Source organism: Aeromonas dhakensis, assembly GCF_000820305.1.
In the GTDB taxonomy this organism is placed as follows: Bacteria; Pseudomonadota; Gammaproteobacteria; order Enterobacterales; family Aeromonadaceae; genus Aeromonas; species Aeromonas dhakensis.
This window is the reverse complement of record NZ_CDBH01000048.1, coordinates 1-57,488: the sequence shown is the minus strand read 5'-3', so window position 1 is coordinate 57,488 and position 57,488 is coordinate 1. Positions and strand designations below refer to the sequence as shown.

Annotated in this window: 50 protein-coding genes and 2 tRNA genes (1 of these 52 running past the window's edge); 23 read left to right on the top strand and 29 right to left on the bottom strand. The window is 63.4% G+C overall.

Annotated elements, in window-relative coordinates; all coding sequences use genetic code 11:
- The 11 genes from BN1143_RS14280 to BN1143_RS22435 all read right to left on the bottom strand — a co-directional run.
- On the bottom strand, positions 1-1,632 hold the 5' portion of the coding sequence (locus BN1143_RS14280) for an NAD-dependent malic enzyme (protein ID WP_010633297.1). 84 nt of this gene lie to the left of the window's left edge; 1,632 of the gene's 1,716 nt are visible here — the first part of the coding sequence; its start codon is at positions 1,630-1,632; its stop codon lies off the left edge, out of view.
- A gap of 259 nt (positions 1,633-1,891) precedes the next feature.
- Positions 1,892-2,863, bottom strand: a complete 972-nt coding sequence (locus BN1143_RS14275; RefSeq protein WP_005303183.1) for a formate dehydrogenase subunit gamma — start codon at positions 2,861-2,863, stop codon at positions 1,892-1,894.
- A complete protein-coding gene (gene fdh3B, locus BN1143_RS14270) occupies positions 2,860-3,519 on the bottom strand; it encodes a formate dehydrogenase FDH3 subunit beta (RefSeq protein ID WP_005303185.1) in 660 nt (219 codons plus the stop codon). The genes BN1143_RS14275 and fdh3B overlap by 4 nt, the downstream gene beginning before the upstream one ends.
- A gap of 4 nt (positions 3,520-3,523) precedes the next feature.
- On the bottom strand, positions 3,524-6,424 hold the full coding sequence (locus BN1143_RS14265) for a formate dehydrogenase subunit alpha (protein ID WP_082038562.1): 2,901 nt from the start codon (positions 6,422-6,424) through the stop codon (positions 3,524-3,526).
- Between the two features lie 23 nt (positions 6,425-6,447).
- Entirely contained in the window at positions 6,448-6,651 is a 204-nt protein-coding gene (locus tag BN1143_RS14260; protein WP_005303194.1) for a transcriptional initiation protein Tat, read from the bottom strand.
- Between the two features lie 69 nt (positions 6,652-6,720).
- Positions 6,721-7,341 carry a TorD/DmsD family molecular chaperone gene (locus BN1143_RS14255; RefSeq protein WP_017778418.1) on the bottom strand — a complete coding sequence of 207 codons (621 nt, stop codon included), beginning with the start codon at positions 7,339-7,341 and terminating at the stop codon, positions 6,721-6,723.
- 10 nt (positions 7,342-7,351) lie between these two features.
- Positions 7,352-9,082 carry a 4Fe-4S dicluster domain-containing protein gene (locus BN1143_RS14250; RefSeq protein ID WP_042051089.1) on the bottom strand — a complete coding sequence of 577 codons (1,731 nt, stop codon included), beginning with the start codon at positions 9,080-9,082 and terminating at the stop codon, positions 7,352-7,354.
- A 104-nt stretch (positions 9,083-9,186) separates the two neighbouring features.
- Positions 9,187-9,780, bottom strand: a complete 594-nt coding sequence (locus BN1143_RS14245) for a DUF3306 domain-containing protein (protein ID WP_042051087.1) — start codon at positions 9,778-9,780, stop codon at positions 9,187-9,189.
- Complete coding sequence (locus BN1143_RS14240) at positions 9,773-10,351, bottom strand: DUF3305 domain-containing protein (RefSeq protein WP_017765085.1); 579 nt, start codon at positions 10,349-10,351, stop codon at positions 9,773-9,775. Before BN1143_RS14240 ends, BN1143_RS14245 begins: the two co-directional genes overlap by 8 nt.
- Positions 10,352-10,760: 409 nt before the next feature.
- On the bottom strand, positions 10,761-11,336 hold the full coding sequence (locus BN1143_RS14235; RefSeq protein WP_042051086.1) for a hypothetical protein: 576 nt from the start codon (positions 11,334-11,336) through the stop codon (positions 10,761-10,763).
- The gene (locus tag BN1143_RS22435) at positions 11,336-11,722 is read right to left on the bottom strand and encodes a hypothetical protein (RefSeq protein WP_156141310.1); all 387 of its coding nucleotides are present in this window, start codon (positions 11,720-11,722) and stop codon (positions 11,336-11,338) included. The genes BN1143_RS14235 and BN1143_RS22435 overlap by 1 nt, the downstream gene beginning before the upstream one ends.
- A gap of 277 nt (positions 11,723-11,999) precedes the next feature.
- Between BN1143_RS22435 and BN1143_RS14230 the strand changes: the two genes are divergently transcribed.
- Together BN1143_RS14230 and BN1143_RS14225 are read left to right on the top strand one after the other, a co-directional pair.
- Positions 12,000-12,857 carry a formate dehydrogenase accessory sulfurtransferase FdhD gene (locus tag BN1143_RS14230; protein ID WP_042051085.1) on the top strand — a complete coding sequence of 286 codons (858 nt, stop codon included), beginning with the start codon at positions 12,000-12,002 and terminating at the stop codon, positions 12,855-12,857.
- Positions 12,858-12,946: 89 nt separating this feature from the next.
- Positions 12,947-13,813 (top strand): helix-turn-helix transcriptional regulator, encoded by an 867-nt coding sequence (locus BN1143_RS14225; protein ID WP_025201348.1) that lies wholly within the window; start codon positions 12,947-12,949, stop codon positions 13,811-13,813.
- A gap of 145 nt (positions 13,814-13,958) precedes the next feature.
- Here the strand turns inward: BN1143_RS14225 and BN1143_RS14220 are convergent, their stop codons facing one another.
- Positions 13,959-16,052 carry a sensor histidine kinase gene (locus BN1143_RS14220; protein WP_042051084.1) on the bottom strand — a complete coding sequence of 698 codons (2,094 nt, stop codon included), beginning with the start codon at positions 16,050-16,052 and terminating at the stop codon, positions 13,959-13,961.
- A 31-nt stretch (positions 16,053-16,083) separates the two neighbouring features.
- Positions 16,084-17,439 (bottom strand): sigma-54-dependent transcriptional regulator, encoded by a 1,356-nt coding sequence (locus tag BN1143_RS14215; RefSeq protein ID WP_010633286.1) that lies wholly within the window; start codon positions 17,437-17,439, stop codon positions 16,084-16,086.
- Positions 17,440-17,687: 248 nt separating this feature from the next.
- Between BN1143_RS14215 and BN1143_RS14210 the strand changes: the two genes are divergently transcribed.
- The 6 genes from BN1143_RS14210 (at position 17,688) to BN1143_RS14185 (ending at position 23,494) form a co-directional block, all read left to right on the top strand.
- Complete coding sequence (locus tag BN1143_RS14210) at positions 17,688-18,530, top strand: ABC transporter substrate-binding protein (protein ID WP_017778425.1); 843 nt, start codon at positions 17,688-17,690, stop codon at positions 18,528-18,530.
- A 58-nt stretch (positions 18,531-18,588) separates the two neighbouring features.
- On the top strand, positions 18,589-19,290 hold the full coding sequence (locus BN1143_RS14205) for an ABC transporter permease (RefSeq protein ID WP_010633284.1): 702 nt from the start codon (positions 18,589-18,591) through the stop codon (positions 19,288-19,290).
- Between the two features lie 34 nt (positions 19,291-19,324).
- Positions 19,325-20,020 (top strand): energy-coupling factor ABC transporter ATP-binding protein, encoded by a 696-nt coding sequence (locus BN1143_RS14200; RefSeq protein ID WP_017765078.1) that lies wholly within the window; start codon positions 19,325-19,327, stop codon positions 20,018-20,020.
- Positions 19,992-20,630 (top strand): molybdenum cofactor guanylyltransferase MobA, encoded by a 639-nt coding sequence (gene mobA / locus BN1143_RS14195; protein ID WP_042051083.1) that lies wholly within the window; start codon positions 19,992-19,994, stop codon positions 20,628-20,630. The genes BN1143_RS14200 and mobA overlap by 29 nt, the downstream gene beginning before the upstream one ends.
- A complete protein-coding gene (locus BN1143_RS14190; protein ID WP_042051082.1) occupies positions 20,627-22,372 on the top strand; it encodes a bifunctional molybdopterin-guanine dinucleotide biosynthesis adaptor protein MobB/molybdopterin molybdotransferase MoeA in 1,746 nt (581 codons plus the stop codon). Before mobA ends, BN1143_RS14190 begins: the two co-directional genes overlap by 4 nt.
- Before the next feature lie 63 nt (positions 22,373-22,435).
- A complete protein-coding gene (locus tag BN1143_RS14185; protein ID WP_005303226.1) occupies positions 22,436-23,494 on the top strand; it encodes an FUSC family protein in 1,059 nt (352 codons plus the stop codon).
- Between the two features lie 75 nt (positions 23,495-23,569).
- Here BN1143_RS14185 and BN1143_RS14180 read toward each other — a convergent pair whose 3' ends face one another.
- The 11 genes from BN1143_RS14180 to BN1143_RS14130 form a co-directional block, all read right to left on the bottom strand.
- Positions 23,570-24,943 (bottom strand): HD-GYP domain-containing protein, encoded by a 1,374-nt coding sequence (locus tag BN1143_RS14180; protein WP_042051080.1) that lies wholly within the window; start codon positions 24,941-24,943, stop codon positions 23,570-23,572.
- 87 nt (positions 24,944-25,030) lie between these two features.
- Positions 25,031-25,651: a DUF3332 domain-containing protein gene (locus tag BN1143_RS14175; protein WP_025201343.1), complete on the bottom strand. Its 621-nt coding sequence runs from the start codon at positions 25,649-25,651 to the stop codon at positions 25,031-25,033.
- A gap of 119 nt (positions 25,652-25,770) precedes the next feature.
- Positions 25,771-27,066 (bottom strand): methyl-accepting chemotaxis protein, encoded by a 1,296-nt coding sequence (locus tag BN1143_RS14170; protein ID WP_042051078.1) that lies wholly within the window; start codon positions 27,064-27,066, stop codon positions 25,771-25,773.
- Between the two features lie 209 nt (positions 27,067-27,275).
- On the bottom strand, positions 27,276-27,737 hold the full coding sequence (locus BN1143_RS14165; RefSeq protein WP_042051076.1) for a GNAT family N-acetyltransferase: 462 nt from the start codon (positions 27,735-27,737) through the stop codon (positions 27,276-27,278).
- A 72-nt stretch (positions 27,738-27,809) separates the two neighbouring features.
- Entirely contained in the window at positions 27,810-28,253 is a 444-nt protein-coding gene (locus BN1143_RS14160) for a DoxX family protein (RefSeq protein WP_042051075.1), read from the bottom strand.
- Positions 28,254-28,258: 5 nt separating this feature from the next.
- On the bottom strand, positions 28,259-29,014 hold the full coding sequence (locus BN1143_RS14155; protein ID WP_042051074.1) for an HvfC/BufC N-terminal domain-containing protein: 756 nt from the start codon (positions 29,012-29,014) through the stop codon (positions 28,259-28,261).
- Complete coding sequence (gene bufB, locus BN1143_RS14150) at positions 29,007-29,855, bottom strand: MNIO family bufferin maturase (RefSeq protein ID WP_042051072.1); 849 nt, start codon at positions 29,853-29,855, stop codon at positions 29,007-29,009. Before bufB ends, BN1143_RS14155 begins: the two co-directional genes overlap by 8 nt.
- A gap of 63 nt (positions 29,856-29,918) precedes the next feature.
- Positions 29,919-30,182, bottom strand: coding sequence for a BufA1 family periplasmic bufferin-type metallophore (locus BN1143_RS14145; protein ID WP_005303242.1), 264 nt, complete (start codon positions 30,180-30,182; stop codon positions 29,919-29,921).
- A 352-nt stretch (positions 30,183-30,534) separates the two neighbouring features.
- On the bottom strand, positions 30,535-31,350 hold the full coding sequence (locus BN1143_RS14140; RefSeq protein WP_042051069.1) for an AraC family transcriptional regulator: 816 nt from the start codon (positions 31,348-31,350) through the stop codon (positions 30,535-30,537).
- Between the two features lie 18 nt (positions 31,351-31,368).
- Positions 31,369-31,701 (bottom strand): DUF6506 family protein, encoded by a 333-nt coding sequence (locus BN1143_RS14135; RefSeq protein WP_042051068.1) that lies wholly within the window; start codon positions 31,699-31,701, stop codon positions 31,369-31,371.
- Between the two features lie 219 nt (positions 31,702-31,920).
- Positions 31,921-32,121, bottom strand: coding sequence for a YbfA family protein (locus BN1143_RS14130; protein WP_005303249.1), 201 nt, complete (start codon positions 32,119-32,121; stop codon positions 31,921-31,923).
- 214 nt (positions 32,122-32,335) lie between these two features.
- Here BN1143_RS14130 and BN1143_RS14125 point away from each other — a divergent pair, with 214 nt between their 5' ends.
- Positions 32,336-32,629 carry a hypothetical protein gene (locus tag BN1143_RS14125; protein ID WP_010633270.1) on the top strand — a complete coding sequence of 98 codons (294 nt, stop codon included), beginning with the start codon at positions 32,336-32,338 and terminating at the stop codon, positions 32,627-32,629.
- Positions 32,630-32,685: 56 nt separating this feature from the next.
- Here BN1143_RS14125 and BN1143_RS14120 read toward each other — a convergent pair.
- A tRNA-Cys gene (locus BN1143_RS14120) sits at positions 32,686-32,759 on the bottom strand.
- 55 nt (positions 32,760-32,814) lie between these two features.
- Positions 32,815-32,890 (bottom strand) — tRNA-Gly (locus tag BN1143_RS14115).
- 249 nt (positions 32,891-33,139) lie between these two features.
- Here BN1143_RS14115 and BN1143_RS14110 point away from each other — a divergent pair.
- The 11 genes from BN1143_RS14110 (at position 33,140) to BN1143_RS14060 (ending at position 49,717) form a co-directional block, all read left to right on the top strand.
- Entirely contained in the window at positions 33,140-36,577 is a 3,438-nt protein-coding gene (locus BN1143_RS14110) for a hybrid sensor histidine kinase/response regulator (protein WP_042051067.1), read from the top strand.
- Positions 36,578-36,993: 416 nt separating this feature from the next.
- Entirely contained in the window at positions 36,994-38,679 is a 1,686-nt protein-coding gene (locus BN1143_RS14105; protein WP_005303255.1) for an ABC transporter substrate-binding protein, read from the top strand.
- Positions 38,680-38,798: 119 nt separating this feature from the next.
- Positions 38,799-39,782 (top strand): ABC transporter permease, encoded by a 984-nt coding sequence (locus tag BN1143_RS14100; RefSeq protein ID WP_005303257.1) that lies wholly within the window; start codon positions 38,799-38,801, stop codon positions 39,780-39,782.
- Position 39,783: 1 nt separating this feature from the next.
- Complete coding sequence (locus tag BN1143_RS14095; RefSeq protein WP_017778439.1) at positions 39,784-40,704, top strand: ABC transporter permease; 921 nt, start codon at positions 39,784-39,786, stop codon at positions 40,702-40,704.
- Complete coding sequence (locus BN1143_RS14090) at positions 40,701-41,723, top strand: ABC transporter ATP-binding protein (protein WP_042007195.1); 1,023 nt, start codon at positions 40,701-40,703, stop codon at positions 41,721-41,723. The genes BN1143_RS14095 and BN1143_RS14090 overlap by 4 nt, the downstream gene beginning before the upstream one ends.
- An 11-nt stretch (positions 41,724-41,734) precedes the next feature.
- A complete protein-coding gene (locus BN1143_RS14085; protein WP_005303263.1) occupies positions 41,735-42,727 on the top strand; it encodes an ABC transporter ATP-binding protein in 993 nt (330 codons plus the stop codon).
- A 114-nt stretch (positions 42,728-42,841) separates the two neighbouring features.
- Entirely contained in the window at positions 42,842-44,557 is a 1,716-nt protein-coding gene (locus tag BN1143_RS14080) for a glycoside hydrolase family 9 protein (protein WP_042051066.1), read from the top strand.
- Positions 44,558-44,679: 122 nt separating this feature from the next.
- A complete protein-coding gene (locus BN1143_RS14075) occupies positions 44,680-45,552 on the top strand; it encodes a glucosamine kinase nucleotide-binding domain-containing protein (RefSeq protein WP_042007192.1) in 873 nt (290 codons plus the stop codon).
- A 103-nt stretch (positions 45,553-45,655) separates the two neighbouring features.
- On the top strand, positions 45,656-47,524 hold the full coding sequence (locus BN1143_RS14070; protein ID WP_042051065.1) for a beta-N-acetylhexosaminidase: 1,869 nt from the start codon (positions 45,656-45,658) through the stop codon (positions 47,522-47,524).
- A 215-nt stretch (positions 47,525-47,739) separates the two neighbouring features.
- On the top strand, positions 47,740-49,293 hold the full coding sequence (locus tag BN1143_RS14065) for a methyl-accepting chemotaxis protein (protein ID WP_042051064.1): 1,554 nt from the start codon (positions 47,740-47,742) through the stop codon (positions 49,291-49,293).
- Between the two features lie 67 nt (positions 49,294-49,360).
- Positions 49,361-49,717 (top strand): MGMT family protein, encoded by a 357-nt coding sequence (locus BN1143_RS14060; protein WP_042051063.1) that lies wholly within the window; start codon positions 49,361-49,363, stop codon positions 49,715-49,717.
- 15 nt (positions 49,718-49,732) lie between these two features.
- Here BN1143_RS14060 and BN1143_RS22650 read toward each other — a convergent pair whose 3' ends face one another.
- Together BN1143_RS22650 and topA are read right to left on the bottom strand one after the other, a co-directional pair.
- Positions 49,733-49,900: a hypothetical protein gene (locus BN1143_RS22650; protein ID WP_005303277.1), complete on the bottom strand. Its 168-nt coding sequence runs from the start codon at positions 49,898-49,900 to the stop codon at positions 49,733-49,735.
- Between the two features lie 114 nt (positions 49,901-50,014).
- Positions 50,015-52,636 carry a type I DNA topoisomerase gene (topA, locus tag BN1143_RS14055; RefSeq protein ID WP_042051062.1) on the bottom strand — a complete coding sequence of 874 codons (2,622 nt, stop codon included), beginning with the start codon at positions 52,634-52,636 and terminating at the stop codon, positions 50,015-50,017.
- A gap of 361 nt (positions 52,637-52,997) precedes the next feature.
- Between topA and astB the strand changes: the two genes are divergently transcribed.
- Positions 52,998-54,335: an N-succinylarginine dihydrolase gene (gene astB / locus BN1143_RS14050; protein WP_042051061.1), complete on the top strand. Its 1,338-nt coding sequence runs from the start codon at positions 52,998-53,000 to the stop codon at positions 54,333-54,335.
- A 73-nt stretch (positions 54,336-54,408) separates the two neighbouring features.
- On the opposite strand, the gene sohB is transcribed toward astB, so the two are convergent.
- Positions 54,409-55,416, bottom strand: coding sequence for a protease SohB (gene sohB, locus BN1143_RS14045; protein ID WP_042051060.1), 1,008 nt, complete (start codon positions 55,414-55,416; stop codon positions 54,409-54,411).
- Between the two features lie 233 nt (positions 55,417-55,649).
- On the opposite strand from sohB, the gene BN1143_RS14040 reads away from it, so the two are divergent.
- Together BN1143_RS14040 and BN1143_RS14035 are read left to right on the top strand one after the other, a co-directional pair.
- Positions 55,650-56,405 carry a YciK family oxidoreductase gene (locus BN1143_RS14040; protein ID WP_042051058.1) on the top strand — a complete coding sequence of 252 codons (756 nt, stop codon included), beginning with the start codon at positions 55,650-55,652 and terminating at the stop codon, positions 56,403-56,405.
- 117 nt (positions 56,406-56,522) lie between these two features.
- The gene (locus BN1143_RS14035) at positions 56,523-57,407 is read left to right on the top strand and encodes a LysR family transcriptional regulator (protein WP_042051056.1); all 885 of its coding nucleotides are present in this window, start codon (positions 56,523-56,525) and stop codon (positions 57,405-57,407) included.
- The last annotated feature ends 81 nt before the right edge of the window (positions 57,408-57,488 follow it).

The window sequence follows — 57,488 nt, the reverse complement described above, 5'->3', positions numbered from 1 at the left end:
GGAGGGATCCCGCCGCACTATGTCCTTGAGCACCGCCGTCGCCACATGCACCGAGATGCTGCGCAGCTCGCGAATGCGCGGATAGACGGCCCCCTTCGCCAGGTCCACCTCGCTCACGCACTCCGCCAGCGCAAAGGCCGCTGTGGTGAAGATGTCCGGCGTGATCTCGCGGATCTGGCTGACGATGGCCGCCAGGCCCACCCCCGGGAAGATGAAGACATTGTTGCCCTGGCCGACCCGGAACTCCTGCCCCTCGTAGTGCACATCCTTGAACGGGCTGCCGGTGGCGACGATGGCCTTGCCCTGGCTCCAGCGATAGATGTCCTCCGGCAGAGCCTCGCAGTTGGCGGTCGGGTTGGAGAGCGGGAACACCATGGGACGCGCGCAGTGGTTGAGCATCAGCTGGATATGCTGCTCCTTGAAGGCGCCACCGGCACCGCTGGTCCCCAGCAGTACCGTGATGGGCACGTGGCGCAGCACGTCGGTCAGGTTGGCCTTGCCGGGCACTTCGGTGTCCCAGCCCGACAGCAACAGGCCCGGCTTGGCATAACGGCGCTTGTACTCGTCGAGCCCCTCGCGGTTGTCGCACACCAGCCCCTGGGTATCCAGGATGTAGATGCGATCGCGGGCCGCCTGGGGATCCAGCCCTTCGCGGATCATGCCCGCACAGATCTGATCCGCCACCCCGACCCCGCCGGCACCGGCACCATAGACCAGGTAGTTCTGCTGGCCCAGGGTCTCGCCCTTGACCTTGACCGCCCCTATGATGCCCGCCAGTACCACGGCCCCGGTCCCCTGGATATCGTCGTTGAACGACGGCAGGGACTGCTGATAACGGGAGAGGTTGTTGAAGGCGTTGGACTTGCTGAAGTCCTCCCACTGCAGCACCGCATTGGGGAAGTGGCGCTTGACCCCGGCCACGAACTTGTCGATGAAGTCGTCGTACTCCTTGCCGCGAATGCGCTTGTGGGGCTGGCCCAGATACATGGGGTCATCCAGCAGCGCCTGGTTGTCGGTGCCCACGTCCAGCGCGATGGGCAGGCAGCAGGCGGGGTGGATGCCGGCACCCAGGGTATAGAGAGAGAGCTTGCCGATGGGGATGCCCATGCCGCCCACCCCCTGATCACCGATCCCCAGGATCCCCTGGCTGTCGGTCACGACTATGATGCGCACCGACTTGGCATCGAGATGACGGGCCAGGGAGCCCATGTCCTCGACGTTCTTCGGGGTAATGTAGAGGCCACGCGGCTTCTGGAAGCGGTGGCTGAACTCCTGGCACGCCTTGCCCACGGTCGGGGTATAGATGTAGGGGGTCATCTCCTCCACGTGGCGCGCCAGCAGGGCGTAGAACAGGGTCTCGTTGCGATCCTGCAGGGCCCGCAGGTTCTGGTATTTCTCGATGTCGCTGCAGGCGCTCAAAAAGCCCTGATAAACCCGCTCAAGCTGGGCTTCAAACGTTTGAACCTGGGGAGGCAACAGGCCGTCGAGCTCGAAGTCGGCGCGCTCCTGTTCGGTGAAGGCGGTACCCTTGTTGAGGTTGCGATCGTTGAGCAGATCGGTGCCAGTCAGTGCAACGGGGCGAAAATCTTGTCCCTGTGCATCTTTCCACAGCAGATATTGTCCGGTAGCCATAGTCATTCTCTTTGATTTACGTGAAATTGCCGTTCGGCAGGAGAGCAAGACTCATAATGAAATCAATCATATGACGTTTGGTCGTTTCATTTTGTGAGCTTGGGCATACCCTGCGGCCAAAAACCGTGGCAGGACGGACTTCGGCCTCATTCAGACCATTCCCGTCGGCCATGCTGCCACTGCAGCGGCGCTGAGCAGCAGGCATAACAAAGGGGCGCCGCAGCGCCCCTTCTCTTTCATTTTGATATCTTGGTCAATCTCAGCCGGACTTGCCCGTTTTAGGCTCGTCGAGCTGGTGCTTCACCTCTTCATACCAGAGGTCGTGGTGCTCCCTGGCCCAGGTCTCGTCCACCTCGCCGGTCACCATCCCCTCCAGCGCCCCTTCCAACTGGAACAGGCCCATGTAGATATGGAAGATGAAGCCGCAGATGAGGATCAAGGCGCCTACGATGTGGATGAAACTGGCCCACTCCATCTGGCGGCGCAGCTGGCCGAAGATGGGGAAGTCCAGAAACAGCCCGGTCGCCACCACGATGCCGCCAAACCAGATCAGCAGCCAGAAAATGGCCTTCTCACCGCCGTTGGAGAAGCCCGCCGAGGGGTGACTGCCCTTGTGGGGCCCCAGCATGCCGCCCGCCTTCATGAACCACTGCACGTCCACCATGTTGACGATGTTGTGACGGAACCACTTGATGAGCACCCCGAGCAGGCAGAGGAAGAAGAGCGGCCCCACGTAGTTGTGGAACACCTTGGCGAACCAGATCCAGTTCTCCCACACCCCCATGCTCACCACCGGCTTGATGAAGTGCTTGCCGTAGATGATGGCCAGCCCCGAGCCGGACAGGGTCAGAAACATGCCCGCCGTGGTCCAGTGCAGCGCCCGATCGAGCCGGCTCCAGCGCTTGAGCTTGCGCCCGGTGCGCGGTTTCGAGAGCTTGGTCGGTCCCACCACCCAGTACATCAGACCGCACATGGCCAAAGAGCCGAAGATGGCGATGGCACCCAGCGGCGACACCCATTTGGTTTTTACCTCGAACCAGAGCTGGCCCGGCACCGAGATGAGCACCCCGTGCTCCGGCGAGCGAGAGGTGGTCACCCCCTCCTGCCCATCCTTCACCGCGCGCCAGTAGTCAGCGCCGGCAAAGCCGATCGTCTCCTTCTGGGCATCGGCAAAGCCAGGTGCACTGAACAGCAGCAAGGCTGTCAGTAGCCCTGTCAGCCAGTGTCTCATTGGCCACCCTCCTGCTTGCCAGGCTTGAGCCCCTTGCCTCTGCCATCGCGGGGTTGGCTGGCGTCGTGGAACAGATCCTGCTCATCCCCACCCCAGCCCGCGTGAGGGGCACCGCGATAGGCGACCCGCTCGCGGAAGATGTCGGAGATGACCTGCGCATCCCCTGCCAGCAGTGCCTTGGTAGAGCAGAGCTCGGCACACATGGGCAGCTTACCCTCGGCGATGCGGTTGGCACCGTACTTCTGGCGCTCCGCCTCGCTGTGATCCTCTTCCGGGCCGCCGGCGCAGAAGGTGCACTTGTCCATCTTGCCCCGATCGCCGAAGGCGGCGGTCTTCGGGAACTGGGGCGCCCCGAACGGGCAGGCAAACAGGCAGTAGCCGCAACCGATGCAGAGATCCTTGTTGTGCAGCACGATGCCGTCGTCGGTGTGATAGAAGCAGTCTGCCGGACAGACCGCCATGCAGGGAGCGTCGGTGCAGTGCATGCAGGCGACCGAGATGGAGGTCTCCCCCGGCAGGCCGTCGTTGAGGGTCACCACCCGGCGGCGCTGGATGCCCCACTCCAGAGCATCGTCGTTCTCGTTCTTGCACGCCGTCACACAGCCGTTGCACTCGATGCAACGCTTGGTGTCACACATGAATTTCATTCTGGCCATGGGATCAGGCTCCTACTTTGCGAAAACGGCACAGGGTGACCTTGGTCTCCTGCATCTGGGTGACCGGGTCATAACCATAGGTGGTGACTATGTTGACCGACTCCCCCAGCACATAGGGGTCTGACCCTTCCGGATATTTGGATCGCAGATCCTGGCCCTCGAAGTGGCCGCCGAAGTGGAACGGCATAAAGGCGAGCCCAGGTTTGACCCGCGGGGTCACCAGCGCCTTCACCTTGACCCGGCCCCCTTCCGGCCCCTCGACCCAGACATCCTGACCGTCGCGCACGCCGACATCGTTGGCATCTGCCGGGTTCATCTCGACGAACATCTCCTGCTGCAGTTCGGCCAGCCAGGGGTTGGAGCGGGTCTCATCGCCCCCTCCCTCGTACTCCACCAGACGGCCAGAGGTAAGGATGATCGGGAACTCCTTGCTGACGTCCTTCTCCTGCACCGAGGCATACTGGGTCGGCAGGCGCCACAGGCTCTTGGCATCGGGCCAGGTGGCGTAGTCGGCCAGCAGATCCCGGCGCGGGGTGTAGAGCGGCTCGCGGTGCTTGGGCACCTGATCCGGGAAGGTCCACACCACGCAGCGCGCCTTGGCGTTGCCGTAGGGCACGAAGCCGTGCTTGATGGCCACCCGCTGGATGCCACCGGAGAGATCGGTCTTCCAGTTGCGCCCCTCGGCCTCTTTCTTCTCGGCCTCGGTCAGCTCATCCCACCAGCCAAGCTGCTTCAGCAGGTCGGCGGTGATCTCGGGATAGCCATCTTCCACCTCGCTCCCCTTCGGCCAGGAGTCTTCGGCCAGCAGCGAGACGCCCTGATACTCGATGCCGAAGCGTGCACGGAAACCACCGCCCCCTTGCGAGACCGGAATGCTGGTGTCGTAGAGGATGTGGCTGCCGGGGTGCTTCATCTCCGGGGTGCCCCAGCAGGGCCAGGGCAGACCGTACACCTCGCCGCTGACCGGGCCGCCCTCGGCCTTGAGGTTGGTCTTGTGGAAGGTGTGCCAGTTCTGCTGGTGCGCCTTGAGCCGCTCCGGGCTCTGGCCTGTGTAGCCCACGCTCCACATGCCGCGGTTGTATTCGCGGGTGATGTCTTCCAGGAGCGGCTCGTTGTTCTCCACCTTGATGTGCTTGAACAGCTCATCGGCAAAGCCGAGCTTCTTGCTCAAGAGATACATGATCTCGTGGTCCACCTTGGATTCGAACAGCGGTTCGACCACCTTATCGCGCCACTGCATGGAGCGGTTGGTGGCGGTGACGGAACCATAGGTCTCGAACTGGGTGGTGGCCGGCAGCAGGTAGACGCCGTCGGTACGATCGTTCATGACGGCGGCGACGGTGGGGTACGGGTCGACAATCACCATCATGTCGAGCTTTTGCATCGCCTTCTTCATCTCCGGGCCGCGGGTCTGGGAGTTGACCGCATGACCCCAGTAGAACATGGCGCGGATGTTGGCCCCCTGCTCGATGAGATCGGCGTTCTCCAGCACCCCGTCTACCCAGCGGGAGACCGGGATGCCGTTGTTGTTCATCGGCAGCTTGCCGTTGTAGGCCTTGCTGTCAAAGCGGGCCTTGATCCACTCGTAATCCACGTCCCACACCCGGGCCCAGTGCTTCCAGGAGCCCTCTTCCAGACCGTAGTAGCCGGGCAATGAGTCGGAGGTGACGCCAAAGTCGGTGGCGCCCTGCACGTTGTCGTGACCGCGGAAGATGTTGGTGCCCGCCCCGCTCTTGCCCACGTTGCCAAGGGCCAGTTCGAGGATGCAGTAAGCGCGGGTGTTGTTGTTGCCGGTGGTGTGCTGGGTGCCGCCCATGCACCAGACCACGCAGCCGGGGCGATTGTCGGAAAGCAGCTTGGCGGCGCCATACACCTCTTTTTCATTGAGGCCGGTCACCCGCTCTACTTCCGCCGGAGTCCAGCGCGCCACCTCTTTTTGCACCTCGTCCATGCCAAAGACGCGGGTGCGGATGAACTCCTTGTCTTCCCAGCCGTTCTTGAAGATGTGCCAGAGCATGCCCCAGATAAAGGCGACGTCGGTGCCCGGGCGCAGGGAGAGGTACATGTCCGCCTTGGCGGCGGTGCGGGTGCGACGCGGGTCGACCACTAGGATCTTGCAGCCGTTGCGCTCTTTGGCCAGCAGGATGTGCTGCATGGCGACCGGGTGGGCCTCCGCCGGGTTGGAGCCGATAAACATGATCGACTTGCTGTTGTGCATGTCGTTCAGGCTGTTGGTCATGGCGCCGTAGCCCCAGGTGTTGGCGACCCCGGCGACCGTGGTGGAGTGGCAGATCCGCGCCTGGTGATCCACGTTGTTTGTGCCCCACAGGGACGCCATCTTGCGAAACAGGTAGGCCTGCTCGTTGGAGTGCTTGGCCGAGCCGAGCCAGTAGACGCTGTCGGGGCCGGACTCCTTGCGCAGGCGCAGCACCTCGTTGCCCACCTCTTCGATGGCCTGATCCCAGCTGATGCGCTGCCACTTGCCGCCCACCAGCTTCATCGGGTACTTGAGGCGACGCTCACCGTGGCCGTGCTCGCGCAGGGCCGCCCCCTTGGCGCAGTGACCGCCGAGGTTGAAGGGGTGATCGAAGGCCGGCTCCTGACCGGTCCAGACGCCGTTCTGCACCTCGGCATAGACGCCGCAACCCACCGAGCAGTGGGAGCAGATGGTGCGCTTCACCTCGACCGGCACCCCGGCCGCCACGGTCTTGGCCTCGGCCCGCTGCATCATGGCTGGCGCCAGCCAGCCGGCGGCCACGGCGCCGCCGGCCACCAGACCGGAATTGACCATAAAGGCGCGACGGGTCAGCCCCTGACCGCGAGCGGCCCCATTATTTTGCAAACCGCCTTGCAAGCTGCCCTGCTCGCCCGCCTGGGGCTGCTCGGCACGTTTCGTCAGTTTCATGAGTTCTCCTTCACTGAGCCGGCTCAGTCGGTGCCGCGCAGGGTGCGATAAAAGTCGTGAACGTGGGGGGTCTCCCGATAACCCTTGTCAGGCTCGGTGTCGTGGGTCAGCACCTCTTTGCCCACCACCCGACCGGTGGCACCGGCCAGCACACCTATGGTGGCAACCACCCCCACCCCCTTGATCAGATTGCGGCGGGACGGGTCTTTCAGCTGTTCATCGCTCATCTTTCTGTGACCTCTGTTGTTATGGTCGGCTGCGGTGAGCCGGTTTTGCTATGAGTGGGTGGCGCAGCGTCATGGCAGCGTCACCACCGGACTGCCAAAGGGCAGGCGCAGTTCCTGTTCCAGTTTGAAAAAGTCTTCGGCAAGGGCCCCGACCGCCCGGTAGAAGCTGCCCCCTTTCGCCTGTTGCTGATCGCGGCAGCAGGCGAGTACCCAGGGGGCAAGGTGGCGTTCATAGAAGCGGTTGCGATCCGGGTGCTGCTCGGCAATCAATACCGCCATCACCTCGCAGAGGGCGGCCAGGTGATCTTCCGGCTCGCACACCCCGCTCTGGCGCTCGAAGCCGAGCGACTGCAGATCGGCGCGCAGCACCGCCAGCGGCAGCTCCATCAGGGAGCCGGTGAGATACCAGGAGGCAAACGGCACGATCTCCCCGCGCCCCAGCCCGATAAAGAGATCCTGATACTCCTCGGCAAGCTCGTGCTCGTGGTGGCTGCTGGCCGCCAGTTGCACCAGCCCCAGCCCTCTGGCAAAGGGGCCTGGCATGGCCTGCAACCCTTGCAGCCAGGCGAGCTGTTCACCACGGGGGGCGGCGCGCCAGAGACTCGCCAGCAGGGCGTAGAGATCGGCGCTGCTCTGTTCCAGTTCGGTCATGGTCAGTTCGCCAGCCTTTTCGTTATGTTGTTCACTCATCACTGGCCCCTCACACCTTGAGCTGGGAGACGGGATCCGCCGCCAGCGCCGCAAACACATCCTTGACCCGACAGTCCTCGCACATCAGCAACCGCTGGGCGGCCTCGTTCTGGAAGTGGGAGTGACCGGCCAGTTTTTGCTGGATGCGGCGGATCATCGAGGCGGGCGCGAACGGCTTGCCGCAGCGAATGCAGCAGGCCGCCTCTTCGGCTTTGAGGCTCTGCACGGCGCGGCGTGCCTCGGGCACCGGTTGCAGACGGGGCACCAGTACGATGGCCTGCTCGGGGCACGCCTTTTCGCACATGCAGCACTGGATGCAATCCTGCTCGATAAAGTTGAGACCCGGCGTGTGCCCCACCGCATGCAAGGCGCGGCTCGGGCAGACCGCCACGCAGCCCATGCAGAGGGTGCAGTCAGCTTCTTTCAATTCAACGCTGCCGTAAGGGGCGCCGTGTGGCACAACCAGCGGCTCGCGGCGCCCCTCGTTGGCCTGCCAGAGGGCATCGAAGGCGGCAAACAGGTTCTCCCGTTTGTCTCCTTTGAGCGGTTTGTCCAGCAGGGCTGCGGCTGGCTCGCCGGAGATCGGCTTATCTTGTTCGGCATCCGGGTTAAACAGGGCGATGCGGTCTGCTGTGAGGCCGGCGCCCGCCAAGAGTACGGCAGCGCTCGCCAGCTCCCGCTCAACCAATGCCCGGACGCTGGCGGGGACGTCGTCGCCCAGTGCAATGCGCACCGCGCTGGCGCCATAGGCGAGGGCGGCGAACCAGCTCTCGATGCCTAAACTGGCGCTCTCCTCCACCCAGATCGGCAGCCAGTTGGCGGGCAAGCGGGTGAGTTCCGTTTCCACCCATTCGCGATCGTTCTCACCTGAGATCAGCAGTTGCGGCGCGTCGCCCCCCGCCTCCCGGTAGTGCTTGAGCAGGCGAAAGAGGTAGTCGCCGCTGGTATTGGCATCGGGCTGGTGATAGGCAATCGCCCCGGTCGGACAGGCCGAGGCGCAGCTGCCAAAGCCCTGACAGAGATGGGGATCGATCTGGATGCGGCCATTGACGGGCTTGAGCGCATCTGTCGGGCAGACATCGAGGCAGCGGCTGCAACCGGGCACGCCGCGGGCGGTAAAGGCGCAGGCCTCGGGGTCTAGACGAAAATAGCGCGGCTTGTCGAAGATACCGGTCAGCGCACAAAGCTCGGCAAGCCGTTCGGCCAGCCCTTGGTCATCAAAGAGATGCAGATAACCGACCGGCGGGCGCTCCAGCGCAAAGAGCGGGGCGCGGCCCAGATCGGCCACCAGATCGAAGCGCGGTTCGCTACCCACCGTCGCAGGTTGTGGAAAGCAGAGCGCAGCCAGATTAACCCGCTCACCCTGACCATTGAGGCCGGTGAGCTGGAACTGGCCGAGATACCCTGTCAGGCTCGGCTCGCGCAGGGTCAGGGCCGCGAGGGATGCGGTGGCATCAAAAATGGTTTCGAGATCGGCCGCCTCGGCATCGTGGACCGCTTCGCTCACCAGCAGGGTGGGCTTCACTCCGGCGGGCAGCAGGCTGGCGGCGCGGCGAATCCGATCTTCCGGGCCGACCAGCAGCAGGCGCCCCTGACTCTGGTAAGAGACAGTGGCCGGGATCAGGTTGTCGGTCTTGACCGTGTGCTGCAGGGCATGGGCGCGGGCACGTTCGTTGCGCGCGGCCACGCCATCGGCGGTCAGAGTTGCGACGGATGTTGTTATGGGTTGTTCGATGCTCACATGCACTCCTGTGCGCGCCACCTCGTGGGATGGCGTGCTTGTTGGTCAGCTGGGAGAGCAAGAGCCGAGCCAACTCCCCCAGGAAAAAAGTGACTGGCAGGGAGTCAGGATCCCAAATGCTCCATCTCCCCACCCTTGGTTGGGACATTTTGTCCATCGCGGTCAACCAAAATGTCCCGATCGTCGGTGTGGGTTTGAGAATGGTTATCAGCCAGCTCGTCGGCGGCAGGCTCGCTGGCAAGCGCCACCGATTCAGCGGATCCGCTGGCCGGATTGGCCGATTCGCTGTCAGGGGCAATCACCTGATCCACCAGCCAGTTGCGCAGCCCGGCGCTCAGGGCTGCGGGCAGCAATTCTGGCTGGCTGAAGTCCTGGGTGTAGTCGTCGAGTCCATCCGGTTTATGGCTGCGAAACATGGCCCGCAGCGCCTCCTTATCGGGGAGAGCCGGCTTCTCTGAAGGGGCCGTTTTGGGCTCTGATCCGCGCGGCTTGTCCCCTTCGATGGGGAGCGGAATATCACTCCCCTTGTCAGTGCTGACTACGGGGCTATCCAGCGAGGTATCTGGAATTTCAGCTTCGCCACTGCCTTCTATGGGGGCGGCAACTGCCTCGGGGATAATCTCTTCCCTCGGCTGCAATGCCTGATGCTTGCGCGCCTCACTCTTGCGAGACGACCAGCGTTTGAGGAACTCACTCATGGGCACTGTTTCCGGCCTTGTTTCCCGCACTGTTTCCAGCATTGCAGCCACGCTCGCGGCCATCGGGGCCGGTGGCCTTGACGGCGCCACAGCTGGCTTGATCCTGGCTGTCGACACCGAGCTGATCCTGCGCCCGCCCCTTGCCCTTCTTGCCCTTGCGACGGGCCTCCAGCAGCTCGCCGTGGCGACCGATAAAGGCCTCCACCCAGGCTTGCAGCGCTTCGGGCAGCGGGCAGGAGAGCACCTGCCGCTCGCCATCCATATAGGCGGCGGCCACGGTCTGGCTCAGGGTCAGGCCATCGGCCACAAAGCCACTGTCCACGCGGCTTCCGGTCACAAACAGACGGGGCGAGCCGGAGCTCAGATTGAAGCGATAATCCCCCCGTTCGTCACGAAACAGGGTAAGGGGCAAGGCGCCGGCAGCTTCAGGCTCGGCGGGATGGAGCGCCGCAATCTCGAAACGGCGGCTCTGCCAGCGGCCCACCTGGCTGTCGATGGCCTTTAACTCCAGCTGCAGCCAGCGCTGCGGGGAGAGGGGTTTGGTTGTCTCTTGCACTGTCACGGCTCCCATCAGAAGGTCTCTGCCGGGCCGCCCTCCCCCTTGCTTAGCCCCAGTCGGGGAAGGCCAAGACGGAAAATTCAGGGCAGCCACGGCCATCAATGGGATAAGACTTAGCAAGAGTGGGGCCAAGGCAGGTTTAGTGGTTGATGGGGGCTTTGCTGCGGGTTGGCCTGTCGTGCGGGATATGGGTTGGCGCGAGCGTAGGTTGGTGCAGAGCGCAGCGAAGCCCAACATGCGGCGTGAGACCAATCCGCCAATGCTTGAACGAGAGGATGGCAATAATCGGATAACACCGAATTATACGATTATTGCCTTGATAAGAAACGTTGGGCTAATATATAGCCCAACATAGTGAGATTAACTAGCACTTTATTTTTATAAAGGAAAATCCAACCTAACACAAGCTAACTTAATTTCTCTAAGCTTTTTTGAAGTTAAACTCAGTGTTAAAGTGGTTCTCCAAAGACTGATTTAATTTTCTTCCATTAGGAGAAACAATAAATTTTGCTCTACTACCACCGATCTCCCGCTCAATACCAGCTTTTATTTCATCCGAAATGATTGAGTTCACAACAATAAGAACTTCATTAATATCTGAATTAACATCCAAATAATCTTTAGCCCAATTTGCTTTGAAATTATTCAGATCTGATTTTGCCTCTATAGCAATTTTCTTACCTTCTTTTTCCAAAACAAAATCTGCAGATAAGTCATTGATAATCTTGAAGTTGTCACCATCATGCTTTTTGATGTAATTTTCAATAGATCTTCTAACCAAATTTTCAAAAACAATTTCAGAATTTATTGCCTTCAATATTTCACGTTCATCGACATCGCCACTGAATAGATATTTCCTTGACTTGCCTGTTGAACTTTCAATTATAATCTCCCTATTATATTTCTTGAAAGCTTGGTCAATCACACATTTTTTAATGAGTATAGCTATAGCAGGTATTATGGCGCCAGCAAGTAATGAAGCAATTAAACCTTCCATTATACTTTCTCCTTAATTCCTGTTAGCAATAGGCTCATTATATACACTGAGCCACCAATCACTAGATGACTATCAAATCCTAAAGTCTTATCCGCTGGAAATTTCAATGAAACATAACAAGCCCAAGACCATGAAAAAAGGAATATAAAAACAAAAATCCATAGTATTGGAGTTAAGGCTGCATCCGCTTTTGACATTGCAAAAATATTCTCATGTCCTGGTAAATTTTTCTTCTTAGGCTTGGTTAATGGCATCAAGAATGACAAGCCTGCGGCAGCTAACGTTGGCCCTGTAAAACCAGCAGAATCGACAGCTAGCATAGTTCTTAACCCCCATTCAAATCCCAACAACGTTAATGGGAAGCCGTATATAAGCACAGCATACATTTTAGTTCTTTCCCCCCAAGTAAAAGATGAAAATTATGTAAGATGCTGCGCAGACACCCGCTTTGCGGGGATGAGTGGTGCATACTTAATTGTTCATATAATCATGTTGTTACGATAACTTGTCCAGAAAGATTTATGAGCCATATGGATATGGCCCCTATTGTGAACGATAAAATTATTAACTCTTGAAAACGATTTCTTTGCCTTCAACCATACACTGGAACAAAACTTGCTGTATCCCTCCCCTTAGATCCCGGCAACCGGTCGCGAGGGGCCCATGACACCGACCTTTATCAAAAGCAATGCAGCAGCCCAGCTCACCATGGCCGTCGAGGTGATGGATGAGCAGGGGCAGTTGCAAACCCGCCAAATCGCCTGTGAGCGGCCACTGACGGTCTACCTCAACTGGAAGGAGATCGTCACCCTGATGACGCTGGGGGCCCGCCCCGAGGCGCTGGTGCTGGGTTATCTGAAAAATCAGGGCTTTATCGAGGATATCTCGGCCATCGAGTCGGTCATCGTCGACTGGGAGAGCGAAGCCGCCGCCGTGGTGAGTAGCCAGCAGGCCGCCGATCTCGACAAATCCTTGGAGAAGAAGACGGTCACCTCTGGCTGTGGTCAGGGCACCATGTATGGCAGCGTGATGAAGAAGCTCGAAGGGGTGGTCTTGGCCGCGCCTGAGCTTAAACAGAGCACCCTCTACGCCCTGCTCAAGGCGCTGTCGGCCCATAACGAAACCTACAAGATGGCCGGTGCCGTCCATGGTTGCGCCATCTGTCGCGGCAGCGAAATCCTCTCCTTTGTCGAAGATGTGGGGCGCCACAATGCGGTGGATACCCTGGCGGGCGAGCTCTGGATGCGCGGCGAGGCTGGCCACGACAAGATCTTCTACACCACAGGGCGGCTTACCTCGGAGATGGTGATCAAGGTGGCGCAGATGGGCATTCCGGTGCTGCTGTCGCGCTCCGGCGTCACCCAGATGGGGCTGGATCTGGCGCGCCAGCTCGGTATCACCATGATTGCCCGCGCCAAGGGACGCCATTTCGAGGTATTCAACGGCCACGACCATATCTTGCTGGACGAGAAGCCGCCAGTGCTGGCGCCCGGTTCGGCCGGTCGCGGGATGCGGGATTAAGTCATGAATGAGTTGATGAGTGCCAAACAGATCGCTCAGTACCTCGACCACGCCAGCCAGAGGGCCAAACGCAAGCCATGAACGAGTTTATGAATGTGAAGCAGGTGGCGGAGTACCTCGATCTCAACGAGAAGAAGGTCTACCAGCTCGCCAACGAGGCGCGCATCCCCGCCACCAAGGCGACCGGCAAGTGGCTGTTTCCCCGCTCCCTGCTCGACCGCTGGCTGCTCGGCAGCTGCCACGAGGGGGTGATGAACGACCGCTTGCTGCTGGCGGGCTCGGACGACGTGCTGTTGCACTATGCCAGCAGCCGTTTGGCCCAGCAGCTTGGCACCCAGGCACTGGTGGGCTACACCCCGTGCGGCACTCGCCAGGGGCTGGCAATGCTGGCGCGCGGCCACGTGGATCTGTGCGCCATCCACTGGGGCCAGGCCGAAGAGGCCCACCTGCGCCACCCGGCGCTGGTGCAGCAGTATCAGGGCCACCGGCAATGGGTGATCGTACATGGATTTCGCCGGGTACAGGGGCTGGTGCTGCGCCAGGGGCTGCAACCCAAAGAGGCGAAAGAGGCGCTCGACTGGCGCTGGGCCATGCGCCAGGAGGGGGCCGGCAGCCAGCGCGCCCTGCAGGAGTGGCTGCAAACCCAGGGGGAGTCGCTGACCCGGCTGGAGCGCACCCTCGAGGTCAACAGCGAGCGGGAGCTGGCCGCCGCCATCAGCCGCGGCGATGCCGATGTCGGGCCCGGCGCCCAGAGCACCGCCACCGAGTTTGGCCTCGACTTCGTGCCGCTCTCCCAGGAGTGCTTCGATCTGGTGATGCCGCAGGGGGTCTTCTTTCGCACCCTGCTGCAGCAGCTGATCGGCTGGCTGCAATCCCCCGAGGGGCGCGAGCTGGCGGCCCGCCTCGGCGGCTATGACCTGACCCAGAGCGGCAAGCTGGTGTGGAGCCCGCAGTAAGTATCCCCTCACTCGCCCGTAAAAAAGCCCGCCACTATTGGCGGGCTTTTTTGTGCCTCACTCTGAAGCTCGGCAGCCACATCCCTCCCCCTTGAGGGCAATGCGCGCCCTGCAAGTTAGGCGGGCTTTTTTATGGCTGGAATGGTTAAGACGGGTGGTCGCCACCGGCCTCACGCCCCTCGGCATTGAGGGCGATGCGCCACCCCTCCAGCCGGGCGCGCTCGCCGCCGCTGGCCAGCCGGGCGTGGCTGCGCAGACGGATGGTAAAGCAGCTGCCCTGCCCCGGGGTGGAGTCCACCAACAGCTCCCCGCCCCAGCGGCTGATGATGCGGTGGCTCAGGGCTAGCCCCAGCCCGGTGCCGGTGGCGCGGGTGGTGAAGAAAGGGTCGAAGATCTTGTCGATGATGGCCGCCTCGATGCCGCTGCCGTTGTCGATGACCCGCACCTCGGCCCCCTGCAGGGCCCCGGCGTCATCCAGCCAGTCGCGGCTCTCGACCCGGATCTCCCCCTGCTCCCCCAACGCATGGCTGGCGTTGACCAAGAGGTTTATCAGCACCTGCAGCAGCTGCTGGCGATCCGCCTCGATGGGCTGCTGGGCCTTGAGATCGGCCACCAGGTTCACCTGCTGCCGGCGCAGGGCGGAGCGCACCAAGGTCAGGCTCTCCTCGATGATGGGGGTGAGATGCTGCCACACCGGCGCCGTCTCGTAGTCGCCGGGACGGGAGTATTGCAGCAGGCTGCGGGTGATGGCGCGAATGCGCTCGATCTGGGCCAGCACCAGCGCCAGCTCTTCGCTCACCGGCGCGGCCGCCTCCCCCAGCTCCAGCTTCATCAGCTCCACGTTGCCGAGGATCACCGCCAGCGGGTTGTTGATCTCGTGGGCCACCCCGGCGCAGAGCTCGCCGAGGGCCGCCAGCTTCTCGCTGATAAGCAGCTGCTGGCGGGCCTGGGTCAGCATATGGATGTGGTGCTCGAGCTCGGCGGTCTTCTGCTCCAGGCTCTGGGTGCGCTCGGCCACCTTCTGCTCCAGCTCGTCGGCGCTGCGGGCCAGCTGCTGGCGGTGCGCCGCCTGCCTGTCCAGCATGGCGTCGAACTGGCGGCCAAGCTGGGCCAGCTCGTGATCGGGGTCGAGGTAGAGCTCGCCGATGCGGGCCGGCCTGCCCGCCTGCACCTGGCGCACCACCTTGTGCATCCGCTCGATGGGAGTGAACAAGTCCCGCGCGCCGCGATAGACCAGCAGGCCCGAGAGCAGCAACAGCAGCACCACGCCGGAGCCCAGCTCCAGCAGATTGGTGAGGTAGGTGCGAACGATGGGCCACTCGAGAAAGCCCACATAGAGCATGCCGATGCGCTCACCATTGGCGCCCAAGAGCGGCTCGTAGCCCGACACATACCAGGCGTCGTGCACGAAGGCGCGGTCAATCCAGGGCTCGCCGCGCCCCAGCACCTGTTCGCGCACCGGCGCCGAGGCCCGGGTGCCCACCGCCCGCCCTAGCTGCTGGCTGCTGCTGGCGGGCACGTTGGTGCTCACCCGCAGGTCGCCGAGAAACAGGGTGACGCTGCCGATGCTGCCGGCCGGCAGGGTATTCTTGGCAAACACCTGGCCCTTGAGCTCGTCCACCAGCCGGGTGCTGCCGTTGATAAGCTCGCCCCCCTCCAGCACGCCCCAGAGGCTGCCGTCCCGCCCCATCACCGGGGTCAGGGAGAGGCTGATCAGACCGCGGGTCTCCTGCCCAGCGCCCGGCTCCAGCTCTTTGTCCAGCACGGCGCGGCTGGCCAGCGCCGGCGAGAGGGCCAGCAGCTGCTCCCGCGACCAGACCACGAAGTGGCTGACGCTGCGCCCGGCGGCGAGGACCGCGCGATCCTGCTCTGGCAGCTGATCCAGCTCGCTGCCGCTGCGCAGGCGCAAAAAGTCGAGACCGTAGTTGGCGGCCAGCGGCATCACCCACTGGCGCAAGCGGGCGGGGGATTCGCGCAGTTGCAGCTGGAAGGCCCAGGCATCGCGCAGGTGCTCGAGGTGCTCGGCCTGACGCTGCTGCTGCACGCTCACCGCGTGGTGGGCGACGCCAAGGTCGCTGCGCACCGTGGTGAGCAGGTTCTGCCAGCTGTAGGTGAGGGTCCAGTAGAGGGTGAGCCCGATCATGCCGGCCAGGGTCAGCATGATGGGCACCGAGGTGAGCAGCAGCAACCGCCAGCGCACCTTGGTTCTGAGCAGCCACGGGAGCTGCGCCAGCCTCACGGCTCACTCCGGTGGCAAGGGGCGAGCCGGCTCATTCGATGGCCCACTCCTTGAACTTGCGTTCCAGGGTCTTGCGCGCCACCCCGAGCACCCGGGAGGCGGCCGACTTGTTGCCGTCAAAGCTCGCCACAACTTGCAGGATGTGAGCCTTCTCCACCTCGGCCAGCGCCCACTCTAGCGGATAGCCCTCCTCCCCCCGTCCCGACTCGGCCGGCTTGGCGCTCTGCCAATATTCGGCGGGCGGCTTGCCCAGCAGCAGGCAGCGCTCGATCAGGTTGCGCAGCTCGCGCACGTTGCCGGGCCAGGGGTAGGCCTGCATGGCTACTACATCTTCATGGGTCCAGTGCAGGGCGCCCATGCCCATCTCGGCGGTGAGCTGGCGGGTGAAGTGGTGCACCAGGGCGGGGATGTCGTCGATCCGCTCACGCAGGGGAGCTACCGGCAGCGCCACTACGTTGAGACGATAGAAGAGATCTTCGCGAAACCGGCCCGCCTCCACCTCCGCCTTCAGGTTGCGGTTGGTGGCGGCGACGATGCGCACGTCCACCGAAAGCTCCCGCTCGGCCCCCACCGGGCGGATGGCCTTCTGCTCCAGCGCCCGCAGCAGGGAGGCCTGCATGGCGAGCGGCATCTCGCCGATCTCGTCCAGAAAGAGGGTGCCCTGATGGGCGACCCGGAACAGGCCGTCGCGCCCCTTGCGGGCGCCGGTAAAGGCCCCCTGCACGTGGCCAAACAGCTCGCTCTCCAAAAGCTCGGGGGCGATGGAGGCGCAGTTGAGCGGCACGAAAGCCCCCATCCGGCCGGAGAGCTGGTGCAGGGCGCGGGCCACCAGCTCCTTGCCGGTGCCGGACTCCCCCTCCACCAGCACGGCGGCGTTGGAGGGGGCGACCCGGGCGATCAGCGTCTTGAGCTCGCGGGTCCTGGCGCTGTCGCCGATCAGGGTGGGCGGGAACAGCTTGCTCACCTCCCGGCGCAGCAGCAGGTTTTCCCGCTCCATCTGGCGGCGCTCGATGACCCGGTCCACCGCCTGCACCATCTGATCCAGGTTGAAGGGCTTGAGAATGAAGTCGCTGGCGCCGAGCCGCAGCGCCTTGAGGGCGGTCTCCATGTCGCCGAAACCTGTCATGAAGATGATGTCGCTGCGCCGGGTGGCGGGATCGATGGCCTCGTGCCACTCGATGCCGGAGCGCCCCGGCAGGCGGATGTCGGCGATGATGAGATCAAAATGCAGACGACAGCGCAGGGCTTCGGCCTCCTCCACGCTGGCGGCCGTCTCTATCTGGGCGAAGCGGCGGGCCAGCGCCTTGGCGAGGAAGCTGCGCATGCCGGGTTCGTCGTCGACGATGAGCAAGGAGAGGGCGGACCAGCGGCTGGCGGGTGCAGTCATGAAAAAAGTACCTCAGATTCGACAAGGTTCCGGGATTGTCCCACCGACCTTATAAACTGTGGGACATTTTGTCGCTAACCGGCCCCAAGTGCCAACTCCGTTTATTAAAAGCGACGGTGCCATCACGCAATTAGGGCGCTTAACCGACTGTTTTCACATTAAAAACCGGGCCGAGCAGGGCATGTGGTCAGCTTGGCACCCTGCTTGCTTAGTCCTGCCCTCTCTCCATCACCGGGTACCCTGACATCATGATCACAGCCACAGTGCGCAAACGCCTCGCCCTTGCCCTCTCCTCCGCCCTGCTGCTCAGCCTGCCGCTCTGGAGCGCTGCCAGCCATGCCGAGACCAGGGCCCCCATCCGCCTCGCCACCACCACCAGCACCGAACAGTCCGGCCTGCTGGGTTGGCTGCTGCCCCAGTTCACCAAGGAGACCGGCTACCCGGTGCAGGTGATGGCGGCCGGTACCGGCCAGAGCCTGAAGATGGGCGAGAACGGCGACGCGGATCTGGTGATGACCCACGCCCCTTCTGCCGAGAAGGCCTTCGTCGAGGCGGGCTTTGGCATCGAGCCGGAGCACCTGATGTACAACGACTTCGTCATCGTCGGCCCGGCGAAAGATCCGGCCGGTCTTGGCAAGCTGCACGACGCCGCCAAGGCGCTGGAGGCCATCAAGGAAAAGGATCAGACCTTTATCTCCCGCGGGGACGAGTCCGGCACCCACATCAAGGAGAAGACCCTGTGGCAGGCGGCCGACGTCAAGCCCGAGTTCGCCGGCTACAAGTCCATCGGCCAGGGCATGGGGCCGACCCTGACCATGGCTTCGGAGCTGGGGGCCTACACCCTGACCGACCGCGGCACCTGGCTCGCCTACCAGAGCAAGCTGGATCTCGCCGTGCTGCTGGAGGGGGACAAGCGGTTGTTCAACCCCTATCAGGTGATCCTGGTAAACCCCAAGCGCTACCCGGATCTCAACACCGAAGGGGCCCGTACCCTGAAGAACTGGCTGGTCTCCAAACACGGTCAGCAGCTTATCGGTGACTTCAAGGTGGCCGGCCAGCCGCTGTTCGTGGCCGACGCCAAGCCGCAGTGATGCCACGGCCGAGACTGCTCGAGATGCCCCTCGCCACCTTGAGTGACGGAGGCGCCCGGTGCCGACCCTGATCGAAACCACACTGGCGGCCCTTTCGCTGCTGTTCAGTGGTGACGCCGAGCTGTGGCAGGTGGTGGGGGTCTCCTTCTCGGTGTCGGGCCTCGCGCTCGGGCTGGTGCTGCTGCCGGCCCTGCTGCTCGGCTTCGCGCTGGCCTATCTGCCCATTCCGGCGCGCTGGCTCTGGCTCTCCTGCATCAATACCCTGCAGTCGGTGCCGACCGTGGTGATTGGCCTGTTGCTCTACATGCTGCTGTCGCGGGCCGGCCCCTTCGGCGACTGGAAGATGCTGTTCACCCAGCAGGCCATGGTGGTGGGGCAGATGCTGATCGCCTTTCCGGTGATCGCCACCATGGCTCACGCGGCGTTCGTGCAGAGCGACCGGCGTGCCTGGGAGACCGCCCGCACCCTGGGGCTCTCCTGGCCCAGGGCGCTGCTCGGGCTGATGCGCGAGTGCCGCTTCGGCCTGCTGGCGGCGGTGATCGGCGCCTTCAGCCGCATCGTCACCGAGGTGGGCTGCTCCATGATGGTGGGGGGCAACATTTTGCATTTCACCCGCAACATCCCCACCGCCATCGCGCTGGAGACCCAGAAAGGGGCCTTCACCCAGGGGGTGGCGCTCGGCATCGTGCTGCTGGCCCTGGCCCTGCTGCTCAACCTGTTGCTGACCGCGTGCCGTGGCCACAGCTATCTGAAGAACTGACCATGCCCCCACCGTCCATCCACTGGAGTACGCCATGGCCCTGACCGCCCACCAGCTGATGATGCGCTTTGGCGAGCGCGACCTGTTTCAGATTGAGCAGCTCTCCATCGCGGCCGGCGACGCCGTCTGGCTGCGCGGCGCCAACGGGGTGGGCAAGACCACCTTGCTCAAGATCCTGGCCGGCCTGCTCACCCCGACCCGGGGCCACACCAACCTCCCCTCTGGCTGGCGCGGCAAGCTCGGCCAGTGGCTCAAGCGCGATCCGGGGCCGGGTCGGGTTACCTACCTGCACCAGACCCCCTACCTGTTTGATCGCAGTGTGCACGACAACGTGGCCTGGGCCCTCGGCCATCGCGCCGCCGACGAGGTACGGGTGTTCGAGGCGCTGCGCCGGGTCGAACTGGAGAGCTTGGCGCGCGAGCACATCAGCATTTTGTCTGGCGGCGAGCGCCAGCGGCTGGCCATGGCCCGCGCCTGGGCACTGCAGCCCGCCTTTCTGCTGATGGACGAGCCCACCGCCAATCTGGATGCACATTCGGTTGCCCTGATGGCCGCCATGGCGCAAGATCTGCGGGAACAGGGCAGCGGCCTGGTCATCATCAGCCACCAGAGCAACGATCTGACCGACCTGTGCGAGCGGCAATGGACCCTCGCCCGGGGCCGGCTGCACGAACCCACTCCTTTGAAAATCATCGAGCGACATGACCTCAAACAGCGAACCTCGTACTGACCGCTTTCCCGTCTCCGCCGTGGTGCTGGCCGGCGGCCGCGCCACCCGCATGGGGGGCGCCGACAAGGGCTGGGTCGAGTTGGCGGGCCGCCCGCTCATCGACCACGTGCTTGACCGGCTGAGGCCCCAGGTGGACGAGATCCTGATCAACGCCAACCGCAGCCAGGCCCGCTATCAGGCGCTGGCCCCGGTCATCGGCGACGACAACCCCGACTATCTCGGCCCGCTGGCGGGCATGCAGGTGGGCCTTGCCGCCGCCCGCCACGACTGGGTGCTGTTCGTGCCCTGCGATGGCCCCGCCCTGCCCCGCGATCTGATGGTGCGCTTTCGCGCCGCCCTCACCCCGCAGACCGAGCTGGTGGTGGCCCACGACGGCGACTGGCTGCAACCCGTGGTGGCCCTGCTGCACAAGTCCCTGCTCCCCTCCCTCTGCGCCGCGCTGGCGGAGGGGGAGCGCAAAATCGATATCTGGTTTGCCCGCCACAATATGGCGGTGGTGAGCTTTGCCGACCAACCGGATGCCTTCATCAATCTCAACAGCCCGGACGAGCTGGCCGCCTACGAGGCGCGCCTGCCAGACGCCGCGACCGGACAAGGAGCCACCTCATGACCCCGGCCCCCACCCTGCCCCTGCTCGGCTTTGCCGCCTGGAGCGGCACCGGCAAGACCACCCTGCTCGAGCAGCTCATCCCCCTGCTGGTGAGCCGCGGCCTGCGCCTCGGGGTGCTCAAGCACGCCCACCACGACTTTGACATCGACCAGCCGGGCAAAGACAGCCATCGCCTGCGCCAGGCCGGCGCCAGCCAGATGATGGTGGCCTCCCGCCGCCGTCACGCCCGCATCATCGAGACCGATCTGGGTGAGGCCGATTTTCGCGAGCTGCTGGCCAGCTTCGATCAGCGCAGCCTCGACCTGCTGCTGGTGGAGGGGTTCAAGCACGAGCACTTCCCGAAAATCGAGCTGCACCGCGCCGCTATCGGCAAGCCGCTGCTGTTCCCGATTGATCGCGACATCATCGCCCTGGCCAGCGACCAGCCCCAACAGACCGCCCTGCCCCGGCTCGATATCAATGATCTGGAGGCCATCGCCGACTTCGTCTGCTGCTGGCTCAAGGAGAGCCAGACGCAGGAGCAGGAGGCTGGCAACGGCTTTCTGTCGGTCGAGGCTGCCCGCAACGCCATTCTCGATACCCTCACCCCAGCCACCGCCTGCCGTGATCTGCCGCTCGCCCGCTGCCATGGCGCCGTGCTGGCGGGGGATCTCGTCAGCCCCATCAATGTGCCGCCCCACGCCAACTCGGCGATGGACGGCATTGGCCTGCGCAGCGACGATCTCGCCGCCGGCCGCTGGCAGCTGGTGGGGGAAGTGCTGGCGGGCCAGCCGCGCAGCGAGCCGGTGCTGGCCGGACAGGCGGTGCAGATCATGACGGGCGCCCCGCTCCCCCCCGGCGTCGACACCGTGGTGATGCGCGAAGAGACCCGGCTTGACGGTGAATGGGTCAGCGTCTGTGCCCCCGTCAAGGCGGGGCAGAACGTGCGTCAGGCCGGCGAAGATCTCGCTAAAGGTGCGGTCGCCATCGCGGCCGGCACCCGCCTCGGTGCCCCTCAGCTCGGGCTGGCGGCGTCTCTGGGGCAGGCAACGCTGACGGTGCGCGCACCGCTCAAGGTGGCGCTGTTCAGCACCGGCGACGAGGTGCAGGCACCGGGCGAGACGCTGGCTCCGGGCCACATCTTCGACAGCAACCGCTTCACCCTGATGGCGCTCATCGCCGGGGCCGGCTGCGAGGTGATGGACCTTGGCATCATCCCCGATGATCCCGCCATCCTGCGCCAGCAGTTGGCACAGGCCGCGGCCGATGCCGACCTGGTGCTGAGCTCGGGTGGGGTGTCGGTGGGCAATGCCGACTTCATCAAGCAGGTGCTGGCCGAGCTTGGCCAGATCGCCTTCTGGCGCATCCAGATGCGGCCAGGTCGCCCGCTCGCCTTCGGCAAGCTGGGGCAGACCCCCTTCTTCGGCCTGCCCGGCAACCCGGTGGCGGCCATGATCTGCTTCCTGCAATTCGTCGAGCCCGCCATCGCCCGCCTGCAGGGCCGGTTGTGGCAGCCGCTGCGCCTGTCGGCGCTGGCCGAGCAGCAGATGAAGAGCCGACCGGGACGCACCGAGTTCCTGCGCGGCATCTTCCATCAGGACGCCAGCGGCGTGCTGCGGGTGCGCACCACAGGGCCACAGGGCTCCGGCATCCTCAGCTCCATGAGTGATGCCAACTGCCTGATTGAAATCGTCCCCGCCCAGCCGGCCATCGCGGTCGGCGAGCGGGTCTGGATCCACCCACTCCAGGGACGAGTGGCCTGATACCGGTCTCCACCCCGCCGGGCGTGGCGGGGTGGCTGCCCCCATGAATCCGAGGCTTGTCCCTTGCGCCTGAATGCCCCCCTCTCCCGACTCGATCTGCTGATCTACGGTCACTACCGCATCGTCCACGGCCTGCGCATCGCGCTCGCCTTCATGCTCACCTTTCTGCTGACCCGCGAGCTGAAACTGCCGGAAAGCACCTGGCCCCTCATCACCCTGGTGGTGGTGATGGGCCCCATCTCGTTCTGGGGCAATGTGCTGTCGCGCGCCCTGCAGCGGGTGGTCGGCACCATCTTCGGCGCCAGCTGCGGGGTGGTGGCGCTCTATCTCGAGCTCTACTCCCTGCCGCTGATGTTGCTGTGGTGCGGTTGCATCATGTTCCTGTGCGGTTATCTGGCGCTCGGCAAGCGCCCCTACGTGGGGCTGCTCATCGGCATCACCCTCGGCGTCACCATGGGGGCCATGCCCGGCGATATCGAGACCGCCCTGTGGCGCAGTGCCGACGTGATCCTGGGCTCATTGCTGGCGCTGCTGTTTTGCAGCATCTATCCCCAGCGCGCCTACAGCCACTGGCGGCTGCAGATGCACGATACCCTGCAGCAGGCCCAGCGGCTCTATCACACCCACCTCTCCCCCAACGTGCTGGAGCGACCGCGGCTCGCCCACAGCCACGCCAGATTGCTCTCCAAGATGGTGAGCCTGCGCCCCCTGCTGACCCCGGCGGTCAAGGAGACCCGTCTTGGCAGCGCCCTGTTCGAAGCGATCCAGACCACCATGCGCAACACCCTCTGCACCCTGGAGATGCTGGCCAACACCTACTGGCGCGATCGCCAGAGCCACTTCCTGATGCAGAGCACCCCGGAACTGCGCGCCTGCCAGCAGGCGACCGAGGCGCTGATGAGCGAGCTGGCGCTGATGCTCAAAAGCGGCGAGCTGCAAGGCTCGGAGCTGGCCATTGCTCGTCTGCAGGAGGCGGCCGGCAGAGTGCGGATCGACGCCGGCGGCGAGGCTGCCATCAGCGGCTATCTGTGGCTCAATCTGCAGCTCACCGAACAGCTCACCCACCTGCGCCGGCTGCTGGGCCTGGTGATGCACCCGCCCCGCAGCCAGAGTCGCCCATAGCAAAACGCCCCGCAAAGCGGGGCGTTGTCGTCTCAGGCCAATGACAAATGACTGAAGCCCGATATGGCGCAAATATTAACTGGCGTTTGCCAGCGGTTGCTCGAGCGGGAGATAGAGGGAAAAATCCTGGATCCCCGCCTGCAGAGCGGCAAAGCAATCCGGATCAATGGCCGTCCCCAGATTCTCGGCCATCATCTCCAGCGCCTGGGGCACCGGAATGGCGCCACGATAGGGCCGTTTGGCAGTGATGGCATCAAAAATGTCGGCCGTGGTGATGATGCGGGTTTCCAAGGCTATCTCGTCCCCTTTCAATCCTTTAGGGTAACCCTTGCCATCGAGGCGCTCATGGTGGGCACCCGCCACTTGCGCCAGCTCTTCAAACGCACTTATGCGACTCAGGATCTCCTCGGTATAGGCGGCGTGCATCTGCACGGCGGCCCACTCCTGCGCATCAAGTTTGCCCGGTTTGTCGAGAATGGCATTGCTCACCCCCAGCTTGCCCACGTCATGGAGCAGAGCACCGCGCTTGAGCCAGCGTCGTCGCAGCTCGGACAACCCCATCTGAGTGGCAAGAATGTCTGTATAGAGTGCCACTCGGCCGCTATGACCGGCGGTATAGGGACTTTTGGAGTCCACCACCTGGCCGAATGCCGCGGCGATCTCGTCCAGATAGTCTTCATCAAGAGCGACCTCACTCTGCCCGGCCGGGTGGACGAACACCCACTCAGCCAGCTTGGGATCCGCCAGTCCTTGCCAGAAATCACCATCCGCCAAGGCTTCAAATTCGCTAACCAATTGAGGGTCAAACCAGCTGCCGCTGCGCTCGCGCAGCTCTTTTAGCACCGCATCAGGGCCTGCGGCGGCGTGAAACACATCCACCACCTGGCAGAGCAGCGCTATGCGAGAGAAGAGCGGAATCGCGTCACCGATCAGTTGCAACGGCCGACCTTTGCCGTTCCAGTGTTCGTCCAGAGAGAGGATACCGGTGGCTACCTCTTCACTGAAACGCAGTTGACGAGCGATGTCCGCCCCCCGATGGCAACGGGTCTGGATCAGTTCGTTGGCTATCTGATCGCCGTTGCGAAAGATGTGAAACAGGCTGCGAAAACGCCCAAGCAGATCCGCCTGCAGGCCGGTGTGGCCCAGCACGAAGTTGACCACCTCGGAGAGAGAGCCATCCACCAGCTTGAAGTCGCGTTTGAAGTGAAGATCGTCGGTGAGATAGAGTTCGCAGATACGGGCCGCATTGCTGCTGCACCCCAGATCCTTGAGCAGCAGCATGTAATAGAGGTCATGACACAGTCGAGCATCCAGCGCCAACCGTTCGGCCAGACGGGAACCTATCCAGCAACAGCGAATACAGTGCCCTCTTGGTTGACCCTCAGTCATGTCGAGCGCATGACTGAGGGAACCAATCAACTCTGCCAACCGCAATCCATTCACCGTCATAGCCTGTATCCCTGGTCATCTTGGCGATCTTGCCTGCTGACTAGGTATACCTTATCCAGAGAGGAATAGATCTGGATTCAGATGAATTTATACCTCGGCGCTACCGGTCCGTGCTTTCTCCTCCAGCTGGGCCGGCGTCAGGGTCGACACCAGCCGGCCGTCGAAGTAGATGTCCAGCAACTCGCCGCGCTTCTCGCCGCGCATCAGGCTGCTGCGCCCGTCCAGGTAGTGTACCTCCATCTGGGCGGTGCGCTCGTCCGGGTAGCTCACCTCCACCTCGCGTACCCCTTGCGGCAGCAGGGCCAGCGGCACCTTGTTGAGGGAAGGATCCAGGTGCTGGTTGACCTTGATCAGGGCGTCGAGCTTCTGATCCACCAGCGCCGGCGACTTGCCGGTGATGGGGTTTTTGCCCGACCAGAATTCGATGGTGTTGAACACGAAGAGATCCGCGGTGGCCGCCAGACCGTAGACCGGCGAGAGCAGGATGAAGACCCCGGCCCGGCCGTAACGGTTGTCCACCACGCTGAGGTTGCCCTTGGTCACCATGGAGGAGAGCCCCATCTGCCCCATGCAGCCGCTCAGTCCCACGCTTGCTACCACACCTGCCAGCAGCGCCAGCGCCCTGCCCTCTCTTCTCGTTGCCATCGTCTTTATCTGCTCCAGAAATAATGAGGCGGCAAGCCTAAACAGGCTGCCGCCGACGGGCAATTCACAAGCAGGGAGCGATACAGCAGGGGTTCAGATTGGGATTTCGACTGCTCACATTGCGCACAGGTCGTTGAAATAGTGGTCAAGGCGGCCCGCATGAAGACTGGGCCGCCAGCAGACTAGATGGAGAGGCTGGAGACGGTCGCCGAGACGTTGTTGGCCTCCTGCCGGATCTCCACCATCACCTCGTTGACCTTGTCGATCTGCTGCTTGCCGAGCTCGGCGCTGCCGGCCACCCTGGCCATGTCGTCGGTCACTCTGGCGGTCAGCTCGCGGTTCTTCTGCACCACCTTGGCTATCTCGTCGGTGGAGAGCGACGTGCGGGCCGCCAACTGGCGCACCTCGTCGGCTACCACTGCGAAACCGCGCCCCTGATCGCCGGCGCGGGCCGCCTCGATGGCCGCATTGAGGGCCAGCAGATTGGTCTGATCGGCGATGCTGCTGATGGTGGAGACGATGGCCTCTATGCTTCTGGACTGCTCGTTGAGCTGGTTGATGAGCAGTATGGTCTTGTCCACCTGCTCGCTGATGAGCGACGAGGTCTCCACCACGGAGCGCAGCAACTCTGCCCCCTGTTCGGCACAGCGCAGAGTCTCCTGCGCCGTGGCGTGAGCCACCTGGGTGGCATCGCGCACCGCGTGGCTCTTGGTGACGCGATCAGTAATGTCGCTGGCAAACTTGATGACCCGGCTCACCTTGCCGCTCTCGTCGCGAATGGGGTTGTAGGTGGCCTCCAGCCAGATCGCATCGCCATGGCTGTTGCGCCGCAGGAAGAGCCCGGACTTGAACTGTCCCTGAGCCAGCTCTTCCCAGAAGCGGGGGTTCTCCTCATAGAAGGCGTCATCGCACAGGATCCGGTGATTGCGCCCCTTGAGCTCGTTAAGGGTGTAACCGACGCAACTCAGGAAGTTGGCGTTGGCCGAGAGGATGTCGCCGCTCGGGGTGAACTCGATCATCGCCAGCGAGCGTTCTAGTGCCTTGGAGACCGCCTCCTGGTTAAGCAGCTGCTGATGCTCGGCGGTAACGTCGCTGGCGATCTTGATCACCTGGGTCACCCTGCCCTGCGACTTTACCGGGAAGTAGCTGGCCTCCAGCCAGACCACCTCGCCCTGCTTGTTGCGGCGCGAGAAGATGCCGGACTTGACCCTGCCCTGCTTGAGCTGGGCCCAGAACTGCTGGTACTCGGCGGAGCGGGCCAGCTCCTGGCTGCAAAACATCCGGTGGTGCTGACCCTGCAGCTCCATGGCGCTGTAACCCATCAGGCTCAGAAATGGCTGATTGGCCTCCAGGATCTCGCCATCCGGGGTGAAGATGATGGTCGCGATCCCGGCCTTGACCGCCTCCACGAAGCCCTGTGATTCGGCGAGCTGTGCCTGGCAGGCCTGCAGTTGCGCCTTCAGCTTGTTGTTGAACATGGGTGTCATACCTCTGTAATGACCTGACAAGGTGGGAACGGGCACAAGACTCGGCGTCAAGGTGAACCAGCACGAGCCTGTTGAGGCTGATCATAGTTGAGCATGGTGACTCGATCAGAATTTGGCCGAGATTTTGCCACAGCCAGGGAGATGTTCGCAGCGCCCGTATCCCGTTGGCAGGCGTGATACGGGCAGGGCGGCAGGCGGGATCACCCGGGTTGCCACTCCAGATAGGCGGGGTTGCTCACAAACCCCATCCGTTCGTAGAGGGGACGCCCCTCTTCACTGGCATGGAGCCAGACCCGGCCCAGCTGCAGCCCCCTCGCATAGTCCGCCATCTGGTCCAGCAGGGCACCGGCCAGTCCCTGCCGGCGATAGTCAGGCAGGGTATACATGTTGAGCAGATAGCCCTCCCTCCCCGTCAGATTGCCGGGATAGGGCGGGCGCACGAAGAGGGCCAGGGTTGCGCTCGCCACCACCTCGCCATCCACCTCCGCCACCCAGGAGCGGGCACTCTCCTCGGCCTGCGCCGTGCTGAAATAGGTGGTGGTGGCCTGCCACAGCGGCAGATCGGCCAACGGCTCGCTCAGCTCCCCCACCTCGCAAAACAGCGCCATGCGCAGGGTCACCAGCGCGGGAATGTCTGCCTGTGTTGCCTGCCGGATGATCATCGCCTCTCCTCCTTGTGATGAAATGAGCAGGCACCCCGCAGGGTGCCTGATGAGAGTGCCAGTGTGGCGGCTTCATGCCCGCCTGACAAGGCGCCACTGATCCAGGGCCAGCGGCCCCGCCCCCCACACCGCCAGGGTCAGCAACATCCAGCCCCACAACTGGTGATCGTAAAAGCCGCCGGCCCAGAGGGCGGGATAGGAGAGCACCGCCATGATGTTGAAGGCAAATAGCAGGGCGGCGACCGGCCGGGTGAAGAGCCCAAGCAACAGCAGCACCGGCAGCAGCAACTCGGTGGCCGTCCCCAGCCAGGCTGCCCACTGCCAGGGCAGCAGGGACACCCGATACTCGAACTCGAACAGGTAGAGGGTGCTGTCCCAGGCGCTCAGCTTGAGCCAGCCGGAGCGCAAGAAGACCGCCGCCACCCAGCATCTGGCCAGCAGCAAGAGGGCGCCGCTCAGCCACCAGGGGGCGGCCGGCCCCCGATGCTGCATCAGGGGGAACTTGTGGTTTGTCATCGAATTTACTCCAGCGTTGAGGTCACATCGACCAGCAGGCCCAGGGTGACGAGGCGGGTCAGATACTCTGCAGCCTGCGGATCTTGCGCCAGCAGGCTCGACAGGGCGATGCCCTGGCGGCAGCCATCCAGCAGGCGCCACTCTCCCTCGCTCAGGCGCAGCGGCAATACCCGGCAATCGGGCTGCTTCTTGAGGGCAAGCCAGGCGGGGCTCGCCAGATCGTGCACCTCCTCCCCCTGGTGCAGAGCCATCTGCCAGAGGGCCTCCACCGGGCGAAGGCTGTCGAACAGAAGCAGATCACAGGCCGGGATCAGCACCAGCGTCTGCCAGGCCGCTGGCGGCAGGGCCGCCACCCGCTCGGCCGGCCAGTGGCGCACCTCGGGGGCCAGCAGGCTGGTGCGCTCCAGTGCCCACTCGAAACGGGCAAGCTCCCCCAGCCAGGGCAGTTCGGATGTGGTGGGCAGCCCGGCGAGCCAGTCGCCAAAGCCTGCGCCGTAGTGCATCACGCTCCCTTCGCAGAGGGGCTCCGCCAGTACGAAGCCGCGCGCCGCGGCGTCGAAAAACGCCTCCCCCACCATGGCCTTGACCGCCGGGTAGCTGCCCGCCAGCACCTCGCCAAGGCTCAGGATGAAGTGATTGCGATAGACCTGCAGCACGGCATCGGCCGGGAAGAGGCGGGAGTGGACGTGGGGCAGAATGGCCTCGCTCTGGCCAAGCAGCCCCTCGGCAAACTGCTGCTGCCGGTGGGCCAGCTCAGACATGGGCGGCCTCCGACTCAGGATGGGCAGCCATGGCGGCATCCAGCAGGGTGCTCGCACGCTCGGCCTCCGCCAACAGCACGGGGAGCGGCGGTATCTCGAGATCCCACTCGATCAGGGTGGGGATGGCGCGCTGGCGGCAGATCTCGGCATAGAGGGCCCAGACCGGCTCGCTCACCGGCGCGCTGTGGGTATCGATATAGAGGTGCCCCTGCGGCAGTGACTTGTCAGTAAAACCGGCCAGGTGGATTTCACCCACGGTGGCGATGTCGATGGCAGCCAGATAGTCACGGCACGCAAAGCCGTGGTTGAAGGCACTGACGTAGAGGTTGTTGAGATCGAGCAGGATGCCGCACTCGCTGCGCCGTTGCAGCTCGGCCAGAAACTCCCACTCCGGCATCTCTCCCGCCAGTTGCAGGTAAGAAGAGGGGTTCTCGATCAGCAGCCGGCAGCCGAGTGCATCCTGCACCTGCATGATCTTGTCGCTCATGGTGAGCAGGGCCTCCCGGGTATAGGGTACTGGCAGCAGATCGTTGAAGTGGCGCCCCCCGATGCTGCCCCAGCTGAGGTGCTCCGAGATGCGCACCGGCTTGATGGCGCCGGCCAGGGCCGAGAGGCTGGCAAGGTGAGCAAGGTCGAGTCCATCGGCCGACCCCAGGGACATGCCGACCCCGTGCAGGCTGACCGGATAGTGCCGGGCCAGCTCGCTCAATACCTGAAAACCCCGGCTGTGCCGTTCGAAGTAATTCTCGCTGTGCACCTCCAGCCAGCCGACGGCCGGCAGGGTACGCAGCATCTCGTCGTAATGGGGGGTTCGCAATCCAATACCAATCAAGGGGTTCATCGCAAAGACTCGCGGTTGGCCATCAAAAGAGAGCCACGGTGCACAACACCGTGGCACCCAGCCTTACTTGGGTTGCAGCGAACCGCCGGCCAGCTTCTCGCACAGCCCCTTGGGCACCACCACGAAGGCGTCGCCCTGGGCATCCATCTTGGCGGTGCCGGCGCAGGAGTTGGTCTTGGTCGCACAGTCGTTCTTGCTCGCTTTCACCACGCCGTAGCACTTCTCCTTCTCGTCGGCAGCCATGGCCGGGGCGGCAATGAACTGGGCGCCGAGGGCCAGCAGACCGGTCATGGCGGAGGCGATGGCAGTGCTCTTTTTAACGTTCATTCTCTGTTCCTTCTGATTGTGTGTGGTGTGCCCGATCATTCGCGACCGGATGCCTTCCATAGAACCGGCGCTGCGACGAAATGATTTCAAAAAAAATGCAAAATCGGCACATCTATAAAAAACACAATTAGTAGAATGTTGTTTTAAAAGGAGTTTTCAGGATGTTCTCGGCCCCTTGGCATTGACATCAAGTCGGCGACAGAGACGATGGCATGGCGGTGACGGGGTAACCGGTTCGCCTCCCCGACCATCCCGACGCGGGTCTGCCGGCACATTTTCACCAGCACGCGGCGGCGAGAGACGAGCTGATCGCAAGGCAATATGAATGGAAAGCGCCGAGCGGGCTGGGTCGTCAGAGCGATCCGGCCGGCCGGTTTATCTGCGGGCTGTAGTGGTTGAGGCGCTGATGCTCAGGGGTGAGCAGTTGCCCGGGCGAGCGCCCGGTAAAGAAGTGGCAGCTCTTGATGAAATGGGGCTGATCGCAATAGCCCTGTTCCAGCAGGGCATCGAGCGACGGGGCGCCCGACAGCAGCTGGCGCAGCGCCCTTTGAAAGCGGGCGGTACGCAGAAAATAGCGGGCATCCACCCCGAGATGGCGGCGCAATCGCCGCTGAAAGGTGCGTGCGCTCATCCCCAGTTGCTGCTGCAACTCAATCGCCGGCGTGCCGTAATAGAGCCGCTCTATCGCCCGCACCAGCGCAAGATCCCGCGGCGGACGACTCGCCACCTGCCGGCGCAACCAGGCGCCCAGCGTCCCTGCCCCTTCCTGCATCAACCACTGCGGGTCGGGGCAGACAATCCCCAGCTCATCGAGGGACAGCACCCGATCGCTCAACTGCTCGAGCGGTACGCCAAACAGATCGAAACAGGCCGAAGAGCGCAGCCGCAGCCCCAGCAGATGAGTCTGGCCATGGGCGGCAAAGCGCAGGCGGGCATGGCGCGGGCAGATCAACACGGCAACCCCCGTGGCCACGGTGACGGTGCGGTGCAAATCTGCTGACGAGAGGATCGTGATGGTGAGGGGAGCCCCCAGATTGAACAGGATCTCGGCCCCGGTGCCGGGGAACATCTCAGGCATCGGCTGGGGGTGGCCAAGGCGCCACTCCCAGCCTTGCGCCAGCCAGGGCGCCAGATCGGGAGCGGGCTGAAATTTACGGCACTGCATCATGATGGGAGGCGATGTTGCTCACTGGCTCGGTTCAGAGGCGGACAGGAAGAGGGTATCACCGCTGACATGGTCGAGACAGGGATGGCGATCGAAGCGCACCACGCCTATCTCCATGCGTCCTGCGGCCGCCTCCACCATGGCGGCGACCCCCAGGTGACCGAACCCGGCACACAGCTCCACCGCCCGGATCCCCTCCCGATATAGCTCGTCGAGCAGTTCACGGCCTCCCTGGTAGTCGGGCACGGCGATCGTCTTCACATGGACGTTCTCCGTCTTGACCCAGCTGGCGTGGAGGGCGGGATCCGCCCCCGGTGCAACGAAGATGAAGGCGGCCTTGAAAATATCGGACATATAAAAAGCTCCTCGGATCAATGAGTCGCCACTCTACCCGGGATCCCGCGGGCCGGATTGTACCGCGGCGCCACCCGCCCTCATCAGGCAGGACAAAACCTGGCGCAAAGGGCGCCATACAGACCTCATTTCTCCCTGTTGAATGCAATTTGTGCGGCCAGGGGCCATAAATGCAAAAGAGACAGCCGAAGCTGTCTCTTTTGTCATCAAGCCGGGACCTCAGTAGAAGATCCGCTCGCCGCGCTCGCTCATCTTGAGCCATACCGGTTTGGTGCTGGTTTTGCTCCAGATCCGGTGCAGATAGCTGTAGAAACGGGCCCGGTCGCTGCGAAACAGCATCACGGGGAAGGCCAGCATACCCACCAGCAGCACATAGAGGCGACGAAGAATTATCTGAGTAAGGGAATAGGGATGAAACATGATAGCACTCCTCACTGGTAAGACCACTGAGCAAAGATTACTCCACAATTTGTAGGATTACTACACCAGGAATCCCATTTTTTCGCAAAAAACGCCCTGAAAAGCCACAAAGTGAAATTGGGTTACATCCATTAACTTACAGGCAACAAAAGCTGGCAAAGCGGCCGTGTTTGACCAGATTTAATGAGTTGGTAGTCAACATGGAGTCAAGGCGATGAAACCCGCAGAAATGGCGATCATAGGGATCCTGGGCCTGCTGATCTGGTCGGAATGGCAGGACTGGCAGCTCAACCGGGACGACAGCATCACCCTGGCCTACAAGGGGGCCCCCACCGTCAGCCTGTGGCAGTGCGGTCAGTTGAAACAGAAGATGATGGATGTGACCGAACACTCGGCCGAAGTGCAGTTTCAGTACCGGGGACAGGACCTGACACAGGTAAACCGCTATCTGGAGCGGGAGTGGCAGCAGCAGGGTTGCGAACAGCTGTTGCTGCAGCAGGGATACTGATACGACAAAACGCCGCACGAAACGGTCGATATCGGAAAATTCAGACAGGGAGAAGATGGAGGCACGTTCCGGAGTCGAACCGGACTAAACGGATTTGCAATCCGCTGCATAACCGCTTTGCTAACGCGCCATGCTGACAAGGCATTGCCTTGAAAGTGATATCCATGATTGGTGCCATGGAAAATTGGAGCGGGAAACGAGACTCGAACTCGCGACCCCGACCTTGGCAAGGTCGTGCTCTACCAACTGAGCTATTCCCGCATTACTGCTTGTGTGCCAGTTGCCTGACAACGAGGCGCATTATACGTACCCCGAGCAGAGGCACAACCCTTTTTTCTCACTTTTAGCCCTTTCTCGTGCTGTTTGCTCAGGGTTTAGACGGCTTGCCCAAAAAAAACGCGCAAGGCTGTGACCCAGCAGGCGAATTCAAGATAAAGTCATTGAAATGATTAGCCTTTAATCAGAGACTTGCGGCGGTTAGTAACCGGATTCTCAATTGAAAATCTCCCGATGAAATGGATCTTCAAGCCTCGTGGACTCAGGCCGCAGCTGATGCTGGCATTTTTTATGCTGGCCATGGTGCCCTTCCTGGTTGTCACCCTGTTTTTCCTCTATAGCCACGGCAAGGATCTCACCACCCAGACCTCCAACCATCTGGTTTCCGTTCGCAACATCAAGAAGAGCCAGCTGGAAGATTACTTCGGCAACCTCAAAGAACAGATCATCAACTTTTCCCAGCAGGATTTTGCCGGCAACAGTATCGGCCGCTTCTACGGCTTCACCGGCGCCTTCGAGAAACTCGGCACCACGCCGCAGGAGGCCCGCGCCCGCGCCCAGGCCCGCTATGTGCCGGGCTCTTGGGATCAGTTGCAAAAGCCCGACAATACCCCCGACATCGAACCCTCCATCAGTGCCCTGATCCTGGCGGACGAGATGTATGGCCGGGTGCATCAGCGCTTTCACCGCGGCTACGCCGACATGGTGCGCAAGTCCAACTACAGCGACATCTTCCTGATCGACCTCAACGGCGACGTGGTCTATTCGGTCACCAAGCGCGCCAACTTCGCCACCAACCTGCTCTCCGGCCCCTACCAATCGAGTGGTCTGGGCCAGACCTTCGCCAAGATCAAGCGGCGCCTCGACGGAGGCCAGAAGCCGCAACAGATCTTCGAGTTCACCGATTTTGGCCGCAACGAGCTGACCGGCCAGGTGGTCGCCTACATGGCCGCCCCCGTGATGCAGTACGACTATGTGCGCGGCGTGGTGATCTTCGAGCTGCTGCCGGACAAGCTCAACCAGATCATGGCGGAGCGGGAGGGGCTCGGTGCAACCGGTGAGACCATTCTCATCGGCCCGGACAAGCGGATGCGCGCCAACGCCTGGCTGGCCCCCGAGTTCAGCGTGGAGAACAGCTTCAGCCCCAACTTCCGGCCGCTGCAGACCCCGCTGGTGGTCAAGGCGCTCTCCGGCGAGCAGGGGGTCGGGCTGTTTCGCTCCTACCACGAGGACGAGGTGCTGGCCGCCTACACCCAGGTGAAGGTGTTCGACACCGAGTGGGCCTTCATCGCCGAGATCTCCACTAGCGAAGCCTATCGCCCCATCCGCCAGCTGGAGACCCTGGTGATCCTGCTGGGGGCCGGCTCATTGCTGCTGCTGATCCTCTTCTCCCGCTGGCTCTCCCACTCCATCACGGCGCCGCTGCGCTCTCTCACCGCCGCCGCCGAGCAGGTGGCCGATGGCGCCCTGGATCACCCCATCGCCATCGCCCGCACCGATGACGACATCGACCGGCTCGCCCAGGCGTTTCGCCACATGCAGCGCTCGGTGAAGGACAAGATCGAGCTCATCGAGCGGCAGACCCAGGAGCTGCAGCAGCAGGTCAAGCTGACCCACAAGCAGAACCTCAGCCTGCAGCAGGCGGACAAGCTCAAGGATGAACTGCTGGCCAACACCTCCCACGAGCTGCGCACCCCCATCCACGGCATCAAGGGGATGGCCGAATCCATGCTCGCCAGCCAGCAGGACTTGACCGAAGGGCAGCAGAAACAGCTGGGGCTCATCATCAAGAGTGCCGACGGCCTAGCGCGGCTGGTGGACGATCTGCTCGACTACCACCAGATGCGCTACGGCCAGCTGGAGATCCACCCCCAGCCGGTCTCCTCCAAGGGTGTCATCCGGCTGGTGCTGGATCTCTGCCAGCACCTGGTGCAGGCCAAACCCCTCACCCTGGTGGACAAAACCCCGGCCGAGCTGCCGCCTGTGCTGGCGGACGAACAGCGGCTCGAACAGGTGCTCTACAACCTGGTGGGCAACGCCATCAAGTACACGCCACAGGGCAAGGTGGTGCTGAGCGCCCTGGTGGAGGGCAACTTCCTGCACATCCGGGTGACCGACACCGGCATCGGCATCGCCAGGGATCACCTGGAGCACATCTTCGAGCCGCTGGTGCAGATGAGCCCTGAGGTGAGCAAGCAGGGGGCCGGCCTCGGCCTCTCCATCACCCGCCAGCTGGTGCACCTGATGGGGGGCGAGCTGTTCGTGGAGAGCGAGCCGAGCGTCGGCTCCACCTTCGCCTTCACCCTGCCGCTCGCCAGCGGCAAGGCGGGCAGCCTGACCCTCGACAGCCGCCAGATAGAGCATCAGCTGGTGCGCCAGCAGCCGCTTGCCCTGCCGGAGTGGGAGAGCGATGACCTCCCCCCACCGCCCGAGGATGCACCCCTCATCCTGGTGGTGGACGACGAGCCCATCAATTTGCACATACTGCGCCACCTGCTGCAGCCCTGCGGTTATCGCATCCTGCCCAGCAGCGACGGCCACGACGCGCTGGCCAAGCTGGCCCAGGAGCCGGTCGACCTCATCCTGCTGGACGTGATGATGCCCACCCTCTCCGGCTTCGACGTCTGCCGCCGGCTGCGGGAACAGCATCCCAAGGAGAAGCTGCCGGTGCTGCTGCTCACCGCCCTCAACCAGCCCAAGGATATCGAGGAGGGATTCAACGCCGGCGCCAACGACTATCTGGTGAAACCCTTCTGCAAGGAGGAGCTGTTCGCCCGGGTCAGGGCCCTGCTGGAGGCGAGCGCCGGGCGCGCCTCTCTGGTGGAGAACCGCTTGCTCAAGCAGGAGATAGAGCACCGGCTGGTGCTGCAGGAGCAGCTGCATCAGGATCAGCAGCGGCTGCTGGCCCTGCTCGGCGAGGGGGCCGACCCCATGGTGTTCATCGATGGTCAGGGCACGGTACTGTTCGCCTCGCGGGTGCTGGCTCGCCTGCTGGGCCAGGAGCCGGAAGCCATGGAGGGACAACCGCTGGACGACTGGCTGGCCAGTCCGCTGGCCAGCCAGTGGCCCGGGCTGCAGGCCGGCCAGGAGCAGTCGCTGGCATTTCTGGTGGCGGGCCAGCGGGACGAGCTCAACGCCCGCGCCCTGCCCATCAGTCTGGGGGGGCAGGCCGCCTATGCGCTGGCCCTCAGTACCGAGTCTCGGCCCGACGAAAACCGGGTGATGGCGCTGGAGAATGCCCTCAAGAGCCTGTCGCGCCAGGCCATCATCGAGGATGGCCAGCTGCTGGGCGAGCTGAGCCGGCTGGGCGGGGAGTTCCGCTCGCTCGCCGACGACCTCATCCGCCAGCAGGATGACGAGCCATTGCGCCGCGCCTTGGTGGACACCATGCGGCTCACCCTGGATGCCTGGCAGCAGAGCACCGGCAAGGGCAAGATAGTGCTGGCCGAGAAGAGCAAGCTGTGGCGGGTCTACATGGACCGCTCCAGCCCGCAGACCCGCACCCTCGACAAGTACCTGAGCCTGGACACCCTGCCCAAGGCGCCGCGCTGGAAGACGGTGGTCGCCACCGCCGAATACGTGCTCAGCCACGGCCCGCTCAACGAGGCCCAGCGCCAGCAGCTGCACCACAGCGCCCAGACCCTGCGCCAGCTCGCCACCCGCAAGAGCTAGCGCATCCCCTCCCCGCCCCCATCTCCAATCTGAGCCCTGGCTCACACTTGGCGGGACGGTTTTTTTTTGTGCAAAATTAAGCTCGCTCACCACGTCAAAACGAGAGCCGATCCAATTCACACAATTGTCATGAGAGGCAGATTGACGGGGACTTATTACGTCAGAGCAATTAACATAACCTCATGATTTAAATCGAGTTAAAAGCCATTTTGACGAAATTGACGTGATGGCGCCGATTTTTACGATATCGACGATCTGAACAGTTGTTGTTTTCCTGTTAACTCTGCTTTGCTAGGGACGTTGGATGACACAACTACAAGGGTGAAAAACCTGACCAACATTGAGGGCCGACCTCCCCAGCATGCGAAGTCGGTGCTCAAATCCAAACAAGGAATATAAATAAGAAAGGAAATAATATGCTTGCCAAAGTATCCAAAATCTCTACTGCTGTAATGCTGGGCACCATGATGCTTGCCGGCGCTGCCGGCAACGCCATGGCGGCGGACAACAAGACGGTGCTGACCCTGGTCGCACAACAGGAAACCGCGTGGGTCAAGAACTTCAACCCCTTCCTGCAAGCGGGTCTGCTGCACACCACCCGTCACTTCATCTATGAACCCCTGGTGATCTTCAACGATATGCAGGGCGGCAAGCCCGTCTATCGTCTGGCCACCCACTTCGAGTTCAGCAAGGACCTCAAGTCCGTCACCTTCGATCTGCGTGACGGGGTGAAGTGGTCGGACGGTCAGCCCTTTACCGCCGATGACGTCCTCTTCTCCTTCAACCTGGTCAAGGCCAACAAGGCGCTGGACGAGCGCTCAATCTGGACCCAGATCAAGAGCGTCGAGAAGCTGGCTCCCAACAAGATCAAGTTCGACCTGACCGACGTCAACACCAACGTGGTGAACGACCTGGTGCTGGTGCCCATCGTGCCGGAGCATCAGTGGAAATCGGTGAAAGACCCGGTCGCCTTCACCAACGACAAGCCGGTCGGCACCGGTCCCTTCACCGAAGTGGACAACTTCTCCGCCCAGCTCTACACCCAGTGCCGCAACCCGCACTACTGGGACAACGCCAACCTCTCCATCGACTGCCTGCGCATGCCGCAGATGGCCACCAACGACCAGGTACTGGCCGCGGTGATGAAGGGTGATGTGGACTGGTTCGGCTCCTTCGTGCCGGACATCGAGCGCCTCTACGTCGGCAACGATCCCAAGAACAACAAATACTGGTTCCCGGCCTCCGGCACCGTGGCGTTCAACGTCAACTTCCAGGCCAAGAAACCGGGCAACCACGAAGCCTTCAACGACGTCAACTTCCGCCGCGCCTTCTCCATGGCGATGGACCGCCAGTCCATGGTGGACATCGCGGGCTACGGCTACCCGACCGTCAACGAGTACCCGTCAGGTCTGGGCAAGGCGTTCGACTCCTGGAACAACCCGGAAGTGGACAAGAAGTACGGCAAGTACAACAAGTTCGATCTGGAAGGCGCCAAGGCCCTGCTGAAACAGGCCGGCTACAAGGATTGTGACGGCGACAAGTTCCTCGACACCCCCACCTGCCAGAAGATCGAGTTCAAGGTGCTGGTACCGAATGGCTGGACCGACTGGGTCAACACCGCCCAGATCGGCGTGGAAGGGCTGCAGGCACTGGGCCTGAACGCCAAGACCGCCACCCCGGAAGCCACCGTCTGGACCGAAAACCTGATCACCGGTGACTTCGACGTCGCCCTGCAGGGTTACTTTGCCGGTGCCAACCCGCACAAGTACTTCGAGACCGCCTTCCACTCCCGCAACATGGGTGAGCGCGGCAACCGCTTCGCGGCGCCCCGCTACAAGGATCCGGCGCTCGACAAGCTGATCGACGACTTTACCCAGACCGCCGATGCCGCCAAGCAGAAGGAGATCATGTTCGAGATCCAGGACAGGGTCGGTGCCAACCAGACCATCATCCCGGTATTCAACAACCCGACCTGGTACGAATACAGCACCAAGCGTTTCCACGGCTGGTTCAGTGCCGACAACCCGGTCGCCAAGCCGCAGGTTCACCCGGACACCCCGGAGCGTCTGCTGCACGTGTTGTCACTCAAGCCGAACAGCTAATCAATCCCGGCCCCCTGCGGGGGGCCCTCTTCCCCGCCCATCCCCCTTATCTCCCGGCTCTGCCGGGGTTGGGGTAACTATGCCCGGCGCGGGGCGGACCAGCAGTAAAAGGTATCATCATGGGATTCATACTGAGACGCTTTTCCTTCTATCTGGTCGCCTTTCTGGTGGCCGCCACCATCAACTTCCTGCTGCCCAGAGCCATGCCGGGGGACCCCGTCTCCGTCATGTTTGCCCGGGCCGGCGCCATGATGGAACCCGCCGCGCTGGAGGCCCTCAAGGCCACCTTCGGTTTCGTGGACGGCCCCATCGGCACCCAGTTTCTCACCTATGTGAAGAGCGTCTTCACCTGGGATCTCGGCACCTCGGTGCGCTACTACCCCCAACCGGTCGCCGACGTACTCGGCCGCGCCATCGGCTGGACCCTGTTTCTGGTGGGCACCTCCACCATTCTGAGCTTCTCCATCGGTTCCATCGTCGGCATCTTCGCCGCCTGGCACCGGGGCGGTCGCCTCGACAGCATCCTCTCCCCGCTCACCCTGGTGATGCAGGCCATTCCACCTGTGGTCATCTCGCTGCTGGCGCTCTTCCTGTTCGGGGTGAGCCTGGAGTGGCTGCCCATCGGCTACGCCTACAGCCCGGAGATCACCCCCGACTGGGGCTGGGAGCACATCAAGAGCATCCTGACCCACGCCATCATGCCGGTGGGCACCCTGGCCATGGTGCAGGTGGGGGGCTTTCTCATCACCATGCGCAACAACATGATCAACCTGCTGGGCGAGGACTACATCACCATGGCCAAGGCCAAGGGGCTCTCCAGCAACCGGGTGATCTTCAACTACGGCGCCCGCAACGCCATCCTGCCGAGCGTCACCGCCCTCTCCATGGCGCTCGGTTTCGTCATCGGCGGATCCCTCATCACCGAGGTGATCTTCAACTATCCCGGCCTGGGCCTGACCCTCTATCAGGGCATTCTGGCCCGCGACTACCCGCTCATTCAGGGGCAGCTGCTCATCATGACCATCACCATGCTCAGCTTCAACTTCCTGGCCGACGTGCTCTACGTCTTCCTGGATCCCCGTCTGCGTACCGGAGGCAAATAAGATGCGCATGCCGACTATTCTGAAAATCCTGCTGGGCAACAAGAAGGCCGCCTGCGGCCTCTTCATCGTGGTCAGCTTCGTGCTGATGGCCCTGTTCGCCCCCATTCTGGCCGGCAACGAACCGACCAAGCGGGTGGCCCGCCCCCACCAGCCCCCCAGCACCGAGTTCGTGATGGGCACCACCCGCATGGGCCACGACATCTGGGCCCAGTTCACCAACGGCGCCCGCATCTCCCTGATGGTGGGCTTCAGCGCGGGCCTGCTGGTGTGCGCCCTCGCCGTCGCCATCGGCATCACCGCCGGCTACTTCGGCGGCCTGGTGGACGAGTGCCTCACCTTCCTGATGAACGTGGTGCTGGTGATCCCCAACCTCCCTCTATTGCTGGTGCTGGCCAGCTTCATCGGGGAGGCGTCACCGGCGGTGATCGCCCTCATCATAGGCTTTACCTCCTGGGCCTATGGCGCGCGGGTCATCCGTGCCCAGACCCTGGCCCTGCGCGAGAAAGAGTTCGTCATCGCCGCCGAGGTACTGGGGGAGCCGGCCTGGCGCATCATCCTGGTGGAGATATTGCCTAACCTCATCTCCATCATCGGCGTGAGCTTCATCGGCTCCATCATCTACGCCATCGTCACCGAGGCGACCCTGGAGTTCCTGGGCCTCGGCGACCCCACAGTCGTGAGCTGGGGCATCATGCTCTACAACGCCCAGACCTCCAGCGCCATCCTGGTCGGCGCCTGGTGGGAGATCCTGGCCCCCTGCTTCGCCATCGCAACGCTCGGTGCCGGCCTGGCCCTGCTCAACTTTGCCATCGACGAAATCGCCAACCCGCAGCTGCGCTCCCACAAGGGGCTCAATCGCTGGAAGAAACTCGCCGCCCCCGTCACCACGCCGGTACCGGCCGTACAGGAGAAGACAGCATGAGATCGCAACAACCCCTGCTGTCGGTACGCAACCTCTGCGTCGACTACATCACCGAGAACGGCGACGTGCGCGCCGTCAACTCGGTCAGCTTCGACATCGCCCCAGGTGAAGTGTTCGGCCTGGCCGGCGAGTCGGGCTGCGGCAAGTCCACCGTCGCCTTCTCGGTGGCGCGGCTGCACAAGCCGCCCGCCTACATCAGCGGCGGCGAGATCCTGTTCAAGGGGGAGAACATCCTCCACTACGGCGATGAGCGGCTGCGCAGCTACCGCTGGCAGCAGGTGTCGGTGGTGTTCCAGTCCGCCATGAACGCGCTCAACCCCGTGCTGCGCATGGAGGAGCAGTTCTGCGACGTGCTGCTGGCCCACAACCCGGGGCTCACCCGCTATGAGGCGATCAAGCGCGCCCAGGAGCTGCTCGCCATCGTCGACATCCACCCGAGCCGGCTCAAGGACTACCCGCACCAGTTCTCCGGCGGCATGCGCCAACGGCTGGTGATCGCCATCGCTATGGCGCTCAATCCCGAGCTGCTCATCATGGACGAGCCGACCACGGCGCTCGACGTGGTGGTGCAGCGGGAGATCCTGCAGAAGGTCTATGCGCTCAAAGAGAAGTTCAACTTCTCCATCCTCTTCATCACCCACGACCTCTCGCTGATGGTCGAGTTCTGCGATCGCATCGGCATCATGTACGCTGGTGAACTGGTGGAGGTGGCGCCGGCCAAGGCGATCCTGACCGCGCCGCTGCACCCCTATACCAGGGGGCTCGGCAACTCCTTCCCGCCCCTGCACGGGCCCAAGAAGGTGCTGGAGGGGATCCCGGGCACCCCGCTCAACCTGCTGGAGGTGCCGGTGGGCTGCCGCTTTCAGGCCCGCTGCGCCAGGGTGCATGAGCGCTGCCGTCAGCAGTACACCAAGCTCGCCGAGATCCGCCCCGGCCAACAAACCGCCTGTCACCTATATGAGGCGCAGGATGAGCAACAAGATCCCCTGATCTATCTGGACAAGGCCGCTGGCTGTTAAGGATGTCTGTCATGCAAATCGCCAAAACCGACGCCCCCATCATCGAAGTCCAGCACCTCTACAAGGACTTCCCCGTCAACTCCAACGCCATCAAGAGCGGCAAGATGCGGGCCCTCTCGGACATCACCTTCAACCTGCACCGGGGCCGCGCCCTGGCAGTGGTGGGAGAGTCCGGCTCCGGCAAGAGCACCATCGCCAAGATCATCGCCAAGATGTACAAGCTCTCTGGCGGTCGCATCCTCTATCGCGGCCGCGACCTGGAGGAGTTCAACAAGGGCACCGCCCTGCTGGACTATCGCCAGAGCGTACAGATGGTGTGGCAAGATCCGTTCGGTTCGCTGAACCCGACCCACACCATCTACCACCACATCGCCCGCCCCCTGCTGCTGCACAGCAAGGTGATCGACAAGCGTGACCTCCCCGACATGGTCTATGGCCTGCTGGAGAAGGTGGGGCTCACCCCCGCCAAGGCGACTGCGGCCAAGTACCCGCACCAGCTCTCCGGCGGCCAGCGCCAGCGGGTCAACATCGCCCGCAACCTGGCGGTGGAGGCGGAAGTGGTGCTGGCGGACGAGCCCACCTCCATGCTCGACGTCTCCATTCGCATCGGCATCCTCAACCTGATGGAGCAGATGAAGGACGAACTCGGGGTCTCCATGCTCTACATCACCCACGATATCGCCACCGCCCGCTACGTGGCCGAGGATCTGGCGGTGATGTACGTCGGGCACATGGTGGAGTGGGGCGAGGTGGACGAGATCCTGCACCACCCCCAGCACCCCTACACCCAGCTGCTCATCTCGGCGGTGCCCGACCCCGAGAAGAGCATCCACGCCGAGCTGGAGGGGGGCCGCAAGGGGGAGATCCCGCTCTGGACGCCGGAATCCTGCGGTTGCCCCTTCGCCGGGCGCTGCAATCAGGTGATGCCGCGCTGCAAGGAGACCCTGCCCCCCGTCAGCAAGCTCGCCGACAACCACTTCGTACGCTGCTACCTCTACGAGTGAGGGTGAGCCTTGAACCGGCCGGACAGCGCTGTCCGGCCATGCCTCGATACGGGGCGGCCATGGCCCCGTGATGTGCCTCACCGCCTGTCGGTGAACCACAGGAGTAATACCTCGATGGAACTCTTGATCAATCAGGTGGGTTACCCGTGCGATGGGGAGAAGATCGCCCTGCTGCAAGCCACCCCCGCCCATGACCTCGGCGGCTATGTCAGGCTGCAACGCCAGGGTGATGGCCAGATCCTGTTTGAAACCCCGTTGCAAGCGGCCGGCAGCGTCCCAGGCTGGCAGGGCCGTGCTTACTGGCGCGCCGACTTCTCGGCATTCCAAGAGCCAGGCCACTATCGGCTGGAGGCGATCACCGCCCAAGGCATTGTCCGCTCTACCCGCTTTGTCATCGGCCCCGATCTGCTGGCCAGCCGCTGCCTCTCCGACGTCATCCACTACTTCAAGGGACAGCGCGCCAGCGGCGCCTTCGATCGGGCCGACCGCAGCGCCCGTCTGTTTGGCACCGACCTGCGCCGGGACGTGCACGGCGGCTGGTTCGATGCCAGCGGCGACATGAGCAAATACCTGAGCCACCTCTCCTACGCCAACTACCTCAACCCCCAGCAGACCCCCATGGTGGTCTGGGCCCTGCTCAAATGCCGGGAGCTCTTGGCCCCGCGCCGCGACATCGACGGGGTCAACCTCTGCAAGCGGCTCAATGACGAGGCGCTGCACGGCGCCGATTTTCTCTGCCGGATGCAGGATGAGTCGGGCTTCTTCTACATGACCCTGTTCGACAAGTGGAGCAAGGATCCCGCCCAGCGCGAGCTGTGCGCCTACGCCACCCAGCAGGGGCTCAAGTCCGCCAACTGGCATGCCGGTTTCCGCCAAGGGGGCGGCATGGCCATCGCCGCCCTGGCCCGCGCCGCTCGCGAGAGCGTCAGCGGCGACTTCGATGCCAGCCGTTACGCCGAGGCGGCCCGTCGTGGCTACCTGCACCTGCGTGAGCACAACCTGGCCTATCTGGACGACGGGGTCGAGAACATCATCGACGACTACTGCGCCCTGCTGGCGGCGGTCGAGCTGACCCGCACCCTGGGCCCAGAGTGGCTGACAGAGGCCAGAGTACGGGCCGACAAGCTCTGTGCCCGCCAGCGCCCTCACCCTGAGCTCGGCCACTACTGGTCGGCCAACGAGGATGGCGCGCGCCCCTACTACCACGCCGCCGAGGCGGGCCTGCCGGTGCTGGCGCTGCTGGAGTATCTCGCCATCGAGCCGGATTCGGCGCGCCAGGGGACGGCCCAGCGCGTCATCGAACAGGCGCTGGCCGCCGAGCTGACGCTCTGCGCCCGGCCCGGCAACCCGTTCGCCCTCGCCCGCCAGTATGTGAAGGGGGTCGATGAGGCGCCCCGGGTGAGCTTCTTTATGCCCCATCACAACGAGTCGGGTTACTGGTGGCAGGGGGAGAACGCCCGGCTGGCGTCGCTGGCGGCCATGGCGTTTGCCGCCGCGGCCCAGCTGCCCCACCAGAGCCGCTTGCTGCGCACCTTCGGCCAACACCAGCTCGACTGGATCCTGGGGAAAAACCCCTTCAACGCCTGCATGCTGGCGGGCCATGGCAGCAACAACCCCGCCTACACCGCCGGTTATCCCAATGCGCTGGGGGGGATCTGCAACGGCATCACCTCAGGGTTTGATGACGAAAACGAGGTGGCCTTTATCCCCGAGGCCTACAAGGAGCGGCTGGATCAGAACTGGCGCTGGGGGGAGCAGTGGATCCCGCACGCCGCCTGGTTTGCCCTGGCCATCAGCTGGCAGAGCGCCCTCGGAGGTTCCAATGATTGAGAGAGACTCGAACAGCATTGGCAGTGGGGAAAGCCGTGGATCCTCCATACAGCCAGCCAGGTTTGCCCTGGCCATCAGCTGGCAAAATACCCTGAGTGCTCCAAATGATCAGGGAGGCCGTCATGATTGAGTACTGGGTCGGGGTGGATGGTGGCGGCACCCACACCCGCGCCCGCATTCGGGATCGGGCCGGCAAGCTGCTCGGCGAGGGGCGCGCCGCCGGCTCCAACCTGGAGCTTGGCATCGAGATCGCCCATGGCAACGTGCTGGCCGCCATCGAGCAGGCCCGTCTCGAGGCCGGCCTGGCTGAGGATGCCCAGCAACGGATGGGGGTCGGGCTGGCGCTCGCCTCCGCCGAGCTGGCCGACTGCTATCATGCCATGCTGACCATGCCCTTCCCCTTTGCGAGCGTGCGACTCACCTCCGACGCCTTCGGTGCCTGCCTGGGCGCCTTTGGCGGCGAGGAGGGGGCCATTCTCATCGCTGGCACCGGCTCGGCCGGGCTCATCTATCGCCACGGCCAGCTGCACACCTGCTCCGGCCGCGGCTTTCCCATCTCGGATCTGGGCAGTGGCGCCTGGCTGGGGCTGCGCGCCATCCAGCAATCCCTGCTCTGCCACGACGGCATCCTGCCCCCCAGCACATTGGCCATCCGCTTGCTCGATCACTTCAAGCGGGATCAGGCCGAGGTGGTACGCTGGGCCGCCCGCGCCATCCCCGCCGACTACGGCCGCTTCGCCCCCTGGGTGTTCGATGCCGCCAGCGACGGCGACGAGCTCGCCTGCCAGCTGCTGGAGGAGACCTGCCAGCAGCTGGCCATCCTGCTGGAGGGGATGCGCCAGCTGGGCGCCGACCGGATTGCCCTGCTCGGCGGCATCGGCATGCGCCTCGCCCCCCGTCTGGCGCACCTGCCGCTGGTCAGCCCCGGCGCCGACGCGCTGGAAGGGGCCATCCTGTTTGCCAAGACGGAGGCGCTGCCATGCCTGCACTCCTGAACCGGGCGTACCGGGCCAGCACCGGCACGCCCTCCCCTCAACCATCGCCAGCCGCCTTCACCAGGGCGGCCGGTCCCCTGCTCGTGCAACCGAAGGAGTTTTCATGTCCGCACCTCTGATCCACACCCAGGTCGACCGACGCGATGGTGACGACGTCTGGTTTCGTTTCAGCCTGAGCCAGCTGCCAGATGCCCCCTGGAAGCTCCACTTCTGCCTGGCCCGTCACATCGACCCCGGCTCGGTAGAGGGAGGGGAGCTAGAGCGCCAGAGCGGCAGCTACAAGGTCTTGATCCCGCAAACGGGGGCCAGCGAGCTGCGCTTCTGCTGTCGCAGCACCCCCATCAAGCGCCTCTCCGACATGCCGCGCGGCTTTTTCCTGAGCCTGCCCCGGGCCAGCAGCGGCCCCCAGCTGATGCCGGTGGAGCTGACCGGCGAGGAGCTGGGCCTGCCACAATCCGCCACTGCGGCGCCAGATCTGCCCGAGGTGGAGCCCCTCGCCGGCATAGTGCCCCAGCCGGATCGCTTGTTGCTGCTGGAGGGCAACTTCCGGCTGGCGGAGCGCGCCCACGTCAGCGGCCCGAGCCCCCTGCTCGGCCCGCTGCTGGCCCACTTCAACGAGCTGACCGGGCTCGCGCTGGCGCAGGATCACGACGCCGAGATCCGGCTGGTTGAAAGCGGTCTGGGCCAGGAGGCCTACCGGCTCACCATCACCCCGGAGGAGATAGTGATTGCCGCCGGCGGCGAGGCAGGTTGGCGCTATGGCCTCGTCAGCCTGGCCCAGTGGTATCTGCAGCACGGCGAGAGCCTGCCCTGCATCGAGCTAAGCGACGCGCCGCGCTTCGGCTTTCGCGGCATCTTTCTCGACTGTGCCCGCCACTTTCACTCCCTGCCCACCCTCAAGCGCCTGCTCAAGCTGATGAGCCTCTACAAGTTCAACCGCTTCCACTGGCACCTGACCGATGACGAGGGGTGGCGCCTCGAGATCAAGGCCTTCCCCCAGCTGACCGAGCTGGCCGCCTGGCGCGGCCACGGCCTGGCCGTCGGGCCCCAGCTGAGCGGCGGCCCCGAGCCCTACGGCGGTTACTACACCCAGAGCGAGGTGCGCGAGCTGGTGGCCTATGCCAGCGGGCTCGGCATCACCATCATTCCGGAAATTGACATCCCGGGTCACTGCCACGCCGCCATCAAGGCGCTGCCCGAACTGCTGGTGGAGGAGGCCGACCGCTCCCGCTACCTGTCGGTGCAATATTTTGACGACAACGTGCTCAACCCGGCCCTGCCCGGCACCTATCAATTCCTGGAAGCCGTGATGGACGAGGTGTGCGAGCTGTTCCCGGGGCCGCTGGTGCACATGGGGGGGGACGAGGTGCCCAGCGGGGTCTGGACCGACAGCCCCGCCTGCCAGCAACTGATGAAACAGCAGGGCTATCAGGATTGTCGCGAGCTGCAGGGCCACCTGCTGCGTCATTGCCAGCAGTACCTGGCCGGCAAGGGCAAGCGGATGCTGGGCTGGGAGGAGATTTTGCACGGCGACAAGGTGAGCCGGGACGCCACCATCTTCGCCTGGACCAGCTTCCAGGCCGGGCTCGACGCGGCCACGGCGGGTTATCCAGTGGTGATGGCGCCGGCCCAGCACCTCTATCTGGACCTTGCCTGGAGTCAGGACATCCATGAACCCGGCCTCTACTGGGCGGGCACCCTCAATCTGGCGCAGGTCTACGCGTGCGACCCGGCCCCAGCCGATTTCCATGCCAACGATAACATCCTGGGGGTGCTGAGCCCCTTATGGTCGGAGCTGATCACCTCTCGTGATCGTCTCGACTATATGTTGTTCCCGCGCATGCTGGCGACCGCCGAGGTGGCCTGGAGTGCCCCCGCCCGCAAGGGGTGGGAGCACTTCGCCGCCCGTCTGCCGGGCCAGCTGCAGATCCTCGACCAGCTCCAGGTGCGTTACCGGGTACCGCAGAGGTAGTGTTATCTTTTTTCCTTGGCGGCCTGATGGCCGCCTTTTTTTACGATTAACCAACAAAACATCAACTTGCCCCTACCATTCATCCGCCATTGTTGGCAAAATTCAGCCCCCTATGAAGCCGGTCTGCCACCTGCTGGCGCGAGCCTGCGGCCATCTCCAGATCTGCCACAATAACAACGACAAAGTTATCAACAAGAACATCGGAGCGTATTCCTATGGCCCGCAGAGACGTCCATACCCTGGACAGCGAAGTGGAGTTTCCTGCCGACGAACAACTGGTCTCCACCACGGATCTGCGCGGGGTGATCACCTACGCCAACCCCGCCTTCTGCCGCATCGCCGGCTACTCGGTCGACGAGCTGGTCGGCCACAACCACAACCTGGTGCGCCATCCCGACATGCCCAAGGCCGCCTTCGCCGATCTCTGGGCCCGCCTCAAGGAGGGCAAACCCTGGCGCGGCATGGTGAAGAACCGCTGCAAGGATGGCCGCTACTACTGGGTCGATGCCTATGTGACCCCCATCTACGAGGGCAACCGGATCAGCGGCTACCAGTCGGTGCGCTGCAAGCCGGATCCCCAGCTCAAGCGCATCGCCGGCCAGGCCTACCAGGCCCTGCTCAAGGCCGAGCGCGGTACCGGCAGCCGCCTCCCCTCCCTCACCCGGGTGCGCGCACCGGCCATCGCCCTGCTGCTGCTCGGCCTGGTGGGCTGGACCTTCGCCAGCCAGGGGCCGACGACAGCCCTGCTGATGCTGCTGCCCCTGCTGCTCATCGGCGGCGCCTACTGGCGCGAGCTCTTCGCCTTGCCGCTCTATCTGCAGCAGCTGGGCCGCGAATATGACAGCCTGACCCGGCTGGTCTACTCAGGTGACGGCCCCGGCGCCATTGCCGATTTTCACATCAAGATGCTGCAGGCCCGCATCCGCACCGTGCTGGGCCGGGTCAACGATGCGACCAACCCGCTGCAGGCCCTGGCCAGCAACCTGAAACAGGCCTCCCATCAGGCCTGCCTCGACATCAACGAGCAGGATGCCCAGACCCAGCAGATGGCCGCCGCCATGACCCAGATGGCCAGCACGGCCCACGAGATTGCCCGCAACATCCAGGACTCCAACGGTCAGGTGAGCGAGGCCCGCAGCCGCTGCCAACACACGGACAAGCAGTTGGCCCAGACCGAGCAGCGCATCGAGCAGCTCGCCAGACAGGCGGAGCTCGCCTTCAACTCGGCGGTGGAGCTGGCCAGCGAGTCGGAGCGGATCGGCAGCGTGATGGGAGAGATCCAGGGCATCGCCGACCAGACCAACCTGCTGGCGCTGAACGCCGCCATCGAGGCGGCCCGGGCTGGTGAACAGGGGCGCGGCTTTGCGGTGGTGGCCGACGAGGTGCGCACCCTGTCGACCCGCACCCACAAGGCGACCGAGCAGATCCAGGGCAGCATCCAGCAGATCCAGCACACCCTGGGCCGCTGGAAGGGGATGATGCAGGAGAACCTGCAGCAGACCCGCGAGTGCGCCGAGATGACCCGTCAGGGCTCCAGCAGCCTGCATACCGTGCTGCAGGAGATCGAGCTGGTGACCGAGTTCTCCACCCAGATCGCCGCCGCCGCCGAGCAGCAGCAGACGGTGGTGGAGGACATCAGCCGCAGCATCCACCAGATCTCCGAGTACTCCCACGCCAACAGCCAGAAGATGCAGGAGGTCGACGACTCCAGTCAGGAGCTGCTGGAGCGGGCCAGGCAGCTCAAGGGGCTCAGCCAGACCTTCGGCTGACACATTTGCCAGTCACCCGACAGAAGCGCCACAATGGCGCTTCTGTTGTTTTTGACGAGTCAACTTCATGAGAACGGAATCGACCCCAGCCCCGCTGAACAAGGTGGCCCGCATCGAGGCGATCCTCGCCCTGATCCCGGCCGGTCGCGTGGTGAGCTATGGCCAGGTGGCGGATCTGGCGGGGCTACCTGGCCGGGCCAGGCTGGTGGGCAAGGTGCTGCGGGAGACCGACAAGGTGCTGCCCTGGCACAGGGTGCTGGGCGCGGCGGGCACCATTTCACTGCCCAAGGGGTCGGCTGGCTTTGACAGACAGGCGGGATTGCTGCAGGAGGAGGGAGTGCCCGTGATTGGCGGGCGGGTCAGGATGCGGGAGTGGCAGTGGCAGCCCGACCTCGCCGAGCTGCTGTTTCTCCTGCCCTTTTGACGATGGCGGCCCGCCTCACCGGGTGATGGGGGCCAGGATCTCGTCGCTGCGCACCTGCACCGGGATGGTTTCATACTCCCGTTGCAGCAGCACCAGCAGACTCTGCTTGTCCACTTCCAGCACATAGGCGGTTCCTTCCCGGGTCAGACAGGTCATTCCCGGCCGGATCTCGTTAATCTCCATCACAACCTCCGTGTCCAGCGCTGCCATCCTTGCAGCGGTTTCAGTATACCGCCATCTGAAAACAAAAAGGCCCCTGCTAGGGGCCTCTTTCATCAGAGTGTGCGCGCTGCGCAATCACGCCTTCTTCGACTTGGCCAGGCTCTCCTGCCACTTGCCGTTGTCGTAGTGCGCCGTCCAGCCGGTCGCCTTGCCGTTGACCTCGGTCATCACGTACTGCTCCTTGGTCTTGCGACTGAAGCGCACGATGGAGGCGTTACCGTCAGGATCTGACGCCGGGGCATCGGCCAGGTACTGGTGCTTGGGCGACAGGCGCTCCTTGAAGCGCTTGAGCTCTTCCACCAGCGGCGCACGGGTCTCGCGGGATTTCGGGAAGTTGCTGGCAGCCAGGAACAGGCCGGCGGCCCCGTCACGCAGCACGAAGTGGGCGTCGGACTGGGTGCATTTCAGCTCCGGCAGCGGTACCGGATCTTCCTTCGGCGGCGCGATATCACCATTTTTCAGGATCTTGCGGGTGTTCTTGCAGGTGTCGTTGGTGCAACCCATGTACTTGCCGAAGCGGCCGTTCTTGAGCTGCATCTCGCTGCCACAGCGGTCACACTCGATGCTCGGCCCTTCGTAGCCCTTGAGCTTGAACTGGCCTTTCTCGATCTCGTAGCCGTCGCAATCCGGGTTGCGACCGCAGACGTGCAGCTTGCGGCTGTCGTCGATGATGTAGGCATCCATGGCGGTACCGCACACGCCGCAGCGGTGCTTGGCGCGCAGCGCCTCGGTTTCGGCCTCGTCACCGTCGGTGGCGGAGACGAACTCGTCGGCGGAGACCAGGTTGATGGTCTTCTTGCAGCGCTCTTTGGGCGGCAAGGCGTAACCGGAGCAGCCGAGGAAGACCCCGGTGGTGGCGGTGCGGATGCCCATCTTGCGGCCGCAATCCGGGCAGTCGATGTCGGTCAGCACCATCTGGTTGGCACGCATGCCCCCCTCTTCCACCGGCAGATCCGCTTTTTCCAGCTCCTGGGTGAACTCGGCGTAGAAGGCGTCCAGCACCTTCTTCCACTCCAGGCTCCCCTCGGCGATGCCGTCGAGCTTGTCTTCCATCTTGGCGGTGAACTCGTAGTTCATCAGCTCGACGAAGTTCTCCACCAGCCGGTCGGTGACGATCTCGCCCATCTTCTCGGCGAAGAAACGGCGGCTCTCGACCCGCACATAACCGCGGTCGACGATGGTAGAGATGATGGAGGCGTAGGTGGAGGGACGGCCGATGCCGCGCTTTTCCAGCTCGCGCACCAGCGCCGCTTCGGTGAAGCGTGCGGGCGGCTTGGTGAAGTGCTGGCGCGGATCCAGCTTGACCAGTTTGAGCACCTCACCGACGGTCACCGCCGGCAGCTGGCTGTCTTCGCCCTTGCGACCCATGGGCGGCAGCGCCTTGGTCCAACCGGCGAAGCGCAGGGTGCGACCGCGCGCCTTGAGCTCGAACTCGCCCGCCTTGACGGTCAGGGTGGAGGAGTCGTACTGGGCCGGGGTCATCTGGCAGGCGACAAACTGACGCCAGATGAGGTCATAGAGCCGCATGGCGTCCAGCTCCATCCCTTCCAGCATCTCGGCCGTCACCAGCACGCTGGAGGGGCGGATCGCCTCGTGGGCCTCTTGGGCATTGGCCTTGGCACCGTACAGGTTCGGTTCGGCCGGCAGGTAGGCCGCGCCATACTGCTCGCCGATGTATTCCCGCACCGCCTCGACCGCCTCTTTGCTGAGGTTGGTGGAGTCGGTACGCATATAGGTGATGTAACCCGCTTCATAGAGGCGCTGGGCCATCATCATGGTCTTCTTGACCCCGAAGCTCAGCCGGGTGGAGGCCGCCTGCTGCAGGGTGGAGGTGATGAAGGGAGCGGACGGTTTGGAACCGGTCGGCTTGTCTTCCCGGTTCACCACCTTGTAGTCAACCCCTTCCAGGGCGGCCACGGCGGCGAAGGTCTCGGCCTGGGTCACCGGCTTGAAGTCGGCGCCATTGCGGCTGACCACCTCCATCCGCAGATCGGCGTTATCACCGGTCAGCAGGTCGGCGTTGAGATCCCAGAACTCCACCGGCACGAACGCCTTGATTTCACGCTCTTTGTCGACGATGAGGCGCACCGCGACAGACTGTACCCGGCCGGCGGAGAGGCCGCGAGCCAGCTTCTTCCACAAGAGCGGAGAGACCATGTAACCCACTACCCGGTCGAGGAAACGACGGGCCTGCTGGGCATTGACGCGGTGAATGTTCAGCTCGGACGGCTGGGCGAACGCCTCCTGGATGGCGGTCTTGGTGATCTCGTTGAACACCACGCGCTTGTAGCGGCTGTCGTCGCCGCCGATGATCTCGCGCAGGTGCCAGGCGATCGCTTCCCCCTCTCTATCCAAGTCGGTTGCGAGATAGATGGTGTCGGCCTTCTCGGCCAGACTCTGCAACTCGCTGACCACTTTTTCCTTGCCGGGCAAAATCTGGTAGTTGGCCTGCCAGCCTGCGGTCGGATTGATCCCCATCCGTGAGAACAGGGCATTGCGCTCCTTGGCAGCCTTTTCTGATTCGCTCAGCTTGATGCCGCGAATGACAGGTTTTTTGGGCTCGTTGCTGGCGCTGCCGCTGGTCGGCAGATCGCGCACGTGACCAACGCTGGATTTCACCACGTAGTCCTTGCCCAAATATTTGTTGATGGTCTTGGCCTTGGCCGGAGACTCCACTATGACCAGTGATTTGCCCATGCTGTAACTATTATCCTCATTGCACCCGACGGGGTTGGTGTGCGGTTTTGTGGGGCTGTATAAGAGATTTGACGGGAAAAAGCAATCTTGTGAGCAAATTTGCCCAGCAGCCCGAACCACCTTGCTTCTTTATTTATTAATGCGAAGCCGAGCCGCGGGAAGCAACCGCTTTTTTATTTTTATGCTATATCCACCCTCTTTTTATATTGGAAACGACATAACCAACCGCTCTTGTAACATAACAAACCAGTTTCGTTATCAGCTTGTTACAAAAGACAAAATCTCCTTATAATGGCTGCATCCCGCAGCATTGTGCGCGGAAGGAACCGCTACCCATATAAAAATCGAAAGGATGTACTCAATGAAGCACTTCGAGGTCAACTTCGACGGCCTGGTCGGCCCGACCCACAACTATGCCGGCTTGTCCTATGGCAACGTCGCCTCCCAGAACAATGCCAAGGAAGCGTCCAATCCGAAGGAGGCCGCCAAGCAGGGTCTGCGCAAGATGAAGGCCTTGACCGACCTCGGCATGGTGCAGGGGGTACTGGCCCCGCAGGAACGGCCGGATCTCGCCACCCTGCGTCGCCTCGGCTTCACCGGCAACGATGCAAGCGTCTTGGCCCAGGCCGCCAAACAGGCGCCCGCCGTGCTGGCCGCCTGCTATTCGGCCTCCAGCATGTGGACCGCCAACGCCGCCACCGTCTCCCCCAGTGCCGATACCCAGGATGGCCGCATCCACTTCACACCTGCCAACCTGACCAACAAGTTTCACCGCTCCCTCGAGCCCGAGGTGACCGGCCGAATCCTGCGCGCCGTGTTCAACAACGACCGCCACTTCTATCACCATCAACACCTGCCGGAGAACGACCACTTCGGTGACGAGGGGGCCGCCAACCACACCCGGCTGTGCCGCGCCTATGGCGAGTCCGGGGTCGAGCTGTTCGTCTATGGCCGCAGCGCCTTCGACGTCTCCCAGCCCGCCCCCAAACACTACCCGGCCCGCCAGACCCTGGAAGCGAGCCAGGCCATTGCCCGCCTGCACGGCCTGGGAGACGAGAGCGCGGTCTTCATCCAGCAGAACCCGGACGTGATCGATCAGGGGGTGTTCCACAACGACGTGATCGCGGTGGGCAACCAGAACGTGCTCTTCTTCCACCAGCAGGCGTTTCTCAACACCGCCTCGGCACTGGCCGAGGTGCGCACCAAGTTCGGTGACGGCGAGCTGCACTTTATCGAGGTGCCCACTGCCGAGGTGTCGGTGCAGGATGCGGTGAAGTCCTATCTGTTCAACACCCAGATCCTGACCCTGCCGTCTGGCGAGATGGCCATCATCGCCCCCACCGAGTGCCGCGACAACCCGGCGGTGTCAGCCTATCTGGCCAAGCTGGTGACCCTGGGGACCCCGATCAAGGGGGTGCACTACATGGACGTGAAGCAGAGCATGAAGAACGGCGGCGGCCCCGCCTGCCTGCGGCTGCGGGTCGCCATGAACGACACCGAACTCGCCGCGGTCAACCCGGCCTGCCTCATCAACGACGGCCAGTTTGCCCGCCTGGACGCCTGGGTGGAGAAACACTACCGCGACAGCCTGGCACTGGACGACCTGCGCGACCCGGCGCTGGTGATGGAGTCCCGCACCGCGCTGGACGAGCTGACCCAGATCCTGAAACTGGGTTCCGTCTACCCGTTCCAGCGCTAAAGCGCTCCAACCCTATAAAAAAAGAGAGCCGGGCAAGTGCCCGGCTCTCTTTTTTCCGTCCTTGAACTGTACCTCAGCGCCAGGGGCCCTGCTGCCACAGGCGACCCAGACCGGATTCCAGCGCCACGGCAGCCTGCTGGCCGAGCTTCTGGGTCAGGCTTTTCGGCTTGCTGTAGCGAATGCCGACCACCTTGTGCTGGCTGGCCTGGGCCAGCAGATAGTCATCGCTGGTGCAGAGGCTGTCCACCAGCCCGAGCTGCTTGGCCTGACTCGCCAGCCAGTGCTCGCCTGTGGTGACCTTGTCGATGTCGAGGTTGGGTCTGTGCTCGGCCACGAATGCCTTGAAGCGCTCGTGAATGGCGCTCAGCTCCTCGCGAAACTTCTCGCGCCCCAGGTCGTCGTTCTCGCCGAACATGGTGATGGTGCGCTTGTACTGACCCGCGGTGTGCATCTCGAACTCGATGTCGTGCTTTTTCAGCAGCTTGTTGAAGTTCGGCAACTGGGCGATCACCCCGATGGAGCCGACGATGGCGAACGGCGCCGCCAGTATCTGATCCGCCACGCAGGCCATCATATAGCCGCCGCTTGCCGCCACCTTGTCGATGGCCACGGTCAGCTTGATGTCACGATCCCGCAGCCGCTGCAGCTGGGAGGCCGCCAGACCGTAACCGTGCACCACGCCGCCGCCGGATTCGAGCCGCAGCAGCACCTCGTCGCCCGGCTGGGCCACCCCTATCACGGCGCTCACCTCTTCGCGCAGGGAGGCCACCTCCCTGGCATCCATGCTGCCGTGAAAATCGATGACGAACAGCCGGCTGCGGGCATCTTCGCTCTTGGCTCGCGCCTTGTGCTCGGCCTTGCGCGCCTTCTCCAGCTGCTTGCGCTCCGCCTTGCCGGCCAATGCAGCCTGCAACTGGTGACGCCCCTGCTCCAGCTCGCTGGAGAGATTGGTCACCACCAGCTCCCCCTTGCGGGATTTGGGCTGACGGCTGCTTACCACCATCAGGATGACGGCGCCGATGGCGAGCAGTAGGGTAATGGTCTTGGCCAGGAACAGGCCATATTCGGTCAAAAATGCCACTTGATGCTCCACTGGTGTGCCCCCGGGGGGACGATTTTTTCACATTCTAGGGAGTTTGCCCGGTGCGCGCAAAAACTCTGCGTCAACCCGTCAGAAATGCCAATCGACAATCACAACCCCTCTGATTTATTCACATTTTTGCCATCTCATACTGGTCAAACGCCGTGCGGGATCAGTACACTTGCCCCTCTATTGCCGGGCGCATCAGTCACGAATTGTTAACAGGAGTTGTCATGTTCGATTATCAGGCCCCCCAGGATCTGCTCAAGGACAAGGTCATTCTGGTCACGGGTGCCGGTGACGGCATCGGCCGCGAAGCGGCACTCACCTATGCGGCCCACGGCGCCACCGTGATCCTGCTCGGACGTACCAGCGCCAAGCTGGAAGCTGTCTACGACCAGATCGAAGCGGCCGGCCACCCGCTGCCCGCCATCGTGCCGGTGGATCTGAAGGGGGCGACCGCCGCCCACTATCGCGGCATGGCCGAGACCTTCGCCCAGCAGTTCGGCCGCCTCGACGGCGTGCTGTTCAACGCCGGCCTGCTCGGCACCCTGTCACCGTTCGAACACATCCAGGAGCAGGAGTGGGACGAGGTGATGCAGGTCAACGTCAAATCCGAATTCCTGCTGACCCAGGCGCTGCTGCCGCTCATCCGCCAGACCGCCAAGGAGCAGGGCGATGCCTCCATCGTCTACACCTCCTCCAGCGTGGGTCGCAAGGGCCGCGCCTACTGGGGCACCTATGCCATCTCCAAGTTCGCCATCGAAGGCATGATGGAGGTGCTGGCGGACGAACTGGAGAACACCTCGGTGCGGGTCAACACCCTCAACCCGGGTGGCACCCGCACCAAGATGCGGGCCAGCGCCTTCCCGGCCGAAGATCCGCAGACCCTCAAGACTCCGGCCGACCTGATGCCGCTCTATCTCTATCTGATGGGAGTGGACAGCAAGGGCAAAACCGGCCAGACCTTTGTGGCCCAGCCCAAATAAATCAACAAAATAACCCCAACCCTGCGCGGCATGGGGTTAAATTCAATAGGGTGCCGTCGGCACCCTGTTGCGAATATGGCAAGGCCCGTTCCATCCAGTCCCTTATCAGGTTGAGATATGTTTCGTCCCAAGAGCACGTTTGAGCAATGGCGGATCTTTCAGGCCGTGGTGGATTGTGGCGGCTACGCCCAAGCCGCCGAGGCGCTGAACAAGAGCCAGTCCTCCCTCAATCATGCGGTAGCCAAACTGCAGCAGAGTCTGGGGGTGGCCCTGCTGGAGGTGAGAGGGCGCAAGGCGGTGCTGACGCCGGCGGGGGAGATCTTCCTCAAGCGGGCCCGTCAGCTCAGTCAGCAGGTGGAAGAGCTGGAGAACCTGGCCAACAACCTGGAGCGGCAGTGGGAGCCGCAGATCAACCTCTATGTGTCGGTGATGCAGCCGCGCGAGCGGCTCTATCGGGCGCTGGCCCACTTCTACCCCCGCAGCCGGGGCTGCCGGGTCAATCTGCACGAGCGCATCCACTGCCACTTCAACGCCCTGCAGGTGGGGGATCTGATGCTCTCCGAACACCTGCCTCACGATCGCACCGGTCTGCCGCTGGACGAGGTGTGTCTGCTGCCGCTCTGTTCGGCCTATCACCCGCTCGCCACCCAGGGCGGCGCCATCGCCGCCGAGGCGCTGGCCGGCCACAACCAGATCAGCCTGCATCCCCCTATTCACCGCTCGGTGGACTGGAACGATGCGGACGACACCGGCTGGAAGGCGACCCACTACCACGAGGTGATCGCCATGCTCAGGCTCGGCCTCGGCTATGCCTGGCTGCCCCGCCACCTGGTGCAGGAGGAGCTGGCGAGCGGCGAGCTGGTGGCGCTGGATCTAGCCGGTGGCAACGAGCGCCACCTCTATACCTATCTGCTGACGCCGTCGGCCGACGCCCTGGGCCCGGCCACCGAGCTGCTGCTGCGCTGCCTGCGCAACGAATATCAGGACGACAGCGACCGCTAGCCCGCCCCCTCCCCCCCGCCTCACTGCCTGATGGCGGCGGGGGGGAGGGGGCGGGCTAGCGGTCGCCGTCCTCCCTATATT

Bases quoted from the DNA above. Each gene is read 5' to 3' on its own strand.
- BN1143_RS14275 (WP_005303183.1), bottom strand. From the start codon at position 2,863: ATGAGACACTGGCTGACAGGGCTACTGACAGCCTTGCTGCTGTTCAGT.
- fdh3B (WP_005303185.1), bottom strand. From the start codon at position 3,519: ATGGCCAGAATGAAATTCATGTGTGACACCAAGCGTTGCATCGAGTGC.
- BN1143_RS14265 (WP_082038562.1), bottom strand. From the start codon at position 6,424: ATGAAACTGACGAAACGTGCCGAGCAGCCCCAGGCGGGCGAGCAGGGC.
- BN1143_RS14260 (WP_005303194.1), bottom strand. From the start codon at position 6,651: ATGAGCGATGAACAGCTGAAAGACCCGTCCCGCCGCAATCTGATCAAG.
- BN1143_RS14255 (WP_017778418.1), bottom strand. From the start codon at position 7,341: ATGAGTGAACAACATAACGAAAAGGCTGGCGAACTGACCATGACCGAA.
- BN1143_RS14245 (WP_042051087.1), bottom strand. From the start codon at position 9,780: ATGAGTGAGTTCCTCAAACGCTGGTCGTCTCGCAAGAGTGAGGCGCGC.
- BN1143_RS14240 (WP_017765085.1), bottom strand. From the start codon at position 10,351: ATGGGAGCCGTGACAGTGCAAGAGACAACCAAACCCCTCTCCCCGCAG.
- BN1143_RS14235 (WP_042051086.1), bottom strand. From the start codon at position 11,336: ATGGAAGGTTTAATTGCTTCATTACTTGCTGGCGCCATAATACCTGCT.
- BN1143_RS22435 (WP_156141310.1), bottom strand. From the start codon at position 11,722: ATGTATGCTGTGCTTATATACGGCTTCCCATTAACGTTGTTGGGATTT.
- BN1143_RS14230 (WP_042051085.1), top strand. From the start codon at position 12,000: ATGACACCGACCTTTATCAAAAGCAATGCAGCAGCCCAGCTCACCATG.
- BN1143_RS14225 (WP_025201348.1), top strand. From the start codon at position 12,947: ATGAATGTGAAGCAGGTGGCGGAGTACCTCGATCTCAACGAGAAGAAG.
- BN1143_RS14215 (WP_010633286.1), bottom strand. From the start codon at position 17,439: ATGACTGCACCCGCCAGCCGCTGGTCCGCCCTCTCCTTGCTCATCGTC.
- BN1143_RS14210 (WP_017778425.1), top strand. From the start codon at position 17,688: ATGATCACAGCCACAGTGCGCAAACGCCTCGCCCTTGCCCTCTCCTCC.
- BN1143_RS14200 (WP_017765078.1), top strand. From the start codon at position 19,325: ATGGCCCTGACCGCCCACCAGCTGATGATGCGCTTTGGCGAGCGCGAC.
- mobA (WP_042051083.1), top strand. From the start codon at position 19,992: ATGACCTCAAACAGCGAACCTCGTACTGACCGCTTTCCCGTCTCCGCC.
- BN1143_RS14190 (WP_042051082.1), top strand. From the start codon at position 20,627: ATGACCCCGGCCCCCACCCTGCCCCTGCTCGGCTTTGCCGCCTGGAGC.
- BN1143_RS14180 (WP_042051080.1), bottom strand. From the start codon at position 24,943: ATGACGGTGAATGGATTGCGGTTGGCAGAGTTGATTGGTTCCCTCAGT.
- BN1143_RS14170 (WP_042051078.1), bottom strand. From the start codon at position 27,066: ATGTTCAACAACAAGCTGAAGGCGCAACTGCAGGCCTGCCAGGCACAG.
- BN1143_RS14165 (WP_042051076.1), bottom strand. From the start codon at position 27,737: ATGATCATCCGGCAGGCAACACAGGCAGACATTCCCGCGCTGGTGACC.
- BN1143_RS14160 (WP_042051075.1), bottom strand. From the start codon at position 28,253: ATGACAAACCACAAGTTCCCCCTGATGCAGCATCGGGGGCCGGCCGCC.
- BN1143_RS14155 (WP_042051074.1), bottom strand. From the start codon at position 29,014: ATGTCTGAGCTGGCCCACCGGCAGCAGCAGTTTGCCGAGGGGCTGCTT.
- bufB (WP_042051072.1), bottom strand. From the start codon at position 29,855: ATGAACCCCTTGATTGGTATTGGATTGCGAACCCCCCATTACGACGAG.
- BN1143_RS14145 (WP_005303242.1), bottom strand. From the start codon at position 30,182: ATGAACGTTAAAAAGAGCACTGCCATCGCCTCCGCCATGACCGGTCTG.
- BN1143_RS14140 (WP_042051069.1), bottom strand. From the start codon at position 31,350: ATGATGCAGTGCCGTAAATTTCAGCCCGCTCCCGATCTGGCGCCCTGG.
- BN1143_RS14135 (WP_042051068.1), bottom strand. From the start codon at position 31,701: ATGTCCGATATTTTCAAGGCCGCCTTCATCTTCGTTGCACCGGGGGCG.
- BN1143_RS14130 (WP_005303249.1), bottom strand. From the start codon at position 32,121: ATGTTTCATCCCTATTCCCTTACTCAGATAATTCTTCGTCGCCTCTAT.
- BN1143_RS14125 (WP_010633270.1), top strand. From the start codon at position 32,336: ATGAAACCCGCAGAAATGGCGATCATAGGGATCCTGGGCCTGCTGATC.
- BN1143_RS14110 (WP_042051067.1), top strand. From the start codon at position 33,140: ATGAAATGGATCTTCAAGCCTCGTGGACTCAGGCCGCAGCTGATGCTG.
- BN1143_RS14105 (WP_005303255.1), top strand. From the start codon at position 36,994: ATGCTTGCCAAAGTATCCAAAATCTCTACTGCTGTAATGCTGGGCACC.
- BN1143_RS14100 (WP_005303257.1), top strand. From the start codon at position 38,799: ATGGGATTCATACTGAGACGCTTTTCCTTCTATCTGGTCGCCTTTCTG.
- BN1143_RS14095 (WP_017778439.1), top strand. From the start codon at position 39,784: ATGCGCATGCCGACTATTCTGAAAATCCTGCTGGGCAACAAGAAGGCC.
- BN1143_RS14090 (WP_042007195.1), top strand. From the start codon at position 40,701: ATGAGATCGCAACAACCCCTGCTGTCGGTACGCAACCTCTGCGTCGAC.
- BN1143_RS14085 (WP_005303263.1), top strand. From the start codon at position 41,735: ATGCAAATCGCCAAAACCGACGCCCCCATCATCGAAGTCCAGCACCTC.
- BN1143_RS14080 (WP_042051066.1), top strand. From the start codon at position 42,842: ATGGAACTCTTGATCAATCAGGTGGGTTACCCGTGCGATGGGGAGAAG.
- BN1143_RS14075 (WP_042007192.1), top strand. From the start codon at position 44,680: ATGATTGAGTACTGGGTCGGGGTGGATGGTGGCGGCACCCACACCCGC.
- BN1143_RS14070 (WP_042051065.1), top strand. From the start codon at position 45,656: ATGTCCGCACCTCTGATCCACACCCAGGTCGACCGACGCGATGGTGAC.
- BN1143_RS14065 (WP_042051064.1), top strand. From the start codon at position 47,740: ATGGCCCGCAGAGACGTCCATACCCTGGACAGCGAAGTGGAGTTTCCT.
- BN1143_RS14060 (WP_042051063.1), top strand. From the start codon at position 49,361: ATGAGAACGGAATCGACCCCAGCCCCGCTGAACAAGGTGGCCCGCATC.
- BN1143_RS22650 (WP_005303277.1), bottom strand. From the start codon at position 49,900: ATGGAGATTAACGAGATCCGGCCGGGAATGACCTGTCTGACCCGGGAA.
- topA (WP_042051062.1), bottom strand. From the start codon at position 52,636: ATGGGCAAATCACTGGTCATAGTGGAGTCTCCGGCCAAGGCCAAGACC.
- astB (WP_042051061.1), top strand. From the start codon at position 52,998: ATGAAGCACTTCGAGGTCAACTTCGACGGCCTGGTCGGCCCGACCCAC.
- BN1143_RS14040 (WP_042051058.1), top strand. From the start codon at position 55,650: ATGTTCGATTATCAGGCCCCCCAGGATCTGCTCAAGGACAAGGTCATT.
- BN1143_RS14035 (WP_042051056.1), top strand. From the start codon at position 56,523: ATGTTTCGTCCCAAGAGCACGTTTGAGCAATGGCGGATCTTTCAGGCC.